54 protein-coding genes (2 of these 54 running past the window's edge) are annotated in these 57,671 nt (G+C 39.2%); 31 read left to right on the top strand and 23 right to left on the bottom strand.

Features of this window, described 5'->3' with window-relative positions:
- Positions 1-311: the start of a uroporphyrinogen-III synthase gene (locus tag F3059_RS00835; RefSeq protein WP_151166033.1), read on the bottom strand. The gene continues 724 nt to the left of window position 1, outside the view; only the first 311 of its 1,035 coding nucleotides appear in the window; the start codon lies at positions 309-311; its stop codon lies off the left edge, out of view.
- A 44-nt stretch (positions 312-355) separates the two neighbouring features.
- Here F3059_RS00835 and F3059_RS00840 point away from each other — a divergent pair, with 44 nt between their 5' ends.
- The 6 genes from F3059_RS00840 (at position 356) to F3059_RS00865 (ending at position 5,465) form a co-directional block, all read left to right on the top strand.
- Positions 356-1,222, top strand: coding sequence for a hypothetical protein (locus tag F3059_RS00840; protein WP_151166034.1), 867 nt, complete (start codon positions 356-358; stop codon positions 1,220-1,222).
- A gap of 84 nt (positions 1,223-1,306) precedes the next feature.
- Positions 1,307-2,371 (top strand): 3-phosphoserine/phosphohydroxythreonine transaminase, encoded by a 1,065-nt coding sequence (gene serC / locus F3059_RS00845; RefSeq protein ID WP_151166035.1) that lies wholly within the window; start codon positions 1,307-1,309, stop codon positions 2,369-2,371.
- Between the two features lie 27 nt (positions 2,372-2,398).
- Positions 2,399-3,352 carry a D-2-hydroxyacid dehydrogenase gene (locus tag F3059_RS00850; protein WP_151166036.1) on the top strand — a complete coding sequence of 318 codons (954 nt, stop codon included), beginning with the start codon at positions 2,399-2,401 and terminating at the stop codon, positions 3,350-3,352.
- A gap of 125 nt (positions 3,353-3,477) precedes the next feature.
- Positions 3,478-4,134 carry a fructose-6-phosphate aldolase gene (fsa, locus tag F3059_RS00855; protein ID WP_151166037.1) on the top strand — a complete coding sequence of 219 codons (657 nt, stop codon included), beginning with the start codon at positions 3,478-3,480 and terminating at the stop codon, positions 4,132-4,134.
- Positions 4,135-4,188: 54 nt separating this feature from the next.
- Positions 4,189-4,836 carry a hypothetical protein gene (locus tag F3059_RS00860; protein ID WP_151166038.1) on the top strand — a complete coding sequence of 216 codons (648 nt, stop codon included), beginning with the start codon at positions 4,189-4,191 and terminating at the stop codon, positions 4,834-4,836.
- A complete protein-coding gene (locus F3059_RS00865; RefSeq protein ID WP_151166039.1) occupies positions 4,836-5,465 on the top strand; it encodes an L-threonylcarbamoyladenylate synthase in 630 nt (209 codons plus the stop codon). The genes F3059_RS00860 and F3059_RS00865 overlap by 1 nt, the downstream gene beginning before the upstream one ends.
- On the opposite strand, the gene F3059_RS00870 is transcribed toward F3059_RS00865, so the two are convergent.
- Complete coding sequence (locus F3059_RS00870; protein ID WP_151166040.1) at positions 5,462-6,433, bottom strand: lytic transglycosylase domain-containing protein; 972 nt, start codon at positions 6,431-6,433, stop codon at positions 5,462-5,464. The genes F3059_RS00865 and F3059_RS00870 overlap by 4 nt on opposite strands.
- Positions 6,420-6,977, bottom strand: coding sequence for a dTDP-4-dehydrorhamnose 3,5-epimerase (gene rfbC / locus F3059_RS00875; protein ID WP_151166041.1), 558 nt, complete (start codon positions 6,975-6,977; stop codon positions 6,420-6,422). Before rfbC ends, F3059_RS00870 begins: the two co-directional genes overlap by 14 nt.
- A gap of 58 nt (positions 6,978-7,035) precedes the next feature.
- Between rfbC and F3059_RS00880 the strand changes: the two genes are divergently transcribed.
- The 5 genes from F3059_RS00880 to F3059_RS00900 are packed head-to-tail and all read left to right on the top strand — an operon-like array spanning position 7,036 to position 11,105.
- Positions 7,036-8,613, top strand: coding sequence for an ArnT family glycosyltransferase (locus tag F3059_RS00880; protein WP_151166042.1), 1,578 nt, complete (start codon positions 7,036-7,038; stop codon positions 8,611-8,613).
- A 2-nt stretch (positions 8,614-8,615) separates the two neighbouring features.
- Entirely contained in the window at positions 8,616-8,987 is a 372-nt protein-coding gene (locus tag F3059_RS00885; RefSeq protein ID WP_151166043.1) for a hypothetical protein, read from the top strand.
- A 56-nt stretch (positions 8,988-9,043) separates the two neighbouring features.
- On the top strand, positions 9,044-10,291 hold the full coding sequence (hutI, locus tag F3059_RS00890) for an imidazolonepropionase (protein WP_151166044.1): 1,248 nt from the start codon (positions 9,044-9,046) through the stop codon (positions 10,289-10,291).
- Positions 10,275-10,688 (top strand): DUF2141 domain-containing protein, encoded by a 414-nt coding sequence (locus F3059_RS00895; RefSeq protein ID WP_151166045.1) that lies wholly within the window; start codon positions 10,275-10,277, stop codon positions 10,686-10,688. Before hutI ends, F3059_RS00895 begins: the two co-directional genes overlap by 17 nt.
- A gap of 12 nt (positions 10,689-10,700) precedes the next feature.
- Positions 10,701-11,105, top strand: coding sequence for a hypothetical protein (locus F3059_RS00900; RefSeq protein WP_151166046.1), 405 nt, complete (start codon positions 10,701-10,703; stop codon positions 11,103-11,105).
- Positions 11,106-11,148: 43 nt separating this feature from the next.
- On the opposite strand, the gene F3059_RS00905 is transcribed toward F3059_RS00900, so the two are convergent.
- The 3 genes from F3059_RS00905 to F3059_RS00915 form a co-directional block, all read right to left on the bottom strand.
- Complete coding sequence (locus tag F3059_RS00905) at positions 11,149-11,766, bottom strand: hypothetical protein (protein WP_151166047.1); 618 nt, start codon at positions 11,764-11,766, stop codon at positions 11,149-11,151.
- A 140-nt stretch (positions 11,767-11,906) separates the two neighbouring features.
- On the bottom strand, positions 11,907-12,533 hold the full coding sequence (locus F3059_RS00910; RefSeq protein ID WP_151166048.1) for a hypothetical protein: 627 nt from the start codon (positions 12,531-12,533) through the stop codon (positions 11,907-11,909).
- A gap of 26 nt (positions 12,534-12,559) precedes the next feature.
- A complete protein-coding gene (locus F3059_RS00915; protein ID WP_151166049.1) occupies positions 12,560-13,171 on the bottom strand; it encodes a hypothetical protein in 612 nt (203 codons plus the stop codon).
- 466 nt (positions 13,172-13,637) lie between these two features.
- Between F3059_RS00915 and F3059_RS00920 the strand changes: the two genes are divergently transcribed.
- The 8 genes from F3059_RS00920 to F3059_RS00955 all read left to right on the top strand — a co-directional run bounded on the left by F3059_RS00920 (position 13,638) and on the right by F3059_RS00955 (position 20,537).
- Positions 13,638-14,183, top strand: a complete 546-nt coding sequence (locus F3059_RS00920; protein WP_151166050.1) for a DUF5063 domain-containing protein — start codon at positions 13,638-13,640, stop codon at positions 14,181-14,183.
- A 180-nt stretch (positions 14,184-14,363) separates the two neighbouring features.
- Complete coding sequence (locus F3059_RS00925; RefSeq protein WP_151166051.1) at positions 14,364-14,966, top strand: hypothetical protein; 603 nt, start codon at positions 14,364-14,366, stop codon at positions 14,964-14,966.
- Positions 14,967-15,561: 595 nt separating this feature from the next.
- Complete coding sequence (locus F3059_RS00930; RefSeq protein ID WP_151166052.1) at positions 15,562-16,524, top strand: hypothetical protein; 963 nt, start codon at positions 15,562-15,564, stop codon at positions 16,522-16,524.
- 311 nt (positions 16,525-16,835) lie between these two features.
- Complete coding sequence (locus F3059_RS00935; protein WP_151166053.1) at positions 16,836-17,420, top strand: hypothetical protein; 585 nt, start codon at positions 16,836-16,838, stop codon at positions 17,418-17,420.
- Between the two features lie 217 nt (positions 17,421-17,637).
- Entirely contained in the window at positions 17,638-18,429 is a 792-nt protein-coding gene (locus F3059_RS00940) for a hypothetical protein (RefSeq protein WP_223274522.1), read from the top strand.
- Between the two features lie 119 nt (positions 18,430-18,548).
- Positions 18,549-18,935, top strand: a complete 387-nt coding sequence (locus F3059_RS00945; protein ID WP_151166054.1) for a hypothetical protein — start codon at positions 18,549-18,551, stop codon at positions 18,933-18,935.
- A gap of 150 nt (positions 18,936-19,085) precedes the next feature.
- Positions 19,086-19,532 carry an SRPBCC family protein gene (locus F3059_RS00950; RefSeq protein ID WP_151166055.1) on the top strand — a complete coding sequence of 149 codons (447 nt, stop codon included), beginning with the start codon at positions 19,086-19,088 and terminating at the stop codon, positions 19,530-19,532.
- Positions 19,533-19,688: 156 nt separating this feature from the next.
- Positions 19,689-20,537 carry a hypothetical protein gene (locus F3059_RS00955; RefSeq protein WP_151166056.1) on the top strand — a complete coding sequence of 283 codons (849 nt, stop codon included), beginning with the start codon at positions 19,689-19,691 and terminating at the stop codon, positions 20,535-20,537.
- Between the two features lie 660 nt (positions 20,538-21,197).
- On the opposite strand, the gene F3059_RS00960 is transcribed toward F3059_RS00955, so the two are convergent.
- Positions 21,198-24,452, bottom strand: coding sequence for a hypothetical protein (locus tag F3059_RS00960; RefSeq protein WP_151166057.1), 3,255 nt, complete (start codon positions 24,450-24,452; stop codon positions 21,198-21,200).
- A gap of 113 nt (positions 24,453-24,565) precedes the next feature.
- Here F3059_RS00960 and F3059_RS00965 point away from each other — a divergent pair, with 113 nt between their 5' ends.
- Complete coding sequence (locus F3059_RS00965) at positions 24,566-25,222, top strand: 2OG-Fe(II) oxygenase (RefSeq protein WP_151166058.1); 657 nt, start codon at positions 24,566-24,568, stop codon at positions 25,220-25,222.
- 55 nt (positions 25,223-25,277) lie between these two features.
- Here the strand turns inward: F3059_RS00965 and F3059_RS00970 are convergent, their stop codons facing one another.
- The 6 genes from F3059_RS00970 to F3059_RS00995 all read right to left on the bottom strand — a co-directional run bounded on the left by F3059_RS00970 (position 25,278) and on the right by F3059_RS00995 (position 33,706).
- Entirely contained in the window at positions 25,278-27,527 is a 2,250-nt protein-coding gene (locus F3059_RS00970; protein ID WP_151166059.1) for a S46 family peptidase, read from the bottom strand.
- A gap of 182 nt (positions 27,528-27,709) precedes the next feature.
- Positions 27,710-29,596 (bottom strand): sodium:solute symporter family protein, encoded by a 1,887-nt coding sequence (locus F3059_RS00975; protein WP_151166060.1) that lies wholly within the window; start codon positions 29,594-29,596, stop codon positions 27,710-27,712.
- A 55-nt stretch (positions 29,597-29,651) separates the two neighbouring features.
- On the bottom strand, positions 29,652-30,383 hold the full coding sequence (gene bshB1 / locus F3059_RS00980) for a bacillithiol biosynthesis deacetylase BshB1 (RefSeq protein WP_151166061.1): 732 nt from the start codon (positions 30,381-30,383) through the stop codon (positions 29,652-29,654).
- Entirely contained in the window at positions 30,380-32,326 is a 1,947-nt protein-coding gene (locus F3059_RS00985) for an OmpA family protein (RefSeq protein WP_151166062.1), read from the bottom strand. Before F3059_RS00985 ends, bshB1 begins: the two co-directional genes overlap by 4 nt.
- Positions 32,327-32,359: 33 nt before the next feature.
- Positions 32,360-32,989: a 7-carboxy-7-deazaguanine synthase QueE gene (locus tag F3059_RS00990; RefSeq protein WP_151166063.1), complete on the bottom strand. Its 630-nt coding sequence runs from the start codon at positions 32,987-32,989 to the stop codon at positions 32,360-32,362.
- 3 nt (positions 32,990-32,992) lie between these two features.
- Positions 32,993-33,706: an outer membrane beta-barrel protein gene (locus tag F3059_RS00995; RefSeq protein ID WP_170264966.1), complete on the bottom strand. Its 714-nt coding sequence runs from the start codon at positions 33,704-33,706 to the stop codon at positions 32,993-32,995.
- 224 nt (positions 33,707-33,930) lie between these two features.
- Here F3059_RS00995 and F3059_RS01000 point away from each other — a divergent pair, with 224 nt between their 5' ends.
- From F3059_RS01000 to F3059_RS01010, 3 genes are all read left to right on the top strand, one after another.
- The gene (locus F3059_RS01000) at positions 33,931-37,032 is read left to right on the top strand and encodes a glycosyltransferase family 117 protein (RefSeq protein ID WP_151166065.1); all 3,102 of its coding nucleotides are present in this window, start codon (positions 33,931-33,933) and stop codon (positions 37,030-37,032) included.
- A gap of 162 nt (positions 37,033-37,194) precedes the next feature.
- The gene (locus tag F3059_RS01005; protein WP_151166066.1) at positions 37,195-38,430 is read left to right on the top strand and encodes a T9SS type A sorting domain-containing protein; all 1,236 of its coding nucleotides are present in this window, start codon (positions 37,195-37,197) and stop codon (positions 38,428-38,430) included.
- A gap of 63 nt (positions 38,431-38,493) precedes the next feature.
- Positions 38,494-39,120, top strand: a complete 627-nt coding sequence (locus tag F3059_RS01010; protein WP_151166067.1) for a T9SS type A sorting domain-containing protein — start codon at positions 38,494-38,496, stop codon at positions 39,118-39,120.
- Here F3059_RS01010 and hutH read toward each other — a convergent pair.
- Both hutH and hisS read right to left on the bottom strand, forming a co-directional pair.
- A complete protein-coding gene (gene hutH / locus F3059_RS01015; RefSeq protein WP_151166068.1) occupies positions 39,117-40,610 on the bottom strand; it encodes a histidine ammonia-lyase in 1,494 nt (497 codons plus the stop codon). The two genes, F3059_RS01010 and hutH, sit on opposite strands and share 4 nt — an antisense overlap.
- Positions 40,610-41,971 (bottom strand): histidine--tRNA ligase, encoded by a 1,362-nt coding sequence (hisS, locus tag F3059_RS01020; protein WP_151166069.1) that lies wholly within the window; start codon positions 41,969-41,971, stop codon positions 40,610-40,612. The genes hutH and hisS overlap by 1 nt, the downstream gene beginning before the upstream one ends.
- Positions 41,972-42,677: 706 nt before the next feature.
- Between hisS and F3059_RS01025 the strand changes: the two genes are divergently transcribed.
- Positions 42,678-43,901 carry a DUF1015 domain-containing protein gene (locus F3059_RS01025; protein WP_151166070.1) on the top strand — a complete coding sequence of 408 codons (1,224 nt, stop codon included), beginning with the start codon at positions 42,678-42,680 and terminating at the stop codon, positions 43,899-43,901.
- Positions 43,902-43,910: 9 nt separating this feature from the next.
- A complete protein-coding gene (locus F3059_RS01030) occupies positions 43,911-44,573 on the top strand; it encodes a YggS family pyridoxal phosphate-dependent enzyme (RefSeq protein ID WP_151166071.1) in 663 nt (220 codons plus the stop codon).
- Between the two features lie 78 nt (positions 44,574-44,651).
- On the opposite strand, the gene F3059_RS01035 is transcribed toward F3059_RS01030, so the two are convergent.
- Both F3059_RS01035 and F3059_RS01040 read right to left on the bottom strand, forming a co-directional pair.
- Positions 44,652-45,731: a carboxypeptidase-like regulatory domain-containing protein gene (locus F3059_RS01035; protein WP_151166072.1), complete on the bottom strand. Its 1,080-nt coding sequence runs from the start codon at positions 45,729-45,731 to the stop codon at positions 44,652-44,654.
- Between the two features lie 41 nt (positions 45,732-45,772).
- Positions 45,773-46,867, bottom strand: coding sequence for a carboxypeptidase-like regulatory domain-containing protein (locus F3059_RS01040; RefSeq protein ID WP_170264967.1), 1,095 nt, complete (start codon positions 46,865-46,867; stop codon positions 45,773-45,775).
- A gap of 174 nt (positions 46,868-47,041) precedes the next feature.
- On the opposite strand from F3059_RS01040, the gene F3059_RS01045 reads away from it, so the two are divergent.
- A complete protein-coding gene (locus tag F3059_RS01045) occupies positions 47,042-47,596 on the top strand; it encodes a hypothetical protein (RefSeq protein ID WP_151166074.1) in 555 nt (184 codons plus the stop codon).
- Between the two features lie 52 nt (positions 47,597-47,648).
- Here the strand turns inward: F3059_RS01045 and F3059_RS01050 are convergent, their stop codons facing one another.
- The 3 genes from F3059_RS01050 to F3059_RS01060 form a co-directional block, all read right to left on the bottom strand.
- Positions 47,649-48,041 (bottom strand): GxxExxY protein, encoded by a 393-nt coding sequence (locus F3059_RS01050; protein WP_151166075.1) that lies wholly within the window; start codon positions 48,039-48,041, stop codon positions 47,649-47,651.
- 147 nt (positions 48,042-48,188) lie between these two features.
- A complete protein-coding gene (locus F3059_RS01055; protein ID WP_151166076.1) occupies positions 48,189-49,133 on the bottom strand; it encodes a phosphoribosylaminoimidazolesuccinocarboxamide synthase in 945 nt (314 codons plus the stop codon).
- Positions 49,130-50,089: a PhoH family protein gene (locus F3059_RS01060; RefSeq protein WP_151166077.1), complete on the bottom strand. Its 960-nt coding sequence runs from the start codon at positions 50,087-50,089 to the stop codon at positions 49,130-49,132. The genes F3059_RS01055 and F3059_RS01060 overlap by 4 nt, the downstream gene beginning before the upstream one ends.
- Before the next feature lie 88 nt (positions 50,090-50,177).
- Between F3059_RS01060 and F3059_RS01065 the strand changes: the two genes are divergently transcribed.
- Genes F3059_RS01065 through F3059_RS01075 form a run of 3 tightly spaced genes read left to right on the top strand, consistent with a single transcriptional unit; the run spans position 50,178 to position 51,502 of the window.
- Positions 50,178-50,963, top strand: a complete 786-nt coding sequence (locus F3059_RS01065) for an SAM hydrolase/SAM-dependent halogenase family protein (RefSeq protein ID WP_151166078.1) — start codon at positions 50,178-50,180, stop codon at positions 50,961-50,963.
- Between the two features lie 10 nt (positions 50,964-50,973).
- The gene (locus F3059_RS01070) at positions 50,974-51,246 is read left to right on the top strand and encodes a putative quinol monooxygenase (protein WP_317132335.1); all 273 of its coding nucleotides are present in this window, start codon (positions 50,974-50,976) and stop codon (positions 51,244-51,246) included.
- Between the two features lie 58 nt (positions 51,247-51,304).
- On the top strand, positions 51,305-51,502 hold the full coding sequence (locus F3059_RS01075) for a PID-CTERM protein-sorting domain-containing protein (RefSeq protein ID WP_151166080.1): 198 nt from the start codon (positions 51,305-51,307) through the stop codon (positions 51,500-51,502).
- A 130-nt stretch (positions 51,503-51,632) separates the two neighbouring features.
- Here F3059_RS01075 and F3059_RS01080 read toward each other — a convergent pair whose 3' ends face one another.
- The 3 genes from F3059_RS01080 to F3059_RS01090 form a co-directional block, all read right to left on the bottom strand.
- Positions 51,633-53,969, bottom strand: a complete 2,337-nt coding sequence (locus tag F3059_RS01080; protein WP_151166081.1) for a ribonucleoside-diphosphate reductase subunit alpha — start codon at positions 53,967-53,969, stop codon at positions 51,633-51,635.
- Between the two features lie 27 nt (positions 53,970-53,996).
- A complete protein-coding gene (locus F3059_RS01085; protein ID WP_151166082.1) occupies positions 53,997-55,028 on the bottom strand; it encodes a ribonucleoside-diphosphate reductase small subunit in 1,032 nt (343 codons plus the stop codon).
- Positions 55,029-55,357: 329 nt separating this feature from the next.
- Entirely contained in the window at positions 55,358-55,924 is a 567-nt protein-coding gene (locus tag F3059_RS01090) for a DUF3109 family protein (RefSeq protein WP_151166302.1), read from the bottom strand.
- Positions 55,925-56,043: 119 nt separating this feature from the next.
- Here F3059_RS01090 and F3059_RS01095 point away from each other — a divergent pair, with 119 nt between their 5' ends.
- Positions 56,044-57,591 carry a glycine--tRNA ligase gene (locus F3059_RS01095; protein WP_151166083.1) on the top strand — a complete coding sequence of 516 codons (1,548 nt, stop codon included), beginning with the start codon at positions 56,044-56,046 and terminating at the stop codon, positions 57,589-57,591.
- Between the two features lie 9 nt (positions 57,592-57,600).
- On the top strand, positions 57,601-57,671 hold the beginning of the coding sequence (locus F3059_RS01100) for an aldehyde dehydrogenase (protein ID WP_151166084.1). 1,378 nt of this gene lie beyond the right edge of the window; 71 of the gene's 1,449 nt are visible here — the first part of the coding sequence; it begins with the start codon at positions 57,601-57,603; its stop codon lies beyond the right edge, outside the window.

A 57,671-nucleotide genomic window follows, 5' to 3' on the forward strand; every position in this document is an offset into this window, starting at 1 on the left:
GAGAGCCAATCATGAAAACCCACCATTGGGATATTACCGGCCATGATAGTACCTACAACACGATCACCGTTGTAATTCAGCATATCAGAATACTCGGCCGTCCACTGCTCCAGCTTCTCTTCATTCAGCAAATCAGCATTGTGGGCAATAGCATCCTTTGTGAATCGTTCACTAAACCAGCCGTTTTGGTGATAGGCTCTGATCAATAAATCATTTAATGGATGCATACCATCATCACCTGCTTTTGCGAGTTGACTTTCCAACTCAGTACCCAATTGGTCAAATGCCTTTATGCGCTCTTTTAAGTTCATTCAATATTTGGCTTTAATTTTGCAATTAAACGAAAAAACGAATAATGCGAATTACACTTTTGCTCTTTTTTCTTTTTGAAGCTTCACAGTTTTTCGGTCAGAACCCAACCGAACTGGCCGCAAAGATAGCGCACTACAAATCGAAACAGGTTGAAGCACAATCACAGTCGGGTACCGTAACTTACAACGATTCTCTCATTCAATCTGTAAAAGAGTTCCTGAATACTGAGGATAGTTATGAGGTGAACATAGAATCAAAATTCATGGGAGATCTGCGCTCACCCGATGATGAATTCAGACTCATCACGTGGAATATTCCCGAGAGACAAGGCTCATTCACCTACTTTGCTTTTATTCAATTTGAAGATGATCGCCCGTGGATTCAGCTAAATGATGGATCTGACCAATACGAAAGCAGACCTCTTTACAAAACCATGAATGCCGAAAACTGGTACGGGGCACTCTACTATGAAATCATACCTTTTAAAAGCTCAGGTAAAGAATATTACGCCCTGTTAGGTTGGGATGGCAATAGTAAAATGTCCAATAAAAAGGTGATTGAAATCGCACATTTTAACAAAAAGGGCAAGCCCACATTTGGAGCACAGGTTTTTGGCGATGACAAACTCAAGAACAGAGTTGTATTTGAATTCAAAAAAGATGCTACTCTATCATTGAGGTATCACGAAGATGACGAGCGAATAGTTTTCAATCACTTAGAACCACTAAACCCTGAGATGGAAGGTATTTATTCGTTCTACGTGCCAAATTTGAATTTTGATGCCTATGAACTCAAAAAAGGCAAGTGGGAATTCGTTGAAAATGTGGAAGTCATCATGAAAACGAAAAGTATTTTTCACGATCCGCGTGGCAGAAAAGAACCGGTTAAAAAGCCCGGCAACCCGAAATAGCCAGGTCACTATATTAAGACATGGGTAACATCTAGTCAGAAAAAGTTTGTTTATTTCGTAGTCACAAAAATAAATTCATTAAAAATGGCTAAAGTTCACAATTTCAGTGCAGGTCCCTGCATTTTACCACAAGAGGTTTTTAAAGAAGCATCACAAAGTGTGCTTGATTTTGACAACTTAGGACTCTCAATTTTAGAAATCAGCCATAGAAGTGAAAACTTCGTGCGTGTGATGGAAGAAGCGAGAGAACTCGTTAAAGAGTTGCTCAACATCCCTAAAGGCTACACTGTTCTTTTCTTACAAGGTGGTGCGAGCACAGGATTCTTAATGGCTCCTTACAACTTGCTTACTGAAAACGGAACTGCCGGTTACATGAATACCGGAACCTGGTCAACTAAGGCAATTAAAGAAGCAAAAAAACTGGGAAATGTTGATGTCATTGTTTCCAGTGAAGATGAGAACTTCAAGTATATTCCTAAGGATATTCAGATCCCATCTGGCCTGGACTACGTTCACTACACGGCTAACAACACGATTTACGGAACTCAGTTCAAGAAACTCCCACAAACTGATAATTTCCTCGTTTGTGATATGAGTTCTGACATTTTTAGTCGACCTGTAACGATCAACGCTTACGATATCATTTATGCTGGTGCTCAAAAGAATATTGGCCCTGCCGGAACAACTATGTACATTGTAAACGAAGAGGTCTTTAACAAAAGTGGTCGTGATATTCCTTCAATGCTCGACTTTGAAGTACACCACAAAAAAGACAGTATGTTCAATACTCCATCAGTATTTGCTGTTTATGTAACGATGCTCAACCTCCGCTATATGAAAGCAAATGGTGGTGTTGAAGCGATGAAGAAAAAAGCTCAGGAGCGTTCTGAGATGATCTACAATGAAATCGATGAAAATCCATTGTTTGAAGGTTACGCCAACAAAGAAGATCGCTCTAGCATGAACGCGACTTTCACATTGACTGATGAGAGTTACAAAGAGAAATTTGACAAGCTTTGGAAAGAAGCGAACATCAATGGTATTAAAGGTCATAGATCAGTTGGCGGATACCGCGCTTCAATGTACAATGCACTTCCAATTGAAAGCGTTGAGGCTCTTGTTAACGTGATGAAAAAACTAAGAAGTTAATAACTCAAAACCTTAAATAGTATTACGATGAAAGTACTTGCTAATGACGGTATTTCTCAATCAGGACTGGAAAAGTTAGAACAAAACGGTTTTGAAGTAGATACAAACAAGCGCGAGCAGGATGACCTTGTTGATGCTATCAACAACGATAACTTTGGCGCTCTGCTCGTTCGTAGCGCAACTAAAGTGCGTAAAGAGCACATCGATGCCTGCCCAAATTTAAAAGCCATCATTCGCGGTGGTGTTGGTATGGACAACATCGATGTTGAATATGCCCGTGAAAAAGGAATCTTCGTTTCCAACACACCGGCAGCTTCTTCGCAGGCGGTTGCTGAGCTCACAATGGCTCACCTCTACTCTATTGCTCGCGGATTGTTCGATAGCAACCGCAATATGCCTAAAACCGGAGGATCTGACTTTAAAAAGCTCAAGAAGAAATACGGTAAAGGTGTTGAGTTGAGAGATAAAACAATCGGTATTCTCGGTTTTGGCCGAATCGGTCAGTACACAGCGAAATACGCTCTCGGGAACGGAATGAATGTAGTTGCGTTCAACCGTACTCCAAAAGAGGTTGAAATAGATCTCGAGATTCCGGGTGTTGATGCAAAGAAAACGATCAAAACAGTTTCAAAAGAAGAATTATTGAAACAGGCAGATTTCATCACGCTTCACGTTCCTGCTCAATCTGACGGAAACGCAGTAATTGGAAAAGCAGAATTTGACATGATGAAAGAGGGTGCCTTTATCGTGAATACTGCCAGAGGTGGTGTTGTTGATGAAGATGCTTTGATGAACGCCATCGATAGCGGGAAAATCAAATATGCCGGAGTCGATGTATTCGTCAACGAACCAGCTCCAAGCGATAAAATACTCGCTCACGAAGGAATCAGTTTGAGTCCGCATATTGGTGCAGCTACAGTTGAAGCCCAGGACAGGATCGGAATAGAAATCGCTGATCTACTCATTGGCGAATTCAAATAATTCTAGTCCTTTGAACGATAATTAAAAAGGGAGCTGATGATTTTTTCAGTTCCCTTTTTCTATTTCAAAAAACTACCTTTGCAAAACATTGCGCAAAGCAGTCATAATAATCAAAAAAGTATCACATGAAATTCTTCATTGACACAGCAAATCTCGATCAAATAAAAGAAGCACACGAGCTGGGTGTACTCGATGGTGTAACGACAAATCCTTCGTTGATGGCGAAAGAAGGCATTACCGGAGAGCAGAATATCATCGATCATTACGTGAAAATTTGCGAAATGGTTGACGGCCCCGTAAGTGCTGAAGTAATTTCTACAGACTTCGATGGCATTGTAAAAGAAGGAGAACGCCTCGCTGAACTACATGACAACATCGTGGTAAAGGTTCCGATGATCAAAGAAGGAATTAAGGCGATCAAGTACTTTTCAGAAAAAGGAATAAAAACCAACTGCACACTCGTTTTCTCTCCGGGTCAGGCACTACTAGCTGCAAAAGCCGGAGCAACTTTCGTTTCGCCATTCATCGGGAGAATCGATGATATTTCATCTGACGGAATTGATTTGATCCACAAAATCAGATTGATTTACGACAACTACATGTTTGATACTGAAATTCTGGCTGCCAGTGTACGTCACACAATGCACGTGATCGAATGCGCTGAGGCCGGAGCTGATATCATGACTGGCCCACTTTCATCGATTACAGGATTGTTGAAGCATCCCTTAACTGATATAGGTCTGGAAAAATTCCTTGCAGACTACCGCAAAGGAAACAGCTAAACAATAGCACAATATTTTAGCGAAAAGCTTAATTTCACAGCAAAATAGTTGATGATGAAATCGTTTTCAATTACTGTGATATTGAGCTTTTTGCTTTTTGCAGCTTTTGGTCAGAACCAAAATAACACACCATTTATCGAAGATCCGGGGTATCATCCTGTGTATATCCTTAGCGATACTCATCGAATTAAGGGTGACACGATTAATGATCCCAATAATGCTCTCCACAGCTCATTGATTGAGAATGATACCGCTTTTCACGTAGTTTATCATTACGGTCGTTATCCGGGCATGATCTTTTTCAAAAAAAGACCGCAATACATCGACCAAAAATGTGAGCTGGAAATTTATAAGTTCAATGGAGGAAGGCACGTGGGAATTACCCGTCATCTCAAGTATCAAAAAAACGATTCCATTTATATTGAAACCACAGCATTTTATGTCCTTGATCCACACAATATGAAAGTTGGAGGCTACCTTCCATATTCCTACAAAGAAATTAGAAAGAAAGATTCAACAATTATTTACAGCGAAGAAAGAGAAGTCTCCCATATCACAAAAAATGCGCTTTTAAACGTCAGTAAAATCAAGTATCACCCTGCAAACAACAACGACAGTTCTCCCGTTTTTATAACCACAGGAAAACCCGGGAAATACTCTTATGCAAGAGGAAAATTCATGATTCCAAAAAGGTTTAAATAATGGCTGCTGAAAAAATCCGCATCAATCCAGACAATGTCAATGCAAGCGAAATCGATCGTGTTGTTTCCATTTTAAAAAATGGCGGTGTTATCGTGTACCCTACTGATACTGTTTACGGCATTGGTTGCGACATAACCAATAAAAAAGCTGTAGAACGTGTTGCTCGGCTAAAAGGCGTAAAGGCCAAAGAAGCTAAGTTTGCCATGATCTTTCACGACCTCAGTCACCTGTCTGAATACACGAAGCCGCTTGACAACACAACTTTCAGGTTGATGAAAAAAGCGCTACCCGGTCCGTTCACCTTTATTCTTGAAGCCAACAATCAGGTTCCAAAGATATTCGCCAACAAGAAAAAGGAAGTTGGTATTCGAATTCCCGATCATGAAATTCCAAGAGAGATTGTTCGCGTGCTGGGAAATCCAATTGTGACAACATCAGTTCACGATGACGATGAAATAGTTGAATATACTACAGACCCAGACGATGTTTACGAACAATTCAAAGATCTGGTAGACGCAGTAGTAGATGGCGGGTTTGGAAATAATATTCCATCCACAATAGTCGATTGTACGGGAGATGAACTAGAAATAATAAGGCAGGGATTGGGCCAGCTTGAAGAGCTGAACTAACCCCTCTTATTTGTATCAAGCATCAATTTTGACATTGCTGATTCTTGAGGCAATTTTATATCATAAGACTTTCCTGATCTATTTCTCAAATAGCTCTGTCTCAACCACGGATTCAAATTCTTGAGCACCTTGTAATTGATTCCTCTGTCTTTTGCGAAAGCTGCAAAGTCATCAACTGAAGTATCAACTTTTACAATTTCAGTTTTGATAGGCTCCCACAAATGCTCGTCTCTATAATGAAAACCGTATTTACCGGGATGATTCAAAATTTCTTTAGCAGCTAAAATCCTGAATAAGTAACGAGCAGTTTCTGTATTGAGCAATAAATCGTAATAGTTAGAAGCTTTTTGTCTTTCCAATTGATGCTCTAATCCATTCTGCCCCATATTGTATGAAGCCGCAGCCAACGTCCAGGTTCCAAACTTTTCTTTTGCCTCTTTCAAATAGTCACAAGCTGCTTTAGTCGCTTTTTCAACGTGATAACGTTCATCAACTTCATCGTTGATTTCCAGTCCGTACTCACGACCAGATCCTTCCATGAATTGCCAAAAACCTGTTGCTCCTGCCGGGGAAACTACTTGTGTGAGTCCGCTCTCGATCAGAGCCAGATATTTGAAATCCTCCGGCACATCGTTTTCTTCGAGAATTGGTTCAATAACCGGAAACCATTTATTTGAACGTTTCAGATAAAGAAGTGTATTCGACTGCCAGTAAGTATTGACATGTAATTCACGATCGAGCTTTTCGCTCACATCACTCAACTGCAATGGAACTTCTTCTCCGGCAAAACTCAGGTTCTGAGGAAGATTTAGAGAGTAAATTTTATAGTCCCTGTTGAAATAATCCTGGTAAGTTCGTTCGTTTTCAGCCTTGCTATCGGTTTTGGCAGATGTGAAAAACTCAGCCACTCCTGCACCAACAATTATCAACGAAAAAATAGCTATTAAGCTCGCATTACTTCTCTTCATATTCAAACGGACTCTCAAATAATTTAAAAACTTCATTCTCTCTATCCTTTTCTGATAAAATAGGATTGTCAACTTTCCAGTCAATATTCAAATCTGGATCGTTGTACATGATCCCACCTTCGTGGCCGGGACTGTAATAGTTTGAACACTTGTAAGCAAAAACCGTGTTATCCTCTAACGTCACAAATCCATGAGCAAAGCCAACTGGAACATAGAACTGATACTGATTTGTTGCATTCAATTCTACTCCAAAAGTTTTTCCATAAGTAGGAGATCCTTTACGAATATCGAGGGCCACATCATAAACAGATCCTGAAATTACCCTAACTAATTTTGCCTGAGCAAACTCATCTGTTTGAAAGTGTAACCCTCTTAGCACATTTTTTTGTGAAAAGCTCTGGTTATCCTGCACAAACTCATCATTAATCCCAACGCTCTCAAAAGTCTTTTTGTTATAAGACTCAAAAAAATACCCCCTGTGATCACCAAAAACTTTTGGCTTGAGTAATTTTAGGCCTTTAATTGGCTCATCTATAATTTCCATTGACTAAACTTGCAGTAAATTTTGCCGAAGATATAACATAGCCCTCTCCTCCAGAAAAATGAAATCAGATTTTGTAAATAGCAGTTTGTGGAAAGCGATTAAAAAGAACGCGCATCTAATCCTAACACTGGGAGTCATCATTTTAATCTTTTCGACACACAACCTGGAAAACGAATTTCATCGATTACCTCAAGGCCCGCATGCATGGCGACAGGCAGACTGCCTGAGTTTTGCCAATAGGTTTTACTATGACAACAACTCTATTTTTGAGCCGGCTGTGATGAACCTTGGTGAATCCGGCACAGGTAAAGTAGCCAGCGAATTTCCTATTCTCAATTACACTGCTGCCCAAATTTGGAAAATTACCGGTGTTGAGGAAGGCTACTACCGGATCATGAATTTTTCTATTTTTTTACTTGGCCTCTTTTTTCTCGCAGATTTAGTAAAAAAACTGACCAGCAACTTTTTGGCGGGTCCGGCAATGGGTCTTCTCTTGGCTTGTTCCCCTATCATTATTTACTACGGTTTCAACTTCCTTGCTGATGTTCCGGCATTAGGATTACAACTGATATCACTTTGGGCCGGATGGCACTACTTTAAATTCAGGAAACCAAAACACCTCATTATCTTTTTGATAGTGGGCTTGTTGGGCGGACTCATTAAAGCGAGCGGAATGATGGCATTTTTAGCTGTCCTGGGAGCTTTCTTTTTCTCTAACCTCAGCACCGCCAGATGGAACGTAAAGAACTGGCTAAAACCGATATGGCTTTATATTGGGGTTCTGACCGTAATTGCAATTCAAGCTTCCTGGTACATTTATGCAGATGCTTACAGTAGAGCTGATCCTGTTCATGAAGGTGGTTTTTTCCTGGTGGGACTTCTTCCTATTTGGGAAATGGATGCCGAATGGATTAACCGAAACATCGATACTGCGATAACTCTTTGGGGAAAGCACTACTACAATATTTGGGTACTTTATGTCACAGCATTTTTATTGTTAATGAATTTCATTTTCATCAAAAGAGTACCACTTTTTTGGCGATATGTTCAATCATTTGTGCTCCTTGGAGTCATTGCTTTTTTCGTTCTTTTCTTCCAGCCATTAGGACATCACGATTACTATTTGCTCAACTGTTACATTATTTTTCCTGTTACCTGGATTACGAGTTTTCTGGTTTTAAAGAGCTTTGGTATTTATGAAAAACCTGTTGTTTGGACAGGAGCAATCGCACTTACGATTTTTGCTTTTGGTAACGTCAAGTATGCTAAGGACCAACACAACGACCGATACATGTACTGGCGAAATGCTAAATACAGAGATCTATTCAGCAGACTTGAAGGGTTAGAACCAATTTTGAGAGAAAAGGGAATTAAACGAACTGATGAAATCATCATTCCAAATGATATGAGTATTCAAATCAGTTTGTATTATTTGAATCAGCTCGGCTATCAGGGATTTCAAATCAAGAAAGACCCTGAGAATATGCGCTACTGGATTGAAAAAGGCGCGCAATACGCAGTTGCTATGAGCGAAGAAGAAGTGAAAAGCGATTATTTTGTTCCGTTCACTAAAGACACAGTTCTAGTCAAAAACAATGTTTATATTGTTGAACTTATTGATAAAAAAGAGCTCTAGCAATGAAGAAACTTCTTACTTTTTTCGTTCTCTCGGTATTCGTTTTAGCTGGTTGTGAAGACGATGATGAAGATACTCAGCCACAAAGCAAAACGAACTACGGAAACCTTTACCTCGTCATGGATGCACCTGCAACTGCTGTGGTTTATGACGAAATTACGGGTGATACAATCGACTTTGGATTCATGCGAAGAAATCATCAACGCAGATTGAAAAAAACATCGGGTGATTCTCTACACTACCGCGTTGAAGCTGATACGAGTTTCACCTTTATCCTGGAGTTCAATACCTTCGTTTGGGAGAGCCGTTACGTCAACGATACAACTTACACGTATAAAAACGAACTAAAAGTTTCAAACCCTCCGCAGTATTAGTGATCTGACCGTAAAAAACGGTTGAAAAATGTAGCTTTGCCCAAAATTTCAAGGGTATGAAGAAGACATTGATCAAACACATCAAAACACTTTACCAGGTTGAGTCAGAACCGCGCGAAAAAGTGGCGGGAAAAGACATGGCAACTTTGCCGCTCATCGAAGATGCGTACCTCGCTATCGAAGGCGACACTATCGTTGACTTTGGTCCCATGACAGACCTTCACGGTGTTACAAACTGGAATGATCTCGATGTTATCGATGCTGATGGAAAAATGGTTCTACCCGCTTGGTGCGACTCGCATACCCACATCGTTTTTGCCAAAACTCGCGAAGGCGAATTCGTTGACCGCATCAAGGGGTTGAGTTACCAGGAAATTGCAGCTAAAGGAGGTGGAATTTTAAACTCTGCAAAAAGGTTGCGCGAAACATCTGAAGAAGACTTATTTCAAAGCGCAATGCAGCGCATAAAGGAAATGGTCAGAACCGGAACCGGGGCGATTGAAGTGAAAAGTGGTTATGGCCTCACAGTTGAATCTGAGTTGAAAATGTTGCGCGTTGCGAAAAGACTCAAAGAAGAAGCTCCCGTAGCTATTAAGTCTACTTTCCTGGGAGCTCATGCTATTCCTGCCGAGTATAAAGACAATAGAAAAGGATACATCGATCTTATCGTCAATGAAATGATTCCGGCTGTTGCTGATGAAGGCTTAGCTGAATACATCGATATTTTTTGTGAACAGGGTTACTTCACCAATGAAGAGACTGACCGCGTACTCGAAGCCGGAGCAAAATACGGGATGATTCCAAAGATTCACGTCAACCAGTTTTCAAATACCGGTGGCGTGCAAACAGGCATAAAACACAACGCTCGCACTGTTGACCACCTGGAGGAAATGGGAAAAGAAGAAATTGAAGCGCTGTTGAAAAGCAATACAATGCCTGTTTCGCTTCCTTCGTGCTCTTTTTTCTTAAGTATCCCCTACACTCCTGCGAGAGAAATCATCGATGCCGGATTACCCTTAGCTATTGCTACAGACTACAATCCGGGTTCAACTCCATCAGGTAATATTCCGTTTTTACTTTCGTTAGCCTGTATCAAGCAAAAGCTCACACCTGAAGAAGCTATAAACGCTGTCACCTTAAACGGAGCTTACGCGATGGGGCTTGAAAAAACGCACGGCTCAATTGCAGTTGGTAAAAAGGCTAATTTGATCATTACAAAAGAAATGGATGACATAGCTTTGATTCCGTACGCTTTTGGAAGTGAACATATCGATCAAACAATTTTAAATGGACAAATTCAGTAAGTTCTTACTTCTCTCGGTTTTCGGTTTCGCTCTATTTGGATTTCAAACGGGATCTCGATGTGATCTGACCGTGAAATTCCCACAACTCGAAGATCAGGAAGGGAAAATATTCATCAAGTTACTCGATAAAAATGAGGAATTGGTTGATCGTGCTATCGTCAATGTAAAACGGGGAGTTCCACAGTACACTTTCATGAAGCTAAAAGCAGGAAGCTACGCTATTGTTGCGTTTCAGGATTTGAACGGGAATAAAGATATCGACAAGGGCTTTTTTGGTCAGCCGACTGAACCTTACGGATTTTCAAATAACGTAAGAGGAACTTTTGGTCCTCCTTCATTTGAGAAGCAACTCTTTACGCTTAGTGGAAATAAAATTATTGAAGTTATTTTAGATTAAAATTCAAGGAATATGCATCCGGTTTTGAGGAATATTTTAGTTGTAATTGGCGGATTGATCATCGGCAGTTTTGTCAACATGGGAATAATCATGATTAGCGGATCTATCATTCCGCCACCTGAAGGTGTTGACCCAAGCAACATTGAGAGTTTAAAAAATGGAATGGATCAGTTTGAAGCTAAACACTTTTTGTTTCCTTTTTTAGCTCATGCCCTGGGCACTTTGGTGGGAGCAATTTTTGCAGGGAAATTTTCAGCGAGTCGCAAGCTCGCAATGTCTCTCATAATTGGTGTTTTCTTCCTTATAGGCGGCATTATGAACGTTTACATGCTTCCATCTCCAACATGGTTTAGCATAGTTGATCTTGTCTTTGCCTATATTCCTATGGCAATACTTGGATACAAAATTGGGAAATAAAAAAAGCCGCTCAGAGGCGGCTTTTATTGATTGGTTATCTAATTTAATACATCTCAAAAGGAACGTATTTAGCTTCACCCTCAATTTTAATTGAGTCAGATTCGTCACTGGTATACGCCATGGCATCAAAAACAGCTGTTACTCTTTTATTATTAGTATCAAATCTGGTTATTTCCATAGAGCCGTAAGCTGATTTCGAATTAAAAGTGTAAACAGTTGTTGTACCGTTACTCTCATATTTTGTGTATACAAACTCGAAACGGTCACAAATTTGACTATTACCTTCTTCTATGCAATCATCGCCTTCTCTAGTGTAACTCTTTTTTTCAACACCAGGGTTATCTCCTTCAGTTGTTCTGTAAGGACTACTAACACCAACTTCTAAAGAATTATTACCTTGCTGGCCAAACATCTGTATTGTAACAATATTTTCTTTAATAGTACTTGAAAATACTGAAGTTTCGGTTCTGTATTGTGAAGCAACCATAAATGAGTCTAACACTTTGCCAACTTCGAAATCTTCATCACCAACAGTGACAGAGTAGCTTTCAGTTGGTTTTGGCTGTGGTTGCGGTTCATCATCGTCATCATCTTTGTTGCATGATGAGAATACTAATAGTGCAGATAAGGCTAGCCACCCAAGGCTTTTAAAGTTTTTCATAAAAATAAAATTTTAGGTTGAAGGTCAATAATACAAATTTAACTCTGAATTAATAGAGAAAAGTTGGTAATAATTAGAAAAGGCAGTGTAAAAGTTAGTGGTTATATGCATGCCGAACTTTAGAATAGCTGTTAAACTAGTTACCTCAATAAATACCCTAACTTAAAATCAAAATTCAGCCATCCGCCAAATCCATTTTTATCGATATATGGAGCATCAGCATACATCAATGACGGGCCTGCTAAAAACTCTAATGTGAGGTTTCCGGTCTTTTCTTTGTCCCAAAACACCTTGAAACCTGCGTTTGCAGAAAGTGATGTTCGATAGCCGTATTCTAATTCTGCCGTTTCGCTATAGGAGAGTTTAGATTGAGTAATGATGTTATCCCATTCAGTGCTGACGAAGAATCCACTATGCGGTTTTAACTTTTCAGTTTTGAAGTATTTACGCACCTCACTCGTCAACCGTATTCCACGTAGTTGATCGACACTTTCACCACCAAAAATAGAGCTATGTCCAGGTACATCTAGCAAGAATCCAGCTTCCTGCCCAAAACTCCAGCCTTTTTTGCCTACTTTTTCCAGTCCCAGAGACGCTCCATAAGAGCTAGTGAAGATATCTCCAACCAGTGGACTTACGGGCAACTTTAAATATATCTCATTTTGATTTTCTAACAGACTATCGTTTTGAGAATACGCAGATTTTGGATTGAAAAGAACAGCGCATATTGCCAATGAGAATATGATGTAGCTAAAGTTTGTTTTCATAAGTCACAGTGATAAATGGTCGTTTCTCAATGCATTGCAAAACCAAGTTTTACATCGAAGTTTAACAATGGGAAATAATTAGAATCACTTGAATCAAGGCCAAATCCCAGTCCGCCTCCACCGAGCAAATCCAATGTCAAGCTGCTCGAATTGCCGGATCTGACCAGGTACTTTTTGCCAATATTAAATGTGAGTCCGCTACGGTAGACCTCAGACTGAACGATTTTTCCTTCTGATAATTCCTCACCTCTCAATAAAAAGTTATCCCATTCTAAACTCGCAAAAAATCCTGAACCCGGAAAAAAGTTATCCGGATGCTCATACCTTCTCAATTCTGAAGTTAATCGAATTCCATTTAAATCCTCTAAACGCGATCCGAAAAACAAACCATCTCTGTAATCAACATCAAAAATATAACCGGCTTCTTGCGTAAAGCTCCATCCTTTTTTTCCTGTTGTTTCAAGGCCTAAAGAAAACCCCATACTATTTGAGAAAACATCTCCCAGCAAAGAGCTAACCGGAAATTTGAGCGTGTATTCTCTATTCTTATTCTCTAAGCTATTGTTTGATTGAGCATTGAGTTTTGAGAATAAAAACACAAAAGCTGATATGAATAGAAGCGATAGAATCTTTTTCATAATTGTGGTGGTTTATTTTGGCGGTCAATTACTGTTAAATATCTAAGAAAGAATGCAGTAATTCAAATCACCAAAAAATAATATCATGCCCTCATAACAAGAAGAGCAAACCCAAATATTGTGCATTTTCACTCCTTATTTCAGGCACATTTAAAACTAATGTACCCAAATTTCTCCAGACGAAGTTAAAATTTCACCAATTTGATAGCTGAAGGAGTTAATCAACCATCTATTTTGCAAATAGCAGACTCAGCTATTTGACTTTAAATCCTCTTTTATAACTATCTTCATAAAACTAAGGAAAAGGAGTTGTTGGTAATTTGGTGATTATTTAGTAATTATGAAGGGAGAAATGAATTATATAATGTTAAGTAACAACCAAAAGTCAGCTTATCACTACTAATTTTCGGGGATAAGTTAACCTTTTGTCAACTTATAACCTAGTTAGCCACAATATGAAAAGACAATGAAACAACTGTCGACAGAAATAACAGAATTGCTGAATAAGAAATCAACAACTGACTTCTTAAACGCTGCTCGACATTTTGCGACTTTGTTGGAAAATGGTGATTTAAACCAAGAGCAATTCTACAAGGAATCTCATAAAGCATTATCAGAACTTTATCGGACTGCATTGGAACTTGAGACAATTGACCTAATTCATTCGAGCTCTAAAAGCGAATTCAACGAAATTGACCAAAACGAACTCAGAGAAATGAATAAAGGTCTGATTTCTAAACTTGGAAAAGAATGCTTCTATTGGGAAGTATTCGAACCAGCATATGACAAGAAAAACGAACCGACACAAGGTTGGTTAGTAGACGACTTTGCAGACATTTATGCAGACCTAAAAGAAGAACTAACAAAAATTGACAAAGTCGGCACTGACGAATCAATAGAAGACGCTTTATGGCAACTGAAATTTGGATTTAATCACCATTGGGGAAATCACTGTATTGACGCAATGAGAGCATTACATTATTTATGGTATGACGGAAAAACTTCGATGTGAAAATGAAAAAATACTGTGGCTAACAGCACCTAAGAAAACATGGGGCGGACAGTGGTTTCCGCAAGGTTTGTTCTTCGTGGCTACTTTTGTCGCTTGCGGACAAGAAAGTGCTCCGAAAGCCCCACGTTTCTTAGCTGCAAAACGTTGTAGCCAATTAAAAAAGACAAAATGAGAAACTCAATGACATTACTTCTAACATTCACTTTCCTACTTTTAGCAAGGTTCAGTGGAAAGAAGGACGAAGTAAAAATTTGGACAGAACAAACGACAGTTGATAAGGCGATTGACTTTGAAAATTCGCTTAGTAAACAAATAGAAGTTCTCGACAAGAATGTCTCGCTCTCAAAAAGCATTTATCCTCTAGTTGACAAGTACAAATTAGCAAAGCCAATAATAATTCAACGTGAGCAGACGGGTTTTTTACCTCTTTACGCTGAATACTTTTATTCTGAATCAGACTCAATTATCAGATATATAAGTTATGACTGGGAAAGGGAGAAATATGGAAATTATTTCAAGAAACAAGAAATATGGGAAGTAGAAAGCAAAAAACTGAAACAGTACAATTCTGAATACGAGAAAATAAAATCGACTTTAATCGAGCAACTCGGTGAACCGACAAATCAGGATACAGAACCGCAAAAGACAGAATCAACTTCAGGACGAGGAGATTACTTGACTAGAAGTACAGTCTGGGAGACAGATAATCACTATTCCAAATTGACTATGATTTTTGAATCAATGACTTACAGAATTAGGTGGTACTATTACTGGAAAAAATAAAATAACTGGCTACAACAGCACCTAAGAAAACATGGGGCGGGTAGTGATAAACGCCAAGTTCGTTCTTCGTGGCTATATTTGTCACAGGCGGATAGGAAAGTGCTCCAAAAAGCCCCACGTTTCTTAGCTGCAAAACGTTAATGTGCCATGTGAACCTCGGTGCTGATTTATCGGGCTGATTACGAATGATGATGCTGGATAAGGGGTTTAAGAAACATGCCGACAGAGTTTGATAGTTGGTTAGGCTCGGACAGTTAAGGATTGTTTTGGTATTTGGTTGGACTGAAAAATGAGTCACCATATTGGCTGATGAGCAATCAATTTTTTGATGGAACTTAAGCGAAGTTTTTGAGTCGCTTTTTTTCGATAATTTAGTTGAGTATAGGTTTAAGTTAAAATTGCGATCTGGCATGGTTTCTAATTTCGTGTCGGACAGATAAAAACACGGCACATAACATTGGTTAAAAAACATAGGGCGGACAATGGTTTCCGCTGGTTTCGGGTTCTTAGAAAGTTTGGTTTCGGCCGGACAGAAAAGTGCTTCGTAGCGCCCTACGTTTTTTTACCCGAGACCGTTGGCGATAATTAAGAAAATATGATTGGAACAATTTTAGGAATCGGTGGAATAGTACTTACTCTGATATTTGGAGTATATACTATTTGGACCACAAAAAAATCTCAAAAAAAAGTATCAATTGGATTAGAAAAAAAAGAATGCTATAGCCTTTTTAAGAAAGAGATAAATAGACTGAATATTGATGTTAACTATGCAGGAAATAGCATTGATAATTATCTTATTCTATTCAAAGGAACTCTTGTAAATAATGGACATAAAGATATAGACAAATCGAGTGTTTATAAACCATTAAGAATAAAATCAAAAAATGAATTCAAATGGTTAGAATCAAGTTTATCAGAAGTACCCCAAGGTGCCACCGTTGACTTAAACAAGTTAGACGACACAACATTGGAAATAAAATGGGATTTACTCAAAAAAGGTGAACAGATAGAGTTCGAAACATTAATCGAAATCCCTCAAGAAACTGAAATTGAAGATATCAGTGACGAATTCTATAACTCTTTAGATTTTGATTTCAGAATAACAGATGTCAATAACGTTGATAAATTATCTGAAACCTTCCCAAAAGAGAAGAAGAAAATTAGGAGAAAAAGAAAACTTCTGATTATGGGGGTATTCACATTTATTGCTGGGTTATATATTCTATTCTCACCTGAACTACCAGAATACTTATCACTCTTTAAAGACAAAAAAGAAATTCATTATTTAGCTCAATATGGAAATGAAAACAAGTCTATAAATGTTACCCCTAATTCAGAAGGGCAAGTGATTGTTCAAAATGGTGATAACGAAGAGGAACTTTCAGTTGAGGATTTCAATAAGCAAATATCATTATTGAAAATTGATACTGTTGTTAGCCAACCTGATTCCTTCTTGTTCAATCGTATTATGGGAATCATTTATCTACTTACAAGTATTATGGCCTTTATCTTATTCTTTAAAATTAAACTATCGCCAACAATGGCTAAAAAATCATAACTGCCCTTCGGGACAGCAACGCTTTTTAGCCTAACCGTTAGGCAGCATTAAAATGAAAAAACTGATTACAAAGGAATTAAAGAAATACCTTGCGAAAGGCTTCGAAATTGTTAGTCATACAAAAGGGATTGCAAAATATGAATGTTTGGTTTCAAGACCATGCGTTAATTAAAGACTAATGCAGTCTTTAGAGAGAAAGTGATAAAACGAAATTGTTATCATAAAATGATAGTAAGTGATAAACTGAAAAGTTAGGCCGTTAATCTTCAACTATTATAAACCGTGACAAATACGTAACTAAAACAATCGATATGAAAAATTCAATCTTAATTCTCACAATTATTTTCATGACAGGCTGTAAAGCTTGGGATCCTTCAATGATATCAGTCCAAAAGGATCCAATCTCTCCTAAACTTCTCTCACTAGAAAGAAGAATGGAAGACTTAGCTAATACAACTGTAAATACGAATGATGATGAGCTGAAGGTATTCACTGAAGAGGTTGAAAAGAACCTCATTAATCCATATGGTGATAAATACGGTTACATCGCATACAAGAAGAATGTACTTGACTATAGTCCGGGAATGGGCATGTTATTGTTATCTAGTTTTACATTAACAGTACCAAACTTGTTTGGTATGCCATATCAAACTATTAAGTACAAAGTAGAAGTTGAGCTAAGAATAATGGATAGTCAGAATAGATTGATCGGTAAATATTCAGCAATTGGCGAAGCTAAATCTACCGTAGCATACTACTATGGATACTCTATAAAAAGTGCTGTTAAAAGGACATATCCTGAAGCGATAAAAGATGCGTTCAGTAAAATTCGTCCTCAAATCCAAGCAGATGTAAAAAGACTAAACAAGGCCCTAAAAGAAGCAGGGAAACTGTAAAGAAACTACACAACAGCACCTATGAATACATAGGCCGGACACTTCGAGAAGCTCAGTGCATAGCAGTGGTTTATTCGCCTTTGGCTCATGAACTCCCTGCGGTAGGTTCCGCAAGTTCTGGATTCTTAACAAGTTTGGTTTCGGCCAGACAGAAAAGTGCTTCGTAGCACCCTACGTTTTTTACCCGAAACCGTTGTGCGTCATGCAAAAAAAGACAATGAATAAGGAAAAGATTGCCATAATGAAACAAACCAAACGACTAAAACTAAGTCGTTGGCAGACTCTTGACCATTTTTTCATTGTATTGTTCATTCTATTCATACCCGGACTAACTCTTTTCAGTCTATTTGAAATTTACGTCACTGAAACTTATGACGGAGTTAGAACTGTGGACGAACTCATTTCGACAACTTGGCCTTGGATAATTCCTGCGGCTGTCTTTTACTTCATTCAGAAAAGACGACTAAGATTTAGAGAAGTAAAAGTTAAGTACACTGACCAAGAATTTCAAGAAGCAATTGAAAGGACAGCAAAAGAGTATGAATGGCAAATTGAATTCAACGACAAAAAAATATTCCGGGCTTACCGACCTTGGAATTGGACAGGCAGTTGGGGAGAAATGATTACAATAATCAAAGACAAAGACAGACTTTTATTGAACAGTATTTGCGACCCGAATAAATGGAGCTCTGTAGCTTCATTCGGTTGGAATAAGAGAAATATTGACACTTTTCTTAATAACCTTGTTGACGTAAAGAATGACGTTCCAGTTCAAAGGAATATCGAGAAACCTGAAAAAGAGTGGACATTAAAAAAGGTTGTAATTCGACTGTTTGCCTATCCATTTTGTTTGTTTCTTATTGGTTTAGGTGTTTACATGATTCTCTACCCTAGCAATTGGAAATCACAAATAGCAGGAATTGGAGCAATGACAATAGCTGCATTTTACCTGTACACTGACTTAAAAATGATAATGAAAATAAAAGCACGAACGCACAACAATGGTTAAAAAACATAGGTCGGACAGTGGTTTTCGCGAGTTTAAGATTCTTAGTAAGTTTGGTTTTGGCCAGACAAAAAAGTGCTTCGTAGCGCCCTATGTCTCTTAGTTGTAAACCATTAAAAAATATGAGAAACCTAATTGTATTAGTTTTGATTTGCTTTTCAACTGTCACTTTTGGACAGACGAATGAATGCAAGAAATTTAAAAACGGAAAATTCAAAATTATTGATGCAGAAGTTGGGAATTCAATTATCACACGAAAAGGATCAAAGCAAATTGAATATGGAGAAGGATCAAAGCTGAAACTTGAATTTAAAGTGAAATGGGTTGACGATTGTACGTATACCCTTGAACTTAAAAAAGTCCTTGAAAATCCGAATAATATTGAATTACCAGAAGGAATGATCTTGACGATTGAGATAATTGAGACGAAAGAAAATTCATATGTACAGAAATCAACATCAAATCTGTATGATATGGTTTTGGAAAGTGAACTTATTAAAATAGAATAAAAACGGTTTACAACAACGCATATAGCTTATGGCTGGTGAACGGCTAAAAGCAAGGTTTCCACTCCATAGTCAGCCTTGGTTCCGGTGGACAGGATAGTGCCTTAAACCGCCACAAAGCCTTATCCAAACCGTTCTACACAATTTTAAAAGATGAAATTCGAAGACAAGATATTAATTGATGCTCCCTGCAAGGACGTTTACTCTTTTTTCGAAAAGATGAAAGAGAATTATTTGGCTTGGCACCAGGAACATATCGCATTCGAATGGAGAAAAGGAAAAGGATTAGAAGTTGGAAATGTTTTTTACTTCGAAGAAGAAATTGGGGGACAACTTCTGAAGAAAGAAACACGATTCACCAAAATCATTCCTAACCAATACATTGAGTTTAAAATGGTCAATTGGTTTTACAGGTTGTTCATACCGAAAATGACTTTCATCTTTGAAGAAGAAAAAGGTGCTTGCCTTTTTACTGCTCAAGTGTTTTTACGTGGCATCGGACCTCTTGGCAAATGGACGCACAGAAAAGAATTCAAAGCAGTTAAAAAACATATGAAGGAAGAAGGGATAAACCTCAAACGCATTATTGAGGAAAAATAAAAACGACCGCACAAAATCTGCTATAGCAAATGCGGGTCTCACTGCGCAAAAATGAAGATATTGCAACTAAATAACAATTGGCATGGTGGACAAAGATTAGGTTTCAAATCCCGAACTTGCCATAGATAGGGCCATTGGACGTAATTTTAACTTCACATGCAAAGAAAATTTATTAAAAATGTTGGGTTTGAATTTACTTATGAAAAAGTGAGTTTGATTCTTCAATTAATCACAGTCACAAAGGAAAACCACAATTTATCTGAAGAACAACTTAAAGGATTAATACAGGCTACATCAGATTACCTAAGCAGGATTGATAATAAAACAAATCTACTAGAACTATTTGGTGAAGTTGAACTCAAAGAAGAGCAAATTAAGGTCAATGACTTTACGTTTTATAAATTTATTTCCAAAGACACCTATGAGAACTTTATAAGAAAAGGTAAATTTCAATTAGGTTCCTTAAAATATTATAGAGAAATAGAGAGAGATAAAAGTCGCGATGAAAAAGAAGGTTTCTGTAATCTAATTTTTGAAAATCATAACCAACAGGTGTTTACTTCAGCAATTTCAGGTTTTAACTTTTACATTTTGTGTGGAACACATAAGCTAGATGAAAAACATCACATGACTGAGAATTTTGGAGACTATATCCTTAAAATCAAAAGTATAAGTTCATTTGCTAATTCTATTAAAAAGGCAATTGGTGCTAAGGAGTGGAAAATACAGAAAGTTTACTATACTGATTTTAAGGCACATAAAATCAAAACAAATCTAAAAGATTTTGAAGGAGCTAATCCTGAATTATCAGCTGAAATTTTCAAGCTGATTCAAAAACATTCTGTGTTTCCCAGCATTTTTATGAAACCAAAAATATTTAAGCCTGAGAATGAACTTAGACTTACGTTCAAAATGGATAAAAATGTAAAGCCAAAACTGAATTTTGACAACAAGGGACTTCTTGAATATATAGAAATAGAAAACTACGGCCAACAATGGGTATAAAACATAGGGCGGACGATAGTCTCCGCGATTTTCGGGTTCTTAGCAGTTTTGGTCTCGGCCAGACAGAAAAGTGCTTCGTAGCGCCCTACGTCTCTTAGCTGCAAAACGTTGGCGGTAATTAAAATGAATCTCGTACCCTTTGAAAATATCAAACTAAAAAGTAAACTCAACACCGAGGAGATAGCTGAGCGCATAAGTTCTCGAGCTGAATACACAAGGCAATTCGGAATGTCCTTTCACAAAAACTCATTCAAGGATTATGAAGGCTATGCGAATGAGAAAGAATTTAAAATTAGGCGAATATTAAAAACAGGAAGAAATTCGTTTATTCCAACTGCACATGGAAGAATGCAAAGCCAAGGTGATAAGTGCATCATTTCAATTAAAATTCGTCTTCTTCCATTGGTTTATATTTTACTAATTTGTTTGACTGTTTTTTTAGTTCTTTTTTGCTCTTCGATCCTACCGTAGGTGATTTTGTCTTCTTATTGATACCGTATTTACTCTGCATTATCTTCTACAATATGGAATCTCAGCGATTGAAAAATGGACTAATGCAAATAATAAATAACGACCACCAACATTAAACTGAACTAAAAAAACCTTTTAACCCTTAATTTCTGAAATACAATTGACTTTTTTTAGCCTCAAACCACTCCATCAATCAACGTAAGGCCTCACGTTCTGATTGTAAACATCTCCGTTGACGCGTTTCCCGTTTAGGTAGTAAAACTCCTGTCCCCACGGATAAACAAGACGGATTAGTTTGCGGCCTTTCCCATCTTCAACGATGACACTTTTCTCAACCTGTCGATAGCCCTGGTCAATTGTTTCGTGAGAATAGCCGCTCGGGTAATTTTCAGCTAAATATTCCGGAGAGTTTTCTTTTATGCGCTGTAGTCTGGCTTCTCTTTCCTTTTCCTGTTTTTCGCGTTCTGCTTTTTTGCGAGCGAGTTCTTCTTTTTGCTTTTCTGCCGCTCTCTTTTTGGCATCTTCCGCGGCCTGATCTCTTTTGGCTCTTGCAGTCGCCAGCTTTTCCTGAGCTACAGGATCATTTGCTTTGACCGATAAAGCCTGCTGATAATTGGAAACAGCTACTCCGTATTTTTCACTCTGCATAGCTTCATTCCCCTTGCTGATGAAGTTCGAGTATTTATCATCTTTAGCTTGCTCTGCCGCTCTTTTTTCGGCCTCGCGCTTTAAGTCATCAATTTTGTCGAGTTGGTTCTGAGGATAGTTGTCCTCATTGTTCATATCAACAGCTTGCTTGTAAAGCGATTTTGCAGTAGCCCAGTTTTCATTTTGTAGAGCTTCATCGGCTTGTTGAACCAGAGCATTGTATTTTTCCTTCCTCTTTTCTTTTTGTCGTTGTTCTGCTTGCTGTTTCCTCTTTTCGGCTTCTTCCATTTCGATCATTCTCTCCACTTCAGCTATTCGCTCTTTTGGTCCGGATGATGCGGGTTTTAACGACTGAGCCTGACGGAAAAAGGATTTGGCCTGCGTCCAGTCTTTATCCAAAATTGCCTGTTCTCCCTTGATCATCAAACTGCTGAACTCCTGATCTCGCTCCTCGAGTCTTTTCTCTTCTTCCTTCTTTCGTTGTTTGGCAGCCTCTTCAGCCTCTTTCATCGCTTGTTTAGCGCTTTCAATTTTTCCGGCCACCACATCATTATCGGGCATTAAATTATCGGCCTTATTGTAAAGTCCAATCGATTGAGAAAATTCTCCGTTTTCCAATGCTTCGTCACCCTGGCTGATAATATCATCGAACTGTTGTTTGAGCTCTTCCTTCTCTTTTTCCTTTTCAGCCTGGCGTTCAGCTTCAGCCTCAGCCATTTTTATTTTGTTGTTAACCTCTTCTATTTTTTTGGTCGGAACCTCAGCACTAGGTTTTAACTCAGCCGCCTGTTTGAAGTAAGATTTGGCTGCTTCCCACTCCTTGCGCTCCATCGCGTTTTCTCCTTCCGTCAACAGTCCATTGTAGCGGTCTTCAAGCTCTGCAGCCTGTTTCTCAGCCTCTTCTTTTGCAGCTTGCTTCTTGGCAGCTTCTTCTTTTTTGAGCTCTTCAACTTTTTGAAGTTGGTTTTTAGGATATTCTTTTTCCGGTAGTAAATCTGCAGCTTGTTTGTAATTAGCCGAAGCATTTGCCCAGTCTTTTTCATCCAACGCCTTATCCCCTTTTTCGATCAATTCGTTGTACTGATTCTCAAGCGCTGCTTGCTGGCGCTCCTCTTTTGCCTTTTGTTTTTCCAGTTCCTGCTGCTTTTTCAAGCCGCTTTCTGCCTGGGATTTCATGTTTTTGAGTCGCTCGCTTTCAGGGAAAAGTGAACCGGCTTCATTTAATTTATCCAGGGCAGATTGCCATTCCTCATTGTCAATTTTAGCTTGAGCATCAGTAAGCATTTGATCGAACTGAGCCTTCTTTTCCTCCTGTTTTTGATCAGCAGCAATCGCTTCGTTGGCTTTTGTGATTTGCTGATTTGGATAATCTTTATCAGGTAAAACTGAACCAGCCTCTTTGTACTTTGCAATAGCGTCCTGCCATTTTTCGGCACTCATCAATTCATCGGCCTGTTTTATTAAGCCGTCATACTCCTCTTGCTTTGCTGCTTGCTCAGCGGCCTTTTCTTTAGCAGCTATCGCTTCATTAGCTTTCGTGATCTGCTCGTCAGGATATGATTCCGATTCTTTTATCGCTTTAGCTTCCTCGTACTTTGATATCGCTTTTTTGTACTGCTCCTCTCCCATCAATCGGTCAGCTTCTTTCACGGCTTTTTGATATTGCGCATCGATCTCTGCCTGCTTCTCTTTCTCTTTTTCCTCCTGCTTGAGGTTTTTCGCTTTTTGGATCTGACTGTTAGGATAATCTTCATCAGGTTTCACCTCGGCTGCCTCTTCGTATTTGGCTACAGCTTCATCCCACATTTTATTGCCCAAAAGCTTATCCGCTTCCTGAATAATCTTGTTGTATTTTTCGGTCAGAGCCTGTTGTTTCTCGCGTTCGGCCTGTTCCTTTTTCAGTTTTTCGGCTTCCGCAATTTTGTCTTTGGGGAGCTGTTCATCGGGCTTTACTTTGCTCGCCTCCTGATATTTGGATATAGCTTTATCCCATTGTTTGTTCGACAAAAAATCGTTTGCTTCTCCAATTATTTTATCGAACTTTTCATTTATCGCCTGTTGTTTTTTGCGCTCAGCTTCCTCCTTTTTGAGTTTTTCAGCCTCGGCAATTTTATCTTTGGGTAACTGTTCACCCGGCTTTACTTTACTGGCTTCCTGGTATTTGGAAATAGCCTGATCCCACTGGCTGTTAGAAAGCAAGTCGTTAGCTTCCTGGATGATGTTGTTGTACTTTTCATTGAGAGCCTCTTTCCGCTTGCGCTCGGCCGCAGCTTCTTTGGCTTTTTTGGCCTGTTCTAATCCTGATTTTGCTGAAGAATCATCGGGTTTGAGCTTGATCGCTTCCTGATATTTTGAAATTGCTTCGTCCCACTTTTCCTTGTCTCTCAGTTTATCAGCCTCAGCTACAATCTCATTGTACTGTTCATCAAGTTTTGCCAGGCGGAGCTGTTCTTTCTTTTGTTCTACGAGCCGTAGCTGCCTGTTGGCATAGTCGCGATCAGGAAAAAGTTCCTGCATTTGTTTGTACAGGTTTGTCGCCTCATCGAACTTTTCTTTGTCGAGAGCTTTATCTGCGTCAGATTTTAAATCTTCATACTTTTCTTCTTTCTCCTTGAGTTTTTTCTCTTTTTCTTCTTCGGCTTCCAGCTCATCACCTATACTTTCCAACAATTCTTCTTCAGATTGAGCATAAGTACCGGAATTCGATAATAAAATAACAGAAAACGTTAAGGACAGTAAAAAGAATGAACGAAGTAGAACCTTGTAAATTATAGAATTAATTTCCCTCTTAATCACTCCTCGTTTTTCTTTAAGGCTCGCTAATTTATAAAAAGCTGGGTAAGTATGATGTTAATTTTTAACATCATCTATTATGAGAGTGTAACTTTGCCAAATTATTTATTGCAGAATTGAAATTACAACAGCAACTCAAAGCTCCTGAACAATTACTGGACAGAGGCCTGGCAGATAGCCTTGCAACTAAAGGCTTCGCTTTAATCGACTCGTTTTTATCACCTGAATTGACATTCGAGATAAGAGATTATATCGATCGATTACGGGCTAATGATGATTTGAAAAAGGCCGGAATTGGTACCGCTCACCTACATCAGATTGATAATCGGGTGCGCGGAGATTATATCAGATGGATTTCACGAGATACTGAAGTTGAAGCGTTGAGGCATTACCAGGAACAGCTTCAATATCTTATTCAGTATTTGAACCGCTATTGTTTCCTCGGAATTAAGGATTATGAAATGCACACGACTTACTATCCGGTGGGAACTCATTATGAAAAACACATCGATCAGTTACAGGTAAATGGCAAGCGTGTTATTTCGTTTATCCTCTACCTCAATGAAGACTGGCAAACGGGAGATGGCGGTGAAATCAGGGTTTATCCACTCGATGGATCTGACCATGAAGATTTGGCTCCAAAAAACGGGCGGCTCGCATTGATGTTGAGCAATGAAACGCCACATGAGGTTCTGACCGTCAACAAACCGCGTTACAGTGTTACGGGATGGATGCTGAATCAGTTTACTGATACTACTTTCGTGGGATCATAAAACAAAAAAAGGGACCGGTAAACCGATCCCTTTTAGTCAATTCATCAATCGACTTTTATTTTTTGCGCTCAGCGTTGTTTTGAGACTTTGGTGCTTCTTTCACTTCTTTGATTGAAGGTTCAGTTGATTTTTGAGTCTCTTCTTCGCTTTTCACAATTGTCATTTGTCTCAACAAGTGTGAAGCGCCAGCATATTTATCGATTACAAAAAGGATGTAACGAATGTCGGCAACGATTGTGCGCTGGATTTCATCTTCAAAAAAGATGTCTCCGCTCATCGCTTCCCAGTTTCCGTCAAATGCACAACCGATCAATTCTCCCTTTCCGTTGATAACCGGTGAACCTGAGTTACCACCTGTAATATCGTTGTTCGTGAGGAAGTTAACTCGCAATGTGCCGTCATCAGCAGCGTAGCGGCCATAGTTCTTGTTTTCGTATAGCTTCACCAATCTGTCTGGAACGATAAACTCGTCATCAGTTGGATCCTTTTTCTCCATTACACCTTCAAGCGTTGTGTAATAGTTGTAATAAACTGCATCTCTCGGATAATAGTCGAGTACCTGTCCGTAAGTTAAACGCATTGTAGAGTTTGCGTTAGGATAGTACTTTTTATCCGGATTCATCTCACGTAAACCAGCTATGAATAGTCTGTTTCCGCGGTCGATTTTCGCATTGATCTCACTCGTTTTAGCAGAAATTTCATTGCGGTATTTTGAGAGGAATGCTCCGGCTAAACGAACTGCTGGATCTCGATCTAATTTTCTCGCTTTTGGTTTGTTGAGGAAATCTTTCAGTTCATTCGTATCAGAAAGCATTGATTTGCGGAAGATGTAATCTGCAACATCGTGGAAATCCGGACCTTTGCGTTTAACGATCTTCTTAAAGTACTCTGGCTGAATATCCTTATCGATGTCGTTGTAATAAATCTTGAGTAGCTCTGCAGTTACGTCCTTATCAGTTGCAACATCGTAATCTTTGTAAAAGTCCTTTGCTCTGCTTTTTACTCTTTGAATTTGAGCATTCAACTGTTTTGGATCAGGGTCTTTTTGTTCTAAAATACCACGCATTGGAGATAAGTAATAACCCATCAACAAAATTTCAGATCCAAAAACAGCTTCTCCAAAGTAAGTCTGAGGGAGAATGTATTCTTCCAACTCTTTATACCCTTCATTGATGAGATTGAGTGCATCGCCATACTTTGCTTTACGTGCCGGCTTTTTGTTGACCCATCTCTGGAACTCTTTCTCGAGCTCTTTTTTCTTTTCAATGACATCGTTGTTCTTGATCTGCTCAGTTTGACCGATGAAATACTTGTAGTAATTCGATACACCTGCATATTTTGAAGCGTACTGGATATCAACTTTTTTGTCAGCATCCATGTGTTCTTTCATTACGTCAAGTCGCTTACCGCGAATTTTTACACGTGCAGGCTGATCTTTTGTAATCGCCATTTCAACTCCTGAAGCAGTGAGGTAACGATCAGTGCTTCCAGGGTATCCCATGATCATTGCAAAGTCACCTTTTTCAACACCGTCAATTGATAGTGGAAGGTGATAATTTGGTTTAAGTGGAACGTTCTTTTGATCGAAATCTGCCGGTTCACCTTCCTGGTCAGAATAGATTCTCAAAAGAGAGAAATCACCTGTGTGACGTGGCCACATCCAGTTATCAGTGTTACCACCAAACTTACCGATGCTAGATGGTGGAGCACCAACTAAGCGAACATCACGATATGTTTTGTAAACGAATAAGTAAAATTCATTTCCGCCAAAGAAGCTTTTAACGCTGGCATTGTAATCTGTGCCTTCAGTAGCTTCTTTTTTGATCGTTTGAGAAAGTTGACGAATCACCTGGCTTCTTTCATCCTCGCTCATCGTGTCCTGAAGAGCTTCATTTATTTTGTCACTCACATCTTCCATGCGAACGAGGAAAGAAGCTGTCATTCCATCGGCTTTGAGCTCTTCACCGTAATTACCGGCCCAAAAACCATCTTCGAGATAATTGTGCTCTTCAGTTGAGTTTTGTTGAATAACACCGTAAGCACAGTGGTGGTTAGTCAATAACATACCATCTTTTGAGATTACCTCAGCTGTACATGAACCTCCATTCAACATTACAATAGCATCCTTCAAAGAAGAATGGTTCACACTGTAAATTTCTTCAGGGGTCAACTTGAGCCCCATTTTCTGCATGTCTTCATAGTTCAGTCTGTCAATGAACATCGGTAGCCACATACCTTCATTGGCGCGCGATGCAATTTGAAAACCAAACATTAAAACCAGTACTAATCCTACTATCCGTTTCATGTTTAAATAATTTACGTTTTAAGTAACTGAAAATCGCCAGCAAAAACGAGCCGACAAACTTCAATTTTTCAAAAAATTTGCAATGAAATGCAAGGGTAATAAATTTTCTAAAAACGGCTGCACAAAATGTGCTGAGCGGTGCATTTACTTGTTGTGCGTTTTCTCTAATGGTCAGATCCAAATCACGTCAACTGATCCCACTTTTTCAATCGGTTGAGACCGAATGACAAACCAACAGCTCCACCGGCTGCAAGGACAGTATAGAGCTGCCATTCATTCCCGTGCAATAAGAACGAGCCCATAGCAAACAGCGTACAATACGTGAGTAATATTCCGCAAATCCAGCACCAGAGCCTCCAACGTAGCGATTGCTTGTTTTTGGTCCGAACCAGTGGATCAGCGAACTTTCCCCATGCTCCCTCAGGCTTTACGCGGTCGTAAAAGGATTTGATTTTTTCATCAGGCTCGGCCGATGTCACATAAGTTGCCACCAACCAGGCAATTGTGGTAAAGAGGACGGTAAATAAATACGGACCTTTATTCTCCACAAACTCAGCTCCCAGTTGCTCGCCAAGGATCTGACCGATAAAGTACCCGATAAACGGAGCCACCATCGCAGCGATTTCACTCCAGGCATTGATGCGCCACCAGTACCAGCGCAGAATCAAAACGGCCCCCAATCCGGCACCGGCTTCAATAATGAATTCCCAAACTCCGGCAATTGTGTCGATCACCGAAGTAACCAAAATACCAACGATCATCAACAAAAGCGTGGCAATTCTACCAGATAAAACCTGATTTTTAGAGCTGTCTTTCGCGATAAACGGCATGTAAAGATCGTTGACCAAAAAGCTGGCGCCCATGTTCAACTGCGTGGAAATGGTGCTCAAATAGGCCGCTAAAAAAGCTACGAGTAGTAATCCGCGCAAGCCATCTGGCAAATAATCCCGCATGGCAAATACGTAGCCTAATTGTGGCTGAAAACTATACTTGACCTGCTTTTCAATTTCTTGTTGTTGGTCAGATCCAAATTGAGCCAGTACCTCACCCTCAGTCATTCCGGCTTCTTTGTACGTCTCGATTTGTTGAGCGACTTCAGGTGACAGACTGTAATGCGGATCGTAGAGCAAAATAGCCGCAAGTCCAACTAAAATCCACGGCCAGGGGCGGACACAATAATGAGCAATCTGAAAGAAAAGAGTTGCTTTTTGTGCATCCTGTTCTGTTTTGGCACTCATCATTCGCTGTGCGATGTAACCACCTCCGCCCGGTTCTGATCCCGGATACCAACTGGCCCACCACTGAACAGTAACGTAAGTGAGAAATGCGCCAATTGACAAACTCAAAACCTGTAATCCGCCAGATTCACCAACACGCGGAAAGAGGTGAAAATAACTATCGGGCAACTCTGATTTGAGATTGTCTATTCCCCCAACTTCAGGAGCTGAAAGCACGAGCCAGGCCAAAATTATGGTTCCGACCATAGCGATGAAAAACTGGACAGTATCTGTAATGGCAACTCCTAAAAGTCCAGACAGTGAGCTGTAAGCCGCGGCAAAAATCATAGCCGCAAAAACGTACCAAAGAACTGTTGAGCTATCGATACAGAAAAAAGTTTCAAGGAGTGCAGCAAAAGCCAGGTTTACCCACCCGATGATCATCCCGTTCATGAAAACACCTAAATAAATAGCTTTGAAACCGCGCAGTAGTTTAGCAGGTTTCCCCGAATAGCGAATGTCGATAAACTCGAGCTCTGTCACGATGTTAGCTCTTCTCCAAAGCCTGGCGAAGAAGAATACTGTTAGCATTCCGCCCGACAAAAAACTCCACCAGAGCCAGTTTTTGGAGACTCCGTTTTGGGCAACCATTTCAGAGACTGCTAAAGGTGTATCGGCAGCGAATGTGGTTGCCACCATCGACAATCCGGCAACATACCACGGCAAATTTCGACCACCGAGAAAAAAGTCGCTGATGGTTCCGCCTTTTTTGGTTTTAAATCGCCACCCGATGTAGAGCGTGAGCAGCAAAAAACCTACAATTATGATCCAATCGATAAGAGCCAGGTGCATAACCGCAATAATACGATTATCACATGAAAATCAATTAGAATGTAGGATTGCTTTTTTACAAGAGCGATGTAATATCATCAACTCCAGGAGTGCGAACAGCTATAAATCCTTCAGCATATTTCGCATTGATGCTACGACCAAATTGTGCGGCTCTCCCTTCAAGGAAATCGATGAATGATTGCGATGAAATTGGCGTTTCAGGTTCTTTTGAGTCTGATTTTTCAGAGAAAAACTGGCTACTGAAAGCTTCTATCGCTTCGAGTTTCGTATCCCACTCTGCCGATATATCCACGACAAAATCTGGTTGTAAGTAACGATCCTGAATATAGTGATAAACAGCTTTGGGACGCCACGACTCAAGCGGTTCTCCATCCCACTCCATTTTGATCTTTCTCAACCCGGAATAAAAACAAGCATCAGCTATGAGTTTTGCCGCCCTGCCGTGATCAGGATGGCGATCTTCAGGTGTATTGATAAGTGCTACCTCAGGTTGAAAACGCCTGATTTGTGTAGCGATTTTGATAATGTTTTCCTTGGTGTATTGAAAAAAGCCATCGTCCATGCTCAGGTTTTCACGATAGCTAACACCCATTACATCTGAAGCTTTTGCAGCTTCTTTCATTCTCAACTCGGGAGTTCCGCGTGTACCGAGTTCACCTTTCGTGAGATCGACAATTGCTGCTTTTTTCCCCTGCTTTACATGTTTGATAATGGTTCCTGAACAACTCAACTCAACATCATCAGGATGAGCTGCTATGGCCAAAATATCTACTTTTTCCTTCGTCACTTTTCAATGATTTTAAATTCAGTGCGTCTATTTTGGGCACGTCCTTCTTCCGTGTCATTTGATGCAATGGGTTCACTAAAGTTGTAGCCTTTAAAGCTCAATCTTTCTGCATTGATTCCCGCATCAATTAAATAGGTGTAGACAGACTTCGCTCTGTTCTCTGATAATTGCTGGTTGTAATTTTTGCTTCCAACATTATCAGTGTGCCCGCCTATTTCAATCTTCAAAGTGGGGTTATTGTTCAAAAATTCTACAAGTTTTGTCAACTCGGCTTTTGACTCGGGCTTGAGTTTGTACTTATCAGTTTCAAAAAAGATGTTTTTCAATACAACCGTTTCGCCTTTTTCGATAGGCTTCATAGGGACATCAAATGCATAATTGTCAACGTCTTTACCTTTTTCACCCGAGAGTTCAAAGTTTTCAGAGAAGAACAAATATCCCTCAGCTGAAGCGTTGAGCATGTAGTTTTTTTCGGTCGGAACCACAACCAGGAACTCACCGTTTTCAGGATCTGAGTATGATTCCACTACTCGTTCCTGCGTTTCCAGATCGATGAGCTCGAATTTAGCTCTCAGCGGCTTATCGGTTTTCTTGTCGTACACTTTTCCTCTTGCATAAGTAACGGGAGTTGGACGTGCATATTCGGGTAACTCAAAGCTGTAGAGATCCCATTTCCCAAAGCCTCCCGGCATTCCGCTCGCATAATAAGCTTTCTTGCCATCAGCTCCAACAGACAAACTCACTTCGTCATCCAGCGTGTTGATAGGGTAACCGAGGTTTTTCGGCTCTCCAAATGAATCTGCTGAGATTTTTTCAACGACAAACATATCGCGCATTCCCATACCGGGATAACCATCGCTGGAAAAGTAAAATGTCTTGTTATCAGGGTGAGCGTAAGGAGACAGATCATCTCCGGGAGTATTAAAAGGTACCGGTTTTGGATCTGACCATTTACCATCATCACCGATTTGAGTCATCCAAATGTCTTTTTTTCCTGGTCCACCAGGGCGGTTACTCACAAAATACAAGGTGCGACCATCACTCGAGAATGATGGTTGAGAATCCCAATGGCGCGTGTTTACAGCTTTCCCGAGATTCCTTGGGTTTACCCATTGTTCTCCTTTTCTGCTCGCGATGTAAAGATCGCAGCTTCCCAGACCTTCTCTTCTTCCGCAAGAAGTGAAAAAGATGTAATTACCATCAGGGGAAATACAAGCCGCTCCTTCCCTGTAGGGAGAATTGATGGATTTACTCAATCTCTCAGCTTTTGCCCAGGTGCCATCTCCTTTTTTGCGAGACATGTAAATATCTTCGTCAAACTCGCTACGAGATGAAGACATAGCTCCTACTCGTGGTTGATTTTTCGTGAAGTAAATGAGTTTACCATCGGCACGCAATGTTGGGGAGTGTTCGTAAAAGCGATTGTTTACTCCCGGGCCAAGGTTCTGAGGATCAAAATCAACAGGATTTTCGATCAACTCTTTGCGCGTTTTTGTGGTTTGTTTTATTTCCTCTGCTTTATCGTCCCAGTAATCATCTTCCTTAAATCGGTGATACGCTTTGATGGTTTCGAGAGCTTCATCGAGTTTTAGGGCTTTGCTCTGGACATGAGCTAATTCGAGATACACCCGCGGATTGAAAGTTGAATCGATTGAAATTCCTTTCTTGTAGTAATTGATACTTTGTTCAAGATCGTCAATCTCCACTAAAAGCTCAGCTTTTAAAACATAAGCATCAATGAATTCTTCATCTTTTTCAATCGCCTTATCAATGGTGTTCAAAGCATCCTCAATGTAACGAAGACGGAAATATTTGTTCGCCTGCTCAAAGTATTCTTTTGCTTTTCTGTTATTGGTCGCGAGCTCTTTAGGTTGAGCTTTGCACGCTGTAATAGTTAGGAATGACAGGGCTATTAAAACGACAGACTTGATAAAAAACTTCATTGTTTTGCGATTATGATAAAGGTCGCTACAAGGTTAAGGAATATTCATGTATTTATGCGTTTGCAGTGAAATCTTCCATTTGGGATTTTCCTTAACGTAATCGATTATTTTGGGTAATAACTTCTCCTCTCTTGACCACTCAGGCTGTAAGTAAAGCTCACAGTCAGATCCTACTTTTTTAGCATGAGACTCTGCCCACTTAAAGTCATTCCTGTTCGCGATAACTACTTTCAACTCGTGTGCCTTATCGTAAGCTTCATCGAGTGGCTTTTTGAACTTTTTTGGTGAAAAACAAATCCAGTCCCAGCTACCTGTAATGGGGTGTGCTCCGCTGGTTTCCATCCAAACCTTTAAGTTTTCTTGTTTGAGTTTTTCGGTCAGAACCGATAGATCGTACATTGCAGGCTCACCTCCAGTGATCACGATATTTGGCGAATTAGTGGCTACAGCATCTTCAACAATTTCTTCAACTGATAATACCGGATGTTGATCAGCGTCCCAGCTCTCTTTCACATCACACCACACACATCCTACATCACACCCTGCAAGTCTTATGAAATAAGCTGCTTCCCCGTTATTTCTACCTTCTCCCTGAATGGTGTAAAAATGCTCCATGATGGGAAGAGCCAACCCACTATCAATCTTTTTTTGAATTTCCTCCATAAATTAGAATCTCAAGGAAAGTGCAGCACCTGTATTGACAGAGCGCAAGTTGTATTCTACTTCTCTTGTCTCAGTTACAGTAGAATTATTTTTCATAGATGAAATATCGAGATCAATTAAATGGTCAGATCCTGAAAACTCTGTATAAAAACGAAGCTCGAGGAATGACAAAACAGCGTAATTAAATGAAACGCCCGGATTCAAAAACAATCCCGGATCAACAACCGCTTTAGAATTGAACCTTTCAACTACTTCTCCAGCATTGTTTTGAACAACGTAATCTTTTTCAGCATTCTTGAATAAGTTGATTCCTGCCATAACATATGGCTGAACATCAAATTTATTTTTAATCAGTGGTTGATTAAATGACGCGCCTCCTGATACATACAGATTTTGATAAGGAGTGTGTGATAACTCAACATTGTCAGGATTAGCCGGATATGCATCTCTTTTAATTGCTTCGTCATTAACCTCAAATAGGTTGTAACCAAATCTCAAAAGAGTTGACCATTTTTTTGACAAGAAAACTTCACCCTGAAAGCCTACATCTATTCCTGACGAGGCGTGCCCTTTCATAAAATCATCTTCAACTGTTGAGTTAAATGGTTTAACAGGAGTCGATACGCCCATGTTGGCAGATAGCCTGAAGCCGTTGTACTTTTGAGCAAGTACTCCAAGACTCAGGAAAGAAAATAATATTATTAATGCGTGCTTCATAACAGACTGCAAAATTACGCAACTAAACACATTTTGTGCCATTTGCTAACCATTTTTAACGGAAAAACGAGTCGAAATTAATTTTGGTTCTGACCAATAGAAAAACACACGACCTCGTTTTTAACGATTTCAAAGCTTTTTTTAGGTTTTTTTCAGTTGATTTTAATTTACTTTGACCGCGTTTACCAAAACACTTTACATTTCTAAGAAATCAAACGAGCATTATGGATTTTAAGAAACTAAACATTATTGGTGGCTGGGTAACCTTTGCGATTGCATTTGTTGTATATGCCATGACAATTGAACCAACCACGAGTTTTTGGGACTGTGGTGAATATATTGCTACCTCTTATAAATTAGAAGTTGGTCACCCTCCCGGAGCTCCTACTTTTATGATACTGGGTAGAATTTTCACTCTACTTGTCGATCCTCAAAATGTTGCCGTAGCCATCAACCTTATGAGTGCTCTTTCCAGTGCTCTCACTATTCTGTTCATGTTTTGGTCACTGACTTACCTGGCTCGTAAATTTGTTAGAAATGAAGAACTCAGTGGCGCAAATGGCATTGCTATTATTGGTAGTGCTATTGTAGGTTCTTTAGCCTTTACATTTAGTGATACATTTTGGTTCTCTGCCGTTGAAGGTGAGGTATACGGAATGTCATCTTTTTGTACAGCTCTCGTTTTTTGGGCGATTCTCAAGTGGGAATCAATTGCCGATGAACCGCACTCCACAAAGTGGCTTATTCTCATTTTCTATGTGATAGGATTGTCAATTGGAGTTCACTTGTTGAACTTACTCGCTATTCCTGCGATTCTATTCGTTTATTACTTCAAACGATTTGAACCTACTCGAAAGGGCATGATAATCACATTTATCCTGTCAATTGTCCTGCTGGGCTTTATTCAAATGATTTTGATTCCGCAGGTTGTGAATATCTCAGCTAAGTTTGAGTTATTGTTTGCAAACGGTCTGGGAGCACCATTCCATGTTGGAACAACTGTATTCGGAATATTGCTGATCGCAGCTATTGCTTTCGGACTGTGGTACACACAAAAGCACCACAAGGTTATTGCGAATACATCAATTTTAGCTTTTACAGTTCTCATGATCGGTTACACATCATTTGCTATGATCGTAATCAGATCAAATGCCGATACACCAATCGATGAGAACAACCCTGAAAATATGGTAAACCTTCTCTCCTACTTGAAGAGGGAACAATACGGAGATGTACCATTAGTAAAAGGACATTATTTTAATAGTCCGCTCGACAATCAGGACCCATACGATGATGGAAGCCCTGTTTATTATCCAAATGAAGAAACAGGCGAATACGAAATTGCCGATTCTCGCGAGAACTCCATCCCAAATTACGCTGATGAGTTTGAAACACTCTTCCCGAGAATGTGGAGTTCAAAATCGAATCACGTTAGAGCATACAAAGCGTGGAGTGACTTTGAAGGTAACCCGATGCGCTACAGAGACGTGCAAAGCGGAGAAATGAAAACCATCTATAAGCCCACGATGGGAGAAAACCTCAAGTATTTCTTCAACTACCAAATCTATTGGATGTGGGGCCGTTATTTCCTCTGGAACTTTGCGGGCAGACAAAATGATATTCAGGGACATGGTATCGATCAGAACCAATTCACTGATGGTAACTGGCTCAGTGGAATCCCTTTCATCGATGAAGCACGTTTAGGAAACATGGATGAGTATCCTGATGAACTCAAAGATAAATGGTCGTATAACAAGTACTACTTATTGCCATTGATTCTTGGGTTAATAGGCTTGTTCTTCCAATACAAATACGACAAACGCAATACTTTAGTCGTATTCCTTTTATTCTTCTTTACTGGCATTGCCATTGCAATTTACCTGAATAACTATCCCTATCAGCCTAGAGAGCGTGACTATGCATTTGTAGGTTCTTTCTACGCTTTTGCGTTGTGGATTGGCTTGGGTGTAATGGGTCTTTACAGACACTTTAGGGACAAAGTAAATCCTAAAGCACTTGCTGCCGGTACAACACTAGTTTGCTTATTAGCTGTTCCTGTACTCATGGCATCAGAAAACTGGGATGATCACGACCGCAGTGACCGTTACACAGCTAGAGAAATTGCAAAAAACTACCTCGATTCCTGCGCTCCAAATGCCATATTGTTTACGAATGGTGACAACGACACCTTCCCACTTTGGTATTTACAGGAAGTTGAAGGATACAGAACTGATGTTCGTGTAGTTAATCTCATGCTACTCAACACTGATTGGTACATTGAGCAAATGGCTCGTAAAGCTTACGATGGTGATCCAATTCCAATCTCTATGACACCTGATCAATACAGACAGGGAACGAGAGATTTTGTGAGATTTGGAAATGTTCGCGGTATTGATAAAGACAAATACTACGATATCAAAAAGATCATTCCGATTGTGACAATGGATAAATACAAACAACAACTTGGAAATGGTCAAAAGGATAACATCATTCCAACTAAGAAATTCAAGTTGAATGTACCAAAGGAAAAAGTAATGGCTAATGGTACTGTTGATCCTTCATTAGAAGATCAAATACTTGATGAAATTACCTGGAAGGCTGATGGCCGTTATATTCTCAAGAATGAAATGGTAATGTGGGATATTCTTGCAAACTTCGACTGGGAAAGACCTCTTTACTTTTCAATCACAATGGGTAATGACGCTTTCTACGGTCTTGAAGACTACTTCCAGCAAGAAGGATTTGCCTTTAGACTGGTTCCGATCGAAACTAAAAATAGAAGTCCGAGACGTTATGGCAGAGTCGCTACTGAAACAATGTACGACAACATGATGAATAAATTTGATTGGGGCGGTTACGGAGATCCAGAAGTCTTCATGGATGAAAATAACCTGAGGTTTGTAACCAACATTCGATTTACTTTTTCTCGCTTAGCGCAGAACCTCGCCAATAAAGGTGATAAAGAACGAGCAGAAAAAGTCCTTGACAGAGTTGTTGAAGTAACTGTTAACGACAGAGTACCTTATGACGGAACGCTCTTACCGGTTGCAGAACAGTATTATAATGTAGGCAACAATGAAAAGGCAAATGAATTAATGCGTAAGATTATTGAGCGAGAGTCTCAGTTTGCCAATTATTACCTGAGTCTCGATCCCAATAAAATGAGCGTTGTAAAACCGAACTTAGAGCAATCAATTGGAATTATGGGTAATGCAGTTATGCTTGCAACTCAAAAATATCCGCAAAGTGATGAAATACAACAAGAGTTCCAGGCTAAATATCAGGAACTCGCTCAGCGATACCAATCTATGGGACAAATGCGTTAATCAAAGCCTTGCTTAATAAACACATAGGGGCTTCGGCCTATTTTTTTGACCTTACTTTTAAGGACTTTTATGAAACAACTGTCACTAATTTCTGTTATTAGGCTTGAATGAGGACAAATAAATACTGATATTCGCCTCGCTAAAATCGAAAAACAAATAGTTATGAAAAAACAATTACTTAAAATCGCTGGAGTATTTGCATCAGCATTTATTCTTGCTACTAGTGTTAATGCACAAACTGAGGTTGGTATACTTCCAAACCCAGACAAATCTGATAACAATCAGGTTAATGTAGAACGTGGGAATTCTACAGTTAAAGACACAAACTTTTATGCAACATTTGTGAATCAACTGTTTAACCCAGATACTACATATATTATTTTGACGATCAATTCTAGTAATATATATACCTGGTATCACAGAATTCAAACCCCTTCGAATGTTTCTGTTGACATCGAAGGAGCTAGAATGCACTTAGCTTCAGGTAACTCTGATGGATCGCCTGTAAGTGTTGACGTTTCTTTAGTAGAAACTGCAGCTAATGGTCTTCCATCTAACACTGTACTCGAGACTAAATCAGTAAGCATTGATCCGGTTACAACTACAAATGTTGGGGACTTTGCTAATGATGTTGTTTTTGACAACTCTTATAGTTCTGCTAACGGTTTCTACTTACAAATGACATTGGACTCAAATGTTAGTGATACTTTAAGAATGATTACTGGACAAAATGGAGCAGCAGCTGTCAGTGGTGATTCTATTTCACTTGCTGGTTTTACAGGTGGAAATAATCTGAATACACTAGGATATGTTCAACATATTCGTCCGTTTGTTTCTTACGAAGCTACCAACAGTATTACAACAGATAAAGACACGATCACAACTGATAATGAATCTGTATCGTTTACAGCTGAAGGAAACTTCAAAAACATTGCAGATCCACACTTGATGACTGGAATCTCTAAGAATGCATTTTGGTCACTTGATAACGGGAGTACTTTCGTTGGACCAGCTAATGACACTACGTATTCATTTGCTGACGCAACAGTTGATCACACTGTACTTCTTAATGATTCAATCATGACATGGTCTGCAGGTACATATGTTGTATCAGAATCGAAAACAATTGTTGGTGACAAAACAGTTACTGGTATTAACAGCATTGACGAAGGAAACATCAAAGTTTACCGTTCACAAAACATGTTGAATGTAGAAGTTAATGGAAACCTAAACCCAGGTAACCAGGACCTTTTCATTTACAATGTTGCCGGTCAACTCGTGAAATCTTCAAGAGTTAACCTTACAGCGAATTCTACTTCAAGAGTGAACATCAACGAACTCAATGATGGTCTTTACATCGTGAAAGTTGCTGACGAAACAGTTCGTTTTGTGAAGTAATTCACTTTGATTTGATAGATATTAATTTAGAGGCTACCTTCGCGGGTAGCCTTTTTTATTGCTATGAACAAGACTATTATAACTCTTCTGTTTTTATTCACGGTCAGAGCCGGATTAACTCAAAACTCAGATTTGGATCTGACCGAAATAACTGTACCTGATAGCATCGAAGAAAACTCGACAGTTTCATTCTCTGCAAAACTCAAAAATAATGGGCCAGACAGCGTACAAACTGGTACGCAACTCACATTTCAGTGGTCTGTTAATACTGATACGATTCCGGCAAACTTCACTTTAGATACTACTTTTTATACAGGAGACAGCATTGAACTGTTCTCTCCACCATTTAGCCTGAGCCCTAGTGATAGTCTTACCATTTGTGTTTCTTTCAACTTCCAAAATGATACGGTAACATCAAACAACGAGATTTGTGATTCTACCAAAGTCTACCTTTACAATAATTTTGTTTTACCTGGAAATGTGAAATTCATTCAAACCAGGTCACAAATCATTTTACAAAATGCTCGAGTTTCAGAATTGAGAATTTATAATCTAAACGGACAGATTGTTGGCTCAACGAATGGAGCAAAAGCGATAAGAACAGATCAACTAAAAAACGGACTGTACATCTTTACAGCCCGCTTTCGTGATTCCGATAAGTTTTACAGGAGAAAAGTTTTCATCCGTTAAGCTGAATAGCTTTCAACAAAGTCGATTGACTTTTTAATAAGCACGTGCAATTCAGCGTCATCTTCAACTTTAGGGACTTCTTTTCTGTAACTTTCAAAAAGCTCCTCTACCCTTGAAGACGACTTAAAAGGTCTTCTAAATTCCATAGCCTGAGCAGCATTAAACAACTCAATCGCTATGATTTTCTTGTAATTATTTAAAACGCGAAGTGCTTTTGTGGCACCATTAGCCCCCATGCTCACGTGATCTTCCTGACCGTTACTCGAGTCAATTGTATCAATACTCGATGGTGTACATAGTTGTTTATTCTGACTCACAATACTCGCTGCAGTATACTGCGGAATCATAAACCCGGAATTCAAACCTGGATTGGCAACCAAAAACTCGGGCAATCCACGAGTTCCGCTCACTAGCTTGTAAACTCTCCGTTCTGATATACTTCCTAATTCTGCAAGTGTAATTGACGCGTAGTCGAGGTTTATTGCCATGGGCTGACCATGGAAGTTCCCCGCTGAAATCACTTCATCAGCATCGGGGAAAACAGTTGGATTATCAGTTACCGAGCTGATTTCATTTTCCACAATCCTTTGAACATGATCGAGCGCATCGTATGAAGCACCGTGAACCTGAGGCACACAGCGGAATGAGTAAGGATCCTGAACGTGCTCTTTATGGCGCTTCACCAGCTCGCTTCCATCTAAAATTTCACGAACCGATTGCGCAACTTTCAATTGACCCGGTTGCTTTCTCGCAATGTGTGGCAAATCTCCAAATGGCTCAATTCTACCGTCATACGCATCAAGCGACAATGCTGTAATACGTTCTGAAAGTGGCTTGAGTCGGTTCCATTCAAGTAAAATGTGTGTCGCATAAGCACTCATGAACTGCGTTCCGTTGAGCAGTGCAAGACCTTCCTTACTCCTCAACTTTATTGGATCGAGATTCATCTCGGTCAGAACCTCAGCAGCCGGCTTTTTTTCTCCGTTGTGATAAACTTCTCCAAGTCCTAGAATAGGCAAACTCAAATGAGCCAATGGAGCCAGATCACCACTGGCACCTAAAGAACCCTGTTCGTAAACGACCGGTAAAATATCTTCATTGTAAAAAGTAATGAGTCGCTCAACAGTGTCGAGTTGTACTCCGGAATGACCATATGAAAGCCCCTGAACTTTGAGCAACAACATCAATTTTACGATGTGCTGAGGCACCTCATCTCCGGTTCCACAAGCGTGCGATTTTACTAGGTTTTCCTGAAGTTGTTCCAAATCAGCTTTCCCGATTTCTGTATTGCAAAGCGATCCAAATCCGGTGTTGATCCCGTAAATTGGAGTCTTTTGTTGCTCCATCCTATTGTCGAGATACTCGCGGCACTTGATCACTTTGTTTTTTGCCGGTTCTGACAGTGAGAGCTTTTTGCCCTTGTTGACGATGTCAGCAACATCTTCAATTGATAAATCTTCTGGTTTTATATGATGGACTTCCTTCTTCATTACTTTCCTAATTTTTCACATATTGCTTCAACAGTGAGTGATTCCTGCTCGCCTGTTTTCATGTTTTTAAGTGTAATTTCCTGTTTGTTTAGTTCATCCTCTCCAACCATTCCAACGAAACGTACATTCTTATCATTGGCGAATTTCATCTGCTTTTTCATCTTGGCTGTATCAGGATAGAGCTCGGTTTTGATTCCCGCTTCACGCAGTTGTTTCATCCATTTCAATACCTGAGCAGCTTCGTTATCTCCAAAGTTGACAAAGAGGATATCGGTAACGTTTTCAACTGATTCGGGGAATAACTCTTTTTGGAGCATCAAATCGTAAATGCGATCTGCGCCAAATGAAATTCCAACTCCCGATAGTTTTTCCTTCGCTCCAAAAACTCCGGTGAGATCATCGTAGCGACCACCACCTGTGATACTCGATGGAAAATCAGGATGTGTAACTTCAAAAATGGCACCCGTGTAATAATTGAGTCCGCGAGCGAGCGTTACTTCAAAGTCGATATTCTTGTATCCCATAGCATCTGCTTGCCCCAGCATAAAGGTCATTTCCTCAACTCCCTTTTGCCCGATTTCACTATCAGCGAGAACATCAGCAATGGTATCCATCTTCTGCTCGTTAGAACCGGACAGATTCATAATTGGCTGCAATTTTTCAATTGCTTCTTCGCTGATTCCTCTGTTCTTCAATTCCTCATTGACTTTCTCAACAGGCATTTTGTCGAGTTTATCCAACGCGATGGTAATTTCCATCATATTGTCTTTTTCGCCAATTGCTTCGGCAATACCAGCTAGAATTTTGCGGTTGTTGAGTTTGATGGTTACATCTGGCAGATTAAGTCGTTCATATACCTCCTGCATGATGTTGATTAGCTCAATTTCGTTGAGTAACGAATCAGATCCAATACAATCGACATCACACTGATAAAACTCGCGGTATCTTCCTTTTTGTGGCTTATCAGCTCGCCAAACGGGCTGAATTTGGTATCGCTTGAATGGAAAACTAATATCGTTCTGGTGCTGAACAACAAAGCGGGCGAATGGAACTGTGAGATCATAGCGGAGCGCTTCCTCAGCAGTTTTATTAGCTGCAACCTCAGCAGTTTGATCTTTTTCGAGTTCAGTTTTCAACTGATTGAGCTTTCTGCCGCGCGGCATGATTTTGAAAATCAACCTATCTCCCTCTTCTCCGTATTTACCGAGAAGGACATCAGTCCGTTCCATAGCAGGAGTTTCAATTTGTGAAAATCCGTGTAGCCTGAACACTTCTTTTATCTGATCAAAAATGTAATTCCTACGCCCCATTTCAACCGGGCCAAAATCACGGGTTCCTTTTGGAATGCCTGCTTTGCTCATGCTCATTTCGTTTTGGATGGGCAAATATCGAAAACTCAAGCTAAAACAGGTAGTATTTAGATGATTTTGGCAAGTGGTATTTCGGTTAAAATTTCAGGTTTGACACAATTTTTCGGTTAAAAAATTAGCTACGCTCTGCTCATTTATATCTGCATTTTGGTTTAATCCCAAAAAACAAGCGATGCTTTACTTTACAATTTACCAGAATAGTAATTCGTAGGAAACGTCTCATCAGTCAGCGATATGTAGCGGATGTGCGTAGTCGCGTTCCGAAGCGGAATACAACCAGACAATAACCAAAAAGATAATCTCCACACAAAGTTCATCAATACACTATACAAAGCTAGTACAGCAAGGAACAAAGCGCGGAGCACAAAATCCGACTACGGTTTTCGCAGCGGACGCGTAGAAAAATCGCCTCTGATGAGACTTGATTTTTTCTGTCTTTTTTATCAAGAAAAAAGATTGACGATTTCTACATTATTAAATAGTTGTTGTCGATTCTACTTGATGCAAAAAGATTTAATAATCAGTTTGTTACTTTGAAAATTTTCTCAAAGCACAACTATATACCCTTTTAAATGGTATTTTCTTTGGAAAAGATATTCTGAAAATAACGCTAAGTATCGGTTCTGACCATTACTTTATTACAATCAGTTTTAAAGCTGATGTATTATGTTAATTTTGACCGCCAAATACCTGATCTATGGCAGATGTAATCCCTTTCAGAGCCGTGAGGCCAAGCCGCGACAAGGCACATTTAGTTGCCACGCGATCATACATTTCTTATTCAAATGAGCAGATGGCTGAGAAGCTGGAAAACAATCCGTTTTCGTTTTTGCAGATCATTCATCCGCCTGCTGCCAATGAGTTAGATGGGGTTGAGAAATTTGAAAAGGTTCGTGAAGAATATCTCGATTTTTGCTATAGAGGTATTTTGAAAAAGGATGAAAATCCTGCATTTTACGTCTATGAGCAGCGATATGGCGATCACGTTTTTACCGGAATTATTTCAGGAATTGCTGTTGAGGATTACAAAACCGGACACATCAAAAAGCATGAGCACACGCTACCTGAGCGTGAAAAGATGTTCAAAAACTACCTCAAAACTACAGGTGTCAACGCTGAGCCTGTCTTGCTGACTTACACGAAAAAAGATAAAATTGAGGAGTTGCTGGAAAGAGTAAAAAAATCTCGGCCAGAGTATGAGTTTTCTACTACTGATAAACACACTCACACACTGTGGGTTATTGATGATCAAAACGATATAGAAATCATACAGCAAGAGTTTAGCGATGTAGAATCTGTTTACATTGCTGATGGCCACCACCGCTCTGCCTCATCTTCCTTATTGGCTGACGACCTTAGATCTGAACAAAAAAAGCCAAGCGATTATTTTATGGCTTATTTGATCAGTGATCAACAAATGGAAATAAGAGCTTTCCACCGACTGGTTTCTTCATTAAATGGTCAAACGATTGATGAGTTTTTGACTAAAATCAAGCAATCATTTGAAGTAGAAAGTCTCGGTGAAAATCGGTACCAGCCGCATAAGCTCCACGAGTTTGGAATGTACGTAAACAGAGAATGGTACAGGTTAACGCCTCATCGAGAAAACATTGACCTGGAACATCCTGTTGAACAATTAGACTGTCAAATACTTTCATCATTGATACTCAATCCTATTTTGGGTGTTGAAGATGAAAAAACCGATAAACGTGTGAAGTTCATGGGGGATTTGGAAGGTCTCGAAGGACTTGAACAAAACGTGAATAACGGCAGTTACGATGTGGGTTTTGCAGTTTATCCGGTTACGGTTGAACAGCTTAAAAATGTGGCTGACAACAACATGATTATGCCGCCCAAAAGTACCTGGGTTGAGCCCAAGTTGAGAAGCGGATTAACGATCTACGACATTCTTGAATTTTAAATTCTAATTATGGCTAACATTGCAGAGAATATTCAAAAGATCAAGTCAGAACTCCCTGATGATGTGACTTTAGTAGCTGTTTCTAAAACGAAACCAAACGAAGATTTGATGCAAGCCTATGATGCTGGTCAGCGTGTTTTTGGTGAAAACAAAGCACGTGAAATGGAACGCAAACACGAGGAGTTACCAAAAGATATCGAATGGCACTTCATCGGTCATTTGCAGCGAAACAAGGTGAAATACATCGCGCCATTTGTAAAGCTCATCCACTCTTTGGACAGTCTACGACTCGCAAAAGAGATCAATAAACGAGCTAAAAATGAGGATCGGGTAATCGATTGCCTGGTTCAACTTCACATTTCCGGTGAAGAGACAAAATTTGGTTTTGATTACGATGAAGCTGTTGAGTTTTTACGGTCAGAACCAATGAAAGAATTACAAAACATCAGGATTGTGGGTGCTATGGGAATGGCTTTACACACAGATGACAAATCAGTCCTGAAAAGTCAATTTGGTGAATTGAAGTCGTTCTTCGACAAGATGAAAAAGGAATACGATCACTTTGAAGTCCTCTCAATGGGAATGACCAATGATTACGAAGTAGCAGTTGAGGAAGGAAGTAATATGGTAAGGCTTGGATCTTCGATTTTTGGACCACGTAATTATGATTAATAGTTTAATCGTTTATTTGTTTAACGTGTAATCTAAAGTTGAACTATCTGAAACCTCAACTCAATTAAAGCAATAAATCTAATAGCCGAGTTTTTCTTTGAGTTCCAGATCTATTTCTCCTTCGAACATTGATTTAGATCCCTCCACCCAGCTCTCAGTCTCTATTGGAGTTGTGACTTTTTTGTGAAGTATAAGTGATACTCCTACAGACATACCTTTATATTTTTTTTCTAAAAACTCAGGCTTGTCACTGCATATAAACATTTCAACTCTTGTAGGCAGCCCAACATCAAGATAGTCACTAAAAACTGCTCTGTAATAAGCAGTTCCTCCCTTCATGCACTTCAAAAAGTTTGTTAATTGTAAAAACCTCTTGTCAGTAACATCAATAATAGCTTCTAGAGATGGCGTTCCATCACTGTATCTCCCACTCAATTTAAATACAACATGACCATCTTTATTGATTGTTGTATCTGTAACCATAAAGTTTAGTCCATGGCTAAATGATGACATGTCGTTAATTTTAGTTTCTTGAGTCATGTGCAGTAAATGATTCATTATTTTGTGATCAGTATCAAGTTTATATGAATCAACATCCAATATAGCTACCTTCTCATGGAACTTAGCATTGAAAAGACCTGTCTTTTCTTTGGGTGAGAATCCCGTTATGACACAGTTAGCTCGCATAAAAGACGTGTCTTGTTTATCTTTACTCACGAGTAATTCTTCATACCCTGCTATAAAATCATGATCTTTATATTCTTTCTGATTAAAACTTTCTAAAGCTTCCTCAAAAATTTCTCTTGCCGTTTTTGGTTTTGCCCTGACTACAAATTCATTTAACTCAAGTTGCTTGCTTTCCATGTAGACAGTGTCAGTGTTCATCAGTTCTGAAACCGAAACTTTGAGATTTTTATACCCAATTACACTTATTGAAAATGTGTCACTTTTATCGAGGTTGAATTGAAACTTATAAGAACCGTTCTCTGAGGACACAAATCCAATCCCTTGATTTGAAGCACTCTCAAAATGAACGAATGGAATGCTTTCTCTTGTGTCTTTGTCAATGACAACTCCTGAAAATTTAGTTGACTGGCTAAAAGTGTTGAAGCAGCTCAAGAGAAACCCGACTAATAAGATGATTGATAATCTTGACATATGACGGTGTTAATTATTGATAGTAGATTAAAGTTAAGCTCTCAATACCCCATTTTTTCTTTTAACTCCAGGTCTATTTCGCCTTCAAACATTGACTTTGATCCTTCCACCCAGCTCTCAGTCTCTATTGGTGCTGTGACTTTTTTGTAGAGGTTTAAAGTTGTTTTTATAAACCACCCTTTATCATATATTTTTTTATCGTCTGGCCTGTGACCAAAATCCCGATTAAGCTGCATTTCCATTTTAGTTGGGAGACCAACATCAATGTAGTCACTAAAAACTACTCGATAGAATATTGACTTTCTTTGTTCACCAGCTCCCCAATAGTCTGTTAATTCTAAAAAACTGTTTGTCGTGACATCAATAGTAGCACTCAGTGATATATGTTCATTTCTATCTCTCCCTATAATTTTAAACACAACGTGATTGTCCTCATCTAAAATTGTATCAGTTACTTCGTAATCATGCCACCTGTAAAAGGAAAAAGATAACATCTCATTAACTTTTGTAAAACGTGTCATCATTAAAAGTAAATTAACTCCTCCTATATCACCTCCGTTTTTCAATGAATCCACAGCTAATATTGTTACCCTTTCCTGAAACTCCTTAAATATTCCAACTTTTTCTTTTGGTGAATAACCAGTGATTACGCAAGTGGCTTTCATGAAGGAGGTATCTTTTAAATCATTACTTATTAACAATTCCTCATATCCAGCAATAAAGCTCTGATCATTGTATTCTGTATCATTAAACTTCTTCACTGCATCTTTGAATATCTCCTTAGCTGTCCTTGGTTTTGCGCTGACTACAAATTCATTTAACTCAAGTTGCTTGCTTTCCATGTAGACAGTATCAGTGTTCACCAGTTCTGAAACCGAAACTTTGAGACTTTTATACCCAATTACACTTATTGAAAATGTGTCACTTTTATCGATGTTGAATTGAAACTTATAAGAACCGTTCTCTGAGGACACAAATCCAATCCCTTGATTTGAGGTACTTGCAAAATGAACGAATGGAATGCTTTCTCTCGTGTCTTTATCAATGACAATTCCTGAAAGTTTAGTTGATTGGCTATAGGAATTAAAACAACTGAATAAAAGTGAAAGAAGTAGAACAGCTAAAGGTCTTTTCATAATCATATCGAAACTAACGCAATACTAAATTGCATATTATATTACGATAAAGAAATGACTTGAAGAAACTTCTTAAATGAATTGGCGTTGATAATCTCTTTAATTATGATCATTATTTCAATTGACTACAAATAGGATTCGTAGTTTTGCAAAAATTCACAGCGGAAGATTAAGATGAAAAAGCTCACAGCAACTCAGGAAAAGTCCAGACAAAAGAAACTCAAAAAGATCACTGAAAAGCTTCAGAGTGACGATAACAAAGCTATAGTTTCGGCTCTGAAAGAAGTGAAAGAACACGGTGATGCTTCTATTATCCCATTCCTGATCGATTTATTCCTCAACAATCAAAATCAAGAAGTTCAGGATGAATTGCAAAAAGTATTTTTTGGATTAAACGATCAAGATGCTGTAAAGCCAATTCTCAATGCCGCTGAACAAAATATTGAAAGTTACCAACGTTCATTTTTACTATCGGCAATTTGGGAAGCAGGTTTGAGCATTGATGAACATCTCGATCAGTTGACAAATATCGCCCTCAAAAGTGATTACATGTCAATGCTCGAAGCCGTTACTATCGTGGAAAACATGAAACGCCCTGATGAAGATGAACCTCTCAAGCGCAATATTGTGAAAGTGAAAGAATACCTGCTCGACAATCCTGAACAAGACGACAAATACAGGTTAACAGCCAGTTATTTGGAGATCTTAAGCGAGCAAATGGTGGGTTAAATCAAGATGCCACTAAGGCGCTAAGACACGAAGTAGTTATATTTGAAAAAACTCAATTCCTATATCTTCTAATCCTGTTCTTAATTAAAGGGACATTAAAATTGATAAGGTAACCAAGGTTCAAATCAGTAAGTTTTAAGTGGCTAATAATTTGTGATTCCCAAACCGGATTCACAATCTCAACTGCTTTTAACTCTACAATCACCAGATTATTTATTAGCAAATCTAACTTGAGGCCTTCCTTAAACTCAATTCCGTCATAAACAATTGGAAGAGATACTTGGCGTTTCACTCCAAATCCCTTTTTCCTTAATTCGTGTGACAAACAAACTTCATAGACTTTTTCAAGAAGTCCGGGGCCAAGACTTTTATGAACAGTAAAAGATGCGTTTACGATTGCTCTGCCTATTGTTTCTTCCTGTTCTGAGAGGTTGCGGTAATTCATTTAATAAAAGTAATAAATTACCATTAATAGTAAAAGAATAAGCTATACTCCTATTTACACACTGGTTAACCTACCTGTTAAAAAATTAAAGAAGATTAACTCCACTTTGTGACATTGTGGCTTAGTGTCTATAAACTTTCAGCTTAATCAACTATTCTCCTCCAGCCACTTTCTCACATTCTTTTCAATTCGCTGCTTTCTATTTTCATTATCAGCTCGTTTGAATTGATCTCCACTCACTTTTTCAAAGAGCTCGATGTAGCGCTCACTAACTGATTCGATGTATTCAGGAGTCATCTCAGGCATTCTGTCTCCATCCCTACCCTGAAAGTTGTTATCGATCAACCATTTACGCACAAACTCTTTTGACAACTGTTTTTGTGACTCCCCTTTTTGCTGGCGTTCTTCGTAGCCATCAGCATAAAAATAACGAGACGAATCTGGCGTGTGAATTTCATCGATTAACGTAATCGTTCCATTTTTATCCTTACCAAATTCATACTTGGTATCCACTAAAATCAACCCCTGTTTTTGTGCATGGTCAGATCCACGCTCAAAAAGTGCACGAGTCGCTTTTTCTAACTCGCGATAATCCGATTCAGAAACAAGTCCTTTTTCCAAAATTTCTTCTCTGGAAATATCTTCATCGTGCCCCTCGTGAGCTTTTGTTGTGGGTGTGATAATAGGCTCGGGAAGCTTGTCATTTTCTTTGAGGCCATCGGGAAGAGTAACTCCACAGATTTCACGTTTTCCGTCACGATACACTCGCCATGCATGACCTGCCAAATAGCCTCGAATGACCATTTCAACCGGAAAAGGATCACACAATTTCCCAATTGTAACAGATGGATCAGGAGTGCCCAATTTCCAGTTTGGAATAATATCGCTTGTCAGATCCAGAAACTTAGCTGCCAATTGGTTCAGAACCTGCCCTTTGTAAGGTATCGGTTTAGGAAGTACAACATCAAAAGCACTAATCCGATCGCTTACAACCATTACCAATAAATCATTTTCGAGGTAATAAACATCGCGTACTTTACCTCGGTAATGACGGATCTGACCGTTAAACTTAAATTCTGGAATACCTGTCATGAGTTCTGATCTTTAAATTGTGATTCGTAAGCATCAATTATTCGCTTCACCAATGAGTGACGGATAACGTCACGTTCATCTAGCCTTACGGTTTCAATACCTTTTACATCTTTCAAAATGCGGAGAGCGTGCTTTAGTCCGCTTTTTTGATTGTACGGCAAATCTACCTGCGATTCATCTCCGGTAATGATAAACTTGGCATTTGCTCCCATTCTCGTGAGGAACATTTTCATTTGATTTTCGGTAGCATTTTGAGCTTCATCGAGAATCACGAAAGCATGATCGAGCGTTCTCCCACGCATAAATGCCAACGGAGCAATTTCAATCACTCCCTTATCCACAAACATATCGAGCCTGTCACTCGGTATCATATCACGAAGCGCATCATAGAGAGGTAAAAGATACGGATCCAGTTTTTCTTTTAAATCTCCCGGTAAAAACCCAAGGTGTTCCCCAGCTTCAACTGCCGGTCTGGTTAAAATAATACGTCTGACTTCTTTGTTTTTTAATGCCTTGACAGCAAGCGCAACCGCAGTATACGTTTTTCCCGTACCTGCAGGACCAATTGCAAAAACGAGATCATTTTTATCAGATGAAGCAACAATTCTCTTTTGATTAATTGTTCGGGCCTTGATGATATTTCCGCTCGTGCCATGAACTAAAATATCGTTTGACTCCGATGCTTCTTTGGCTTTCATTTCACCTTCTTCACCTAACAACAACTCAATATTTTGCGGACTCAAAGAGTTGTATCGATTGTAGTGCTTGAGCAAGAGTTTCATTTTTTCATTGAACTCTTCTAGCTCCTTTTTGCTGCCCCTGGCTGTAATTTCAGTACCGCGAGCATGAATCTTCAACTTGGGAAAAAAGGATTTTATGAGTTGGATATTGGCGTTGTTGACACCAAAAATCTCTACCGGATTACTCGTTTCAAACTGGATGACTGTTTCTTGCAAAGGATTTAATTTATAAAAGTTTTACCGTACTATTTTGCTAATTTCGTGGAGGCAAAATTATTGATTTCGCTCGATCCTAAAACGCGTCATGCATATAATTACACTTACAACAGATCTCGGCTTAAAGGACTATTATGTTGCTGCAATTAAAGGCAGCATATTAAAAGAATTACCAAACGCCAGAATTGTTGACGTAACGCACGAAATTAAAAAATACAATGTCCCTGAATCGGCCTTTGTCGTTCGAAATGTATTCAATGATTTTCCTGAAGGCAGTATCCATATAATTGGCGTGCGATCATTTGAAAGTGAAAACAACCCACACGTTGCTATTTTGTACAGAGGCCATTTTTTCCTGGGATGTGATAATGGAATGTTTTCGCTAATCTTTGATGACAAGCCCGATAAGATTATCAAGCTACAGATTAATAAAGAAACAGAAGTATCAGCATTCCCCACAAAAGAAGTCTTTGTGAAAGCCGCTACACACTTGGCTAGAGGCGGAACCATTGAAATGCTTGGCAACCCTGTTCCTGAGTTATCTCAAGCCGTAGCATTTCAACCTGTTATCGATCAGGACTATATCAGGGGGAATTTCCAGTACATCGATTCCTACGGAAACCTCATCACTAATATCAATCAGCAGTTATTCAATCGTGTTGGTCAGAACCGAAAGTTCAAAATCTCATTCAGGAATCCACGATTTGAGGTAAATGAAATCTCCAGATCTTACGAAGATGTACTTGAAGGAGATATTCTGGCTCTCTTTGGTAGTTCAGGTTTTTTAGAAATCTGTATTAATGCCGGTTCAGCCACACGTTTATTAGGTTTAAAACTCAACGAAACCGTAAGTATAGAGTTCTATGATCATTAGAATTGTCAAAATGACATTTAAGGAAGACCGTATTGATACCTTTCTCGAAAACTTCAATGCGAATAAAGAAAAAATAAGAGCTGTAGATGGTTGTGAACATCTAGAACTACTAAATGATGTCGACAACGAAAATACTTTCTTCACTTATAGCTATTGGCAATCTGTAGATCACCTAAACCAATACAGAGAGTCTAACTTATTCAAAACCATCTGGAAAAACACGAAAATACACTTTTCCGACAAGCCTCAAGCCTGGAGCGTGAAACGCAAAATATCGGTATAAAGCGCAATTTTTTGTCATTAAGCGTTTGTTGTTGAAAACTTTTACTAATTTTGTTGGTATGAAAAAGTGGTTTATATCAACGATACTCGTGATGGCTTTGGGGATTGCATTTGGTCAACCGCAAGCACCAGCTCCAAATGATTTTGGAGATCCAGATGTTCCTATTGATGGTATTTCATCTCTCTTAATAGCAGGAGGAGTAATTTTCGGTGGTAAAAAGGCATACGATCTCAAGAAAAAGAACGAAGAAAATTAATCAATTACATATTCCCTTTTATTTGGTTACAGACTCTTTGATATTTCAAAGGGTCTTTTTTTGGTATAAAAAAAAGCGCGGCTCCCTGAAGAACCACGCTTTAACAGCATGAACATTAATGCTTAACTAATCATGAGTTTGCTTGCTGTTCACTTTGCACTTGTTCTGCCTCTCCTTTACCGTTTTGATCTTCAGCCTTGAGAGCTGTTTTGTCGACAGTAAACTTAATTGCATCACGTGCTGCCTTAGTTCTCAAATAGTACATTCCTGTTTTAAGGCCTTTTTTCCAGCCGTAGAAATGCATTGAAGTGAGTTTAGCAAAGTTGGCATTCTCCATAAACACATTGAGCGATTGAGACTGGCAAATGAATGCCCCACGATCAGCAGCCATTTCAAGAATTGACTTTTGACTGATCTCCCAGGCTGTTTTGTAAAGCTCTTTAAGGTTATCTGGAATATCCGGAATATTTTGAATCGATCCGTTAGCAGCAATCAATCTGTTTTTCATTTCTTCATCCCACAGATCTAGCTTTACCAAATCGCGCAACAAGTGTTTATTGATAACGATGAACTCACCAGACAATGTTCTACGTGTGTAAATGTTAGAAGTGTATGGCTCAAAACATTCGTTATTTCCGAGGATCTGACTGGTAGAAGCTGTTGGCATAGGAGCTAAGAGAAGACTATTTCTCGCTCCATGCTTCATAACTTCCTCACGAAGCACATCCCATTCCCAGCGATCTGTAGGTTCAACGCCCCAAAGATCATGTTGGAATTTACCTTCACTCAATGGCGATCCTTCAAAAGTTTCATATGCGCCTTCTTCTTTAGCTAAATCTTTTGAAGCTGTCATTGACGCGTAGTAAAGCGTTTCAAAAACTTCTTTATTCAACTGACGCGCTTTTTCCGAATCAAATGGATAACGTAACTGAATAAATGCATCTGCCAATCCCTGAACACCAATTCCAATTGGTCTGTGACGCATATTAGAATTCTTAGCTTCTTTTACAGGATAGTAATTTCCATCGATTATCTTATTGAGATTCAACGTAACCTCGTAAGTTACTTCAAACAGCTTATCATGATCAAACTCTCCATCTTCGTTTATGAATTTTGGAAGAGCTATTGATGCCAGGTTACAAACCGCAACTTCATCAGGAGAAGTGTACTCAATAATCTCTGTACAAAGGTTGGAAGACTTAATTGTACCAAGGTTTTGTTGATTACTCTTTCCATTAGCTGCGTCCTTGTAAAGCATGTAAGGCGTTCCTGTCTCAATTTGAGATTCTAGCACTTTAAACCAAAGTTCCTGGGCCTTAATTGTTTTGCGCCCTTTACCCTCTTTCTCATACTTGAGATACAGTTTCTCAAACTCTTCACCATGAGTATCACTTAAACCGGGACATTCATTAGGACACATCAAGGTCCATTCTCCGTTTTCTTCAACGCGTTTCATGAATAAATCAGGAACCCATAAAGAATAGAAAAGGTCTCTTGCGCGCTGCTCTTCTTTACCGTGATTCTTTTTCAAATCCAGGAAGTCAAAAATATCAGCATGCCATGGCTCTAAATAAATTGCAAATGAACCTTTGCGCTTTCCACCACCCTGATCTACATAGCGAGCAGTGTCATTGAATACTCGCAACATTGGAACAATTCCGTTAGAAGTTCCATTTGTTCCGCGAATGTAAGAGCCGGTAGCACGAATATTATGAGCAGCTAAACCAATACCTCCTGCACTTTGTGAAATCTTAGCACATTGCTTGAGTGTGTCGTAAATACCATCAATACTGTCTTCTTTCATCGTCAAAAGGAAACAAGAAGACATTTGAGGTTTTGGTGTTCCGGCATTGAAAAGAGTTGGTGTGGCATGAGTAAACCACTTCTCACTCATGAGGTTGTACGTTTTTATAGCTGAGTCGATATCATCCTTATGAATACCAACTGCTACCCTCATGAGCATATGCTGCGGCCGCTCTACAATTTCGTCTTCAATTTTGAGCAAATATGCTCGCTCAAGGGTCTTGAATCCGAAAAAGTCATATTGAAAATCGCGGTCGTAAATAATACTGCTATCTAACTGCTCCTTATTATCCATGATCACTTTGTAAACATCATCAGCAATCATAGGAGCTTTTTTATTCGTCTTAGGATCAACAAACTCATAAAGATCAGTCATCGTTTCAGAAAACGATTTTTTTGTTCCTTTATGAAGGTTAGATACAGCTATTCGTGCAGCCAAAACTGCAAAATCAGGGTGCTTTGTAACCATTGAAGCTGTAACCTCAGCCGCCAAATCGTCTAAGACACGTGTGGTAACACCATCATATAGACCTTCGATTACTCGCATTGCGATTTGAACAGGATCAACAACTGGAGCCAATCCGTAACAAAGCTTTTTTACTCTGGCCTGTATCTTATCGAATTTTACAGACTCTTTTCTGCCATCTCTTTTTACAACGTACATACTCATAAAATATCGCGGTTAATAATTTTAAAAATCTTCGTCTAAACTAAACTTGGAGCTATCAGAATTTCCACCTCCTGTATTCACTCCTGCTTTTTGATACTCTGCTACGCGTTTCTCAAAGAAATTTGTTTTACCCTGGAGTGAAATCATCTCCATAAAATCAAATGGGTTTTTGGAGTTGAACACCTTATCACAATCTAGTTCGAGTAAAAGCCTGTCTGCAACAAACTCGATATACTGAGACATCAAATCTGCATTCATACCGATAAGTTTAACTGGTAATGCATCAGTAACAAACTCTTTTTCAATCTCAACAGCATCCAGTATAATCTCTTTTACTCGTTCTTTTGACAGTTGATGTTTGAGGTGATTTGTGTAGAGTAAACAAGCAAAGTCACAGTGCATTCCTTCATCTCGAGATATGAGTTCATTTGAGAAACTAAGTCCAGGCATCAAGCCTCGTTTCTTCAACCAGAAGATTGAGCAGAATGATCCTGAGAAGAAAATACCTTCAACAGCTGCAAACGCAATAAGTCTTTCAGCAAAAGACCCGTTGTCAATCCAGCGAAGAGCCCAGTCGGCTTTTTTCTTCACGCAATCCATCGTTTCAATTGCATTGAAGAGATAATCTTTCTCTTTCGTGTCTTTTATATAAGTATCGATTAATAAAGAGTAAGTTTCGCTGTGAATGTTTTCGATTGCAATTTGGAATCCATAGAAAAACTTTGCTTCAGTATACTGAACTTCATGCAAGAAGTTTTCCGCCAGGTTTTCATTCACGATTCCATCACTTGCAGCAAAGAATGCCAATACATGTTTGATGAAGTGACGCTCGTCATCATTAAGCTTTTCATCCCAATCTTTTAAATCTGGATGAAGGTCAATTTCCTCAGCAGTCCAAAAACTGGCTTCAGCTTTTTTATAAAACTGCCAAATGTCATCGTGTTGAATTGGAAATAGCACGAATCTGTCCTTGTTCTCCTGAAGAATGGGTTCATTTTTCTCAAGTTCCTTCTGCTTCTCTGATGTAGCTGCTATATCTTGTTGATCACTCATAGTTTAGAAGTTTAAAAATTTGCAAAAAATCAATAAGAAATTGAAAACCAATAAGTTTCCGTTAACAATCCTGATAATCAGGGCTTGCGTTTATTTCTTTGAACTCCTACAAATTTTGACAAAAAGCTTCCAAAAAGAGGTGCTAATTACTCCGTTTTAATTCACAAAAAACTAGAGTTTTGAACAAAGCGATTTAAAATAGTGCTGTTAAAAATTTTTATCGGTCAGAACCGATTTAGCATGAATGGGACTTTCATACAAATCAACCTTGTTGATAGACTACCTGAATAGAAAATTGGTTTTGAAAACCTAATAATTTGAGTTACCTTCTAAAGCGATTTATCGATTTGCTCTAATTCTTTATAGAAGTTCTCTCCATACTTCCTTATGAGTGGTTCTTTGGTGAATTCAAACACTTTAACCCCTAGTTTATCGCCCAGTTTACAGGCATCTGAACAAATATCCCATCTATCGTAATTCACAGCCTCAAAGTCTCTGTATTTCTTGACTCTGATGGGGTAGAGATGACAGGAAACGGGTTTGGGAAAGTCGATTTTTTTATCGCGGTAAGCCTGTTCTATTGAACATTTGGCTGTACCATCAGGATCGAAATTGACATAAGCGCATTCTTTTCCTTTTACCAATGGTGTTACCCACTCGTTATCCCATGAATCACGGATGTATTTACCCTGTTCCTCCACTGCCTCTATACCTTCTTTACGCATGTAGGGCTTCACTAACTCATAGATTTTATCCATCACTTCTAGCTCAGACTCCTCAACCGGTGCTCCCACATCGCCTTCTACACAGCAAGCTCCTTTACATGCTGATAAATCGCAAACAAACTTCTTTTCAAACAACTCGCTGGAAAGAATAACATCATCTATCTGAATCATGTTGGCAAATGTAACAAGGTTTTGGTTTTGACGGAATGTTTCCTGGATCTGACCGTTATTCATTCCTTCTTCATTTTATCTTTGTGATCTAAATTTTATTGAATCAAACGCGCATTTTCATGGCTCAAAAAGACGATACTTTAAAAAAGATTATTTCCCACTCTAAAGAATACGGTTTCATTTTTCCATCAAGCGAAATCTATGATGGCCTTAGTGCAACTTACGATTACGGTCAAAATGGTGTTGAACTCAAAAACAACATCAAGGAATACTGGTGGAAGGCAATGGTTCAAATGCACGAGAATATTGTTGGCCTCGACTCGGCAATTTTCATGCATCCAACTACCTGGAAAGCCAGCGGTCACGTTGATGCTTTCAACGACCCAATGATCGATAACAAGGACTCTAAAAAGCGCTACAGGGCTGATGTTCTCGTAGAAGAGCACATTGAAAAAATTCGCGGTAAAATTCAAAAAGAGGTAAAAAAGGCAGCCAAGAAATTTGGTGGATCTTTCGAAGAAGCGATGTTCATCAAAACGAATCCACGTGTATTAAAATACCAGGATCAAATAAAATCGATTGAAGAACGACTCAAAAAACTATTGACTGAAGAAGACCTCAAAGGTGTTAAGCAGTTGATTGAAGAATTGGGTATCGCTGATCCGGTTTCAGGTTCTAAAAACTGGACTGATGTTCGCCAGTTCAACCTCATGTTTGCTACTGAACTGGGTTCTTTAGCTGACGGAGCTAATAAGGTTTACCTACGCCCCGAGACAGCTCAGGGTATTTTTGTCAACTTCCTAAACGTGCAAAAGACTGGTCGCAAGAAATTGCCTTTTGGAATTGCGCAAATAGGTAAGGCTTTTAGAAATGAAATCATTGCACGCCAGTTTATTTTTAGAATGCGGGAGTTTGAGCAAATGGAGATGCAGTTTTTTGTAAAACCAGGGTCAGAACTCGAATGGTACGATTACTGGAAAAACTTGCGAATCAACTGGCACAAAGCACTCGGGTTCAACGAAGATCATTATCGTTTTCACGATCACATTAAGTTAGCTCACTACGCAAATGCTGCCGCAGATATCGAATACGATTACCCGATGGGCTTCAAAGAACTAGAAGGAATTCACTCTCGTACCGATTTTGACCTCAAGGCTCATGAAGAACACTCAGGCAAGAAACTGCAATTCTTTGATCCTGAAGAAAACAAGAGCTATATCCCTTACGTGATTGAAACTTCAATCGGGTTGGATAGGATGTTTCTTGCGGTTCTGACCGAAGCTTATGAAGAAGAAAAACTCGAAGATGGTAGTGAGCGAACTGTGATGCGTATTCCTTCTTTCCTCGCTCCGGTGAAAGCTGCCGTTATGCCGCTCACCAAGAAAGATGGTTTACCTGAAAAAGCACGCGAAATAATCAATCAACTCAAATTTGATTTCAACTGTGAGTACGATGAAAAAGACTCCATTGGTAAGCGATACAGAAGACAAGATGCAGTGGGAACGCCTTACTGCGTTACTGTTGATCACCAAACACTTGAAGATAATTCGGTAACGATTCGCGAGCGCGACACTATGAAACAAGATCGCGTTTCAATTGAAAATATAGAACAAATACTCATCCAAAAAACGAGCTTAAAAAATGCACTAAAACAGATTTCAGCGTAAATTTACAGCATGGAAAAGCTTCAAAACTACATCAATGGCGAACTAGTTGAGCCATTGTCAAAATGTTACTTTGACAACAT

The sequence above is a fragment of the Salibacter halophilus genome (genome assembly GCF_008806325.1).
In the GTDB taxonomy this organism is placed as follows: domain Bacteria; phylum Bacteroidota; class Bacteroidia; order Flavobacteriales_G; family Salibacteraceae; genus Salibacter; species Salibacter halophilus.

What these genes read in the sequence shown, in the direction of transcription:
- F3059_RS01035 (WP_151166072.1), bottom strand. Translation starts at nt 45,731, where the DNA reads ATGTCAAGATTATCAATCATCTTATTAGTCGGGTTTCTCTTGAGCTGC.
- F3059_RS00920 (WP_151166050.1), top strand. Translation starts at nt 13,638, where the DNA reads ATGAAACAACTGTCGACAGAAATAACAGAATTGCTGAATAAGAAATCA.
- F3059_RS01025 (WP_151166070.1), top strand. Translation starts at nt 42,678, where the DNA reads ATGGCAGATGTAATCCCTTTCAGAGCCGTGAGGCCAAGCCGCGACAAG.
- F3059_RS01055 (WP_151166076.1), bottom strand. Translation starts at nt 49,133, where the DNA reads ATGACAGGTATTCCAGAATTTAAGTTTAACGGTCAGATCCGTCATTAC.
- F3059_RS00970 (WP_151166059.1), bottom strand. Translation starts at nt 27,527, where the DNA reads ATGAAACGGATAGTAGGATTAGTACTGGTTTTAATGTTTGGTTTTCAA.
- F3059_RS00985 (WP_151166062.1), bottom strand. Translation starts at nt 32,326, where the DNA reads ATGAAGTTTTTTATCAAGTCTGTCGTTTTAATAGCCCTGTCATTCCTA.
- F3059_RS01010 (WP_151166067.1), top strand. Translation starts at nt 38,494, where the DNA reads ATGAACAAGACTATTATAACTCTTCTGTTTTTATTCACGGTCAGAGCC.
- F3059_RS01005 (WP_151166066.1), top strand. Translation starts at nt 37,195, where the DNA reads ATGAAAAAACAATTACTTAAAATCGCTGGAGTATTTGCATCAGCATTT.
- F3059_RS00995 (WP_170264966.1), bottom strand. Translation starts at nt 33,706, where the DNA reads ATGAAGCACGCATTAATAATATTATTTTCTTTCCTGAGTCTTGGAGTA.
- F3059_RS00850 (WP_151166036.1), top strand. Translation starts at nt 2,399, where the DNA reads ATGAAAGTACTTGCTAATGACGGTATTTCTCAATCAGGACTGGAAAAG.
- serC (WP_151166035.1), top strand. Translation starts at nt 1,307, where the DNA reads ATGGCTAAAGTTCACAATTTCAGTGCAGGTCCCTGCATTTTACCACAA.
- hisS (WP_151166069.1), bottom strand. Translation starts at nt 41,971, where the DNA reads ATGAGCAAAGCAGGCATTCCAAAAGGAACCCGTGATTTTGGCCCGGTT.
- F3059_RS00840 (WP_151166034.1), top strand. Translation starts at nt 356, where the DNA reads ATGCGAATTACACTTTTGCTCTTTTTTCTTTTTGAAGCTTCACAGTTT.
- F3059_RS00945 (WP_151166054.1), top strand. Translation starts at nt 18,549, where the DNA reads ATGAGAAACCTAATTGTATTAGTTTTGATTTGCTTTTCAACTGTCACT.
- F3059_RS00990 (WP_151166063.1), bottom strand. Translation starts at nt 32,989, where the DNA reads ATGGAGGAAATTCAAAAAAAGATTGATAGTGGGTTGGCTCTTCCCATC.
- F3059_RS00935 (WP_151166053.1), top strand. Translation starts at nt 16,836, where the DNA reads ATGAAAAATTCAATCTTAATTCTCACAATTATTTTCATGACAGGCTGT.
- F3059_RS01075 (WP_151166080.1), top strand. Translation starts at nt 51,305, where the DNA reads ATGAAAAAGTGGTTTATATCAACGATACTCGTGATGGCTTTGGGGATT.
- F3059_RS01030 (WP_151166071.1), top strand. Translation starts at nt 43,911, where the DNA reads ATGGCTAACATTGCAGAGAATATTCAAAAGATCAAGTCAGAACTCCCT.
- F3059_RS00925 (WP_151166051.1), top strand. Translation starts at nt 14,364, where the DNA reads ATGACATTACTTCTAACATTCACTTTCCTACTTTTAGCAAGGTTCAGT.
- F3059_RS00950 (WP_151166055.1), top strand. Translation starts at nt 19,086, where the DNA reads ATGAAATTCGAAGACAAGATATTAATTGATGCTCCCTGCAAGGACGTT.
- fsa (WP_151166037.1), top strand. Translation starts at nt 3,478, where the DNA reads ATGAAATTCTTCATTGACACAGCAAATCTCGATCAAATAAAAGAAGCA.
- F3059_RS00940 (WP_223274522.1), top strand. Translation starts at nt 17,638, where the DNA reads ATGAATAAGGAAAAGATTGCCATAATGAAACAAACCAAACGACTAAAA.
- F3059_RS00905 (WP_151166047.1), bottom strand. Translation starts at nt 11,766, where the DNA reads ATGAAAAACTTTAAAAGCCTTGGGTGGCTAGCCTTATCTGCACTATTA.
- F3059_RS00880 (WP_151166042.1), top strand. Translation starts at nt 7,036, where the DNA reads ATGAAATCAGATTTTGTAAATAGCAGTTTGTGGAAAGCGATTAAAAAG.
- F3059_RS01065 (WP_151166078.1), top strand. Translation starts at nt 50,178, where the DNA reads ATGCATATAATTACACTTACAACAGATCTCGGCTTAAAGGACTATTAT.
- F3059_RS01090 (WP_151166302.1), bottom strand. Translation starts at nt 55,924, where the DNA reads ATGATTCAGATAGATGATGTTATTCTTTCCAGCGAGTTGTTTGAAAAG.
- F3059_RS01040 (WP_170264967.1), bottom strand. Translation starts at nt 46,867, where the DNA reads ATGAAAAGACCTTTAGCTGTTCTACTTCTTTCACTTTTATTCAGTTGT.
- F3059_RS01070 (WP_317132335.1), top strand. Translation starts at nt 50,974, where the DNA reads ATGACATTTAAGGAAGACCGTATTGATACCTTTCTCGAAAACTTCAAT.
- F3059_RS00900 (WP_151166046.1), top strand. Translation starts at nt 10,701, where the DNA reads ATGCATCCGGTTTTGAGGAATATTTTAGTTGTAATTGGCGGATTGATC.
- F3059_RS00930 (WP_151166052.1), top strand. Translation starts at nt 15,562, where the DNA reads ATGATTGGAACAATTTTAGGAATCGGTGGAATAGTACTTACTCTGATA.
- F3059_RS01045 (WP_151166074.1), top strand. Translation starts at nt 47,042, where the DNA reads ATGAAAAAGCTCACAGCAACTCAGGAAAAGTCCAGACAAAAGAAACTC.
- hutH (WP_151166068.1), bottom strand. Translation starts at nt 40,610, where the DNA reads ATGAAGAAGGAAGTCCATCATATAAAACCAGAAGATTTATCAATTGAA.
- F3059_RS01095 (WP_151166083.1), top strand. Translation starts at nt 56,044, where the DNA reads ATGGCTCAAAAAGACGATACTTTAAAAAAGATTATTTCCCACTCTAAA.
- F3059_RS01085 (WP_151166082.1), bottom strand. Translation starts at nt 55,028, where the DNA reads ATGAGTGATCAACAAGATATAGCAGCTACATCAGAGAAGCAGAAGGAA.
- rfbC (WP_151166041.1), bottom strand. Translation starts at nt 6,977, where the DNA reads ATGGAAATTATAGATGAGCCAATTAAAGGCCTAAAATTACTCAAGCCA.
- hutI (WP_151166044.1), top strand. Translation starts at nt 9,044, where the DNA reads ATGAAGAAGACATTGATCAAACACATCAAAACACTTTACCAGGTTGAG.
- F3059_RS01050 (WP_151166075.1), bottom strand. Translation starts at nt 48,041, where the DNA reads ATGAATTACCGCAACCTCTCAGAACAGGAAGAAACAATAGGCAGAGCA.
- F3059_RS00885 (WP_151166043.1), top strand. Translation starts at nt 8,616, where the DNA reads ATGAAGAAACTTCTTACTTTTTTCGTTCTCTCGGTATTCGTTTTAGCT.
- F3059_RS00975 (WP_151166060.1), bottom strand. Translation starts at nt 29,596, where the DNA reads ATGCACCTGGCTCTTATCGATTGGATCATAATTGTAGGTTTTTTGCTG.
- F3059_RS00860 (WP_151166038.1), top strand. Translation starts at nt 4,189, where the DNA reads ATGAAATCGTTTTCAATTACTGTGATATTGAGCTTTTTGCTTTTTGCA.
- F3059_RS01000 (WP_151166065.1), top strand. Translation starts at nt 33,931, where the DNA reads ATGGATTTTAAGAAACTAAACATTATTGGTGGCTGGGTAACCTTTGCG.
- F3059_RS00910 (WP_151166048.1), bottom strand. Translation starts at nt 12,533, where the DNA reads ATGAAAACAAACTTTAGCTACATCATATTCTCATTGGCAATATGCGCT.
- F3059_RS00865 (WP_151166039.1), top strand. Translation starts at nt 4,836, where the DNA reads ATGGCTGCTGAAAAAATCCGCATCAATCCAGACAATGTCAATGCAAGC.
- F3059_RS00915 (WP_151166049.1), bottom strand. Translation starts at nt 13,171, where the DNA reads ATGAAAAAGATTCTATCGCTTCTATTCATATCAGCTTTTGTGTTTTTA.
- F3059_RS00955 (WP_151166056.1), top strand. Translation starts at nt 19,689, where the DNA reads ATGCAAAGAAAATTTATTAAAAATGTTGGGTTTGAATTTACTTATGAA.
- F3059_RS01080 (WP_151166081.1), bottom strand. Translation starts at nt 53,969, where the DNA reads ATGTACGTTGTAAAAAGAGATGGCAGAAAAGAGTCTGTAAAATTCGAT.
- F3059_RS00870 (WP_151166040.1), bottom strand. Translation starts at nt 6,433, where the DNA reads ATGAAGAGAAGTAATGCGAGCTTAATAGCTATTTTTTCGTTGATAATT.
- F3059_RS00895 (WP_151166045.1), top strand. Translation starts at nt 10,275, where the DNA reads ATGGACAAATTCAGTAAGTTCTTACTTCTCTCGGTTTTCGGTTTCGCT.